Here is a 43,547-nt window from a genome sequence, read left to right on the forward strand (position 1 = left end):
GCGGTGGTGCTGGTTCGGGCGGGCGCGGGGATGGGGAAGACCTCCCTGGTGAACGCCTGGGCTGAGGCCCAGCAGCCGCGGGGGATCAAGGTGGTGCGGGGCAGCGGGGGAGAGCTGGAGCAGGACTTCGCCTTCGCGGTACTACGGCAGTTGGCCGAGCCGTTGCTGACTCAAGCAGGTCGGGCCGGGCGGGAACGGCTGCTCTCGGGTCCGGCGGAGTCGGCGTCGCACGCCCTTCGTGTGGCTGGACTCGGTGAGGCCGGAGGCCTGTCGTCGGAAGCGTCTCAGGGCCTGCTGCACAGCCTGTACTGGCTGATGGTGCATGTCACGGACCGCACTGCGTGCGGGTCGGGTTGCTGGCGCTGGGCGTCGACAGCGTGGCATGGCTGGTGCGGGCGAGTCTGGGCCAGGACGCCGAACCTCGGTTCATCGCCGCCTGCGCCGAGACGACCCAGGGCAACCCCCTGCTGCTGCGCGAGTTGCTCCGCGCCCTTGCCGACAAGGGTGTCAGGCCTGTCGATGACCGAGCACGGCTGGTCGAGGAGTTCCGCGGCCGGATCCTGGCGGACACCGTGGTCAAGCGGCTGACCGGCCAGCCGGAGCCGACCCGGCGTCTGGCGGAGGCCCTGGTGGTGCTGGGGGACGGAACTGACTGGCATCTGGCGGCCGAACTGTCGGGGTTGGGCGAGGCGCAGGCCCGTGAGCACGGGCGCCGGTTGCGGCGGATCGGTGTACTGGCACCGGGTGAGCCGGTTCGGTTCGATCATCCCCTGGTCCGTGCTGCGATCGCCGAGACCGTTGGACCGGTGGAACTGGCCACCGGACACGCGCGGGCGGCCGAACTGCTGCGGCGCGAGGGGGCAGCCGGTGATCTGGTGGCCGCCCACCTGTTGCTGGCCGAACCGAGCGGTGAGCCCTGGCGGGTCGACGTCCTGCGGCAGGCGGCGCGGGCCACGCGTGGCCGAGGCGCCCCTGAGGTCACCGCGGCCTATCTGCGCCGTGCCCTGCGGGAGCCGATGTCCGGCAAAGAACGCGGTCCGCTGCTGCTGGAGTTGGGCGGCGACGAGTTGCAGCTCGATGTCGGTGCCGCTCGGCACCATCTGACGCAGGCATCCGCGGTGTTGACGGACCCGTACTCTCGCGCTCAGGCGGCCTATCTGCTCGCCAACGCGCTGTTCCTCGGGCATGAGCACGCGGATGCCATCGAGGGGCTCGCCCGCGCGGTGGAGGACCTGCGGCAAGCCGACGACGGCACCGGGGCGGCCCGTGAGGTGTCATGGTTTCTGCAGGCCCAGATGCTCCTGATCGGCTATGACCAGCTGTCCACTGTCCCCGCGGCCCGGCAACTCGCAAACCGGCTGTGGGATCACAAGCTGGCCGGTGACACCCCGGGTGAGTGCGCGGTCCTGGCCGCGTTGGCCGCCTCGGCCGTCGCCGGGGACGCCAGCGCCGAGGTCGCCAACAGCCTTCTGGACCGGGCTCTGCGCGGCGGGTTGGCGGCCATGGACCAGTCTCAGATGCTGGTGAGTCTGGCCGGGACGGTCTTCCTGACCACGGACCGTCTCGACGACGCGGCCGCCCGGTTCGAGCAGATCGCCGACATCGGTGCGCGGTGGGGCGTGTTCCTCATGGTGTCGACGGCGATGATATGGCAGCTCAGGGTCTGTGCGCGCCGGGGCCAACACCTGGCGCTCACGGCGGACTTCGGACATCCCGCCGTCACGTACGACGAGGGGCTGGAGCCGCGGGCACGGCTGGCGCTGATGGCCCAGGTGGGCGAATCGCTGATCGAGCGGGGCGACCTGGCCTCGGCCGCACGGCTGCTGGTGCCGGACGCCGGCACCGACCGGGGTGGCTGGGTGTGGCAGGGACCGATGCTCCTCGCACGCAGCCGCGTGTACGCCGCGCGGGGCAATCGGGCCGCCGCCCTCACGGTCTTGCTGGAGTACGGTGCGCAGGAGAAGCGGACGCGGGTCACGAACCTGACCGGGGCGCCGTGGCGGTCGCGGGCGGCGCTGCTGCACCTGGCGCTCGGACAGCGGACCGACGCGCTTCAACTGGCCACCGAGGAACTGGAGTTGGCTCACCACTGGGGCACCAAGCGGGTGATCGGCCTTGCGTCGCGCTGTCTGGGAGTCGTCATGGGCGGCCCCGAAGGGGAGGCCCTCTTGCGCGAGGCCGTCGCCATACTGGAGCGTTCTCCGGCCCGCCTGGAACTGGCCCGGACCCGGTACGAGCTGGGCGTCGCGCTGTCGCGGAGAGGAGAGACCCACCAGAGCGGCCAGGTTCTCACCGAGGCGCTGGACCTCGCGGATGCCTGCGGCAGTCTCCTCCTGTCCGGCCGGGTACGCCGGGCGCTGACCGAACTGGGGGTGCGCCCGAGAGCCGCGCCGACAGTCGCCCCGAGTCTGTCGCTGACCGAGCACCGGGTTCTGGAGCTGGTAGGCGCCGACTACAGCGACCGTCAGGTCGCCCAGGCCCTGCTGCTGACTCCGCAGGACGTGACCGGCCTGGTCGAGCGAGTGGGCCGCAAGCTGGGGGTGACCAACCGGTCGGAACTGGTACGCCTGGCGGGAGCCGGCCACGCCCGGTAGGTACAGCGGGGCTCGACAGCGGGCTTCCCGCCACACCCCAGTCGGCTTGCCCAGGACCTGGATGTCACGGTCGCCGGGGAACAAGGAACCGGACGTCGCTGGAGGTGTGCGCTTCTGGCTCACGCTCCCGTTTCGCTCCGGTGGATCTTCCGGTAGGCCGCCCCCTGCTTCTTCCCGGTACTCGTGTCCGTGTCGATGCTCTGCTTGTGAGGTGTCGAGCAGCCCCCTCCTCGTGGAGAACCCGAAGAGTGCCACTGGTGAAAGAACCCGGCTCCCAAGTCCCACAGGATGCCTTCCACGACCGTCATCACTCCGGACGGTGTCGGGCAGGGCCGGGACAGCGTCCGTGTGGGCTCCGCCAGCCGTTCTCAGAACTCCCCCACAAGGCCCCCGAGACTCGACCAGTCCGTCCCCACCTGCACGAACATCGCCTGACCCGATCAGCACGCCGCTGGCCTCCAGCACCGTGCCACCGCACTCGATCAGCGGGCAGCCCACGTCCCTGGCCCGCTCTGCGAGCGGCTACACGACAACGCCGAACGCCTGCACGACCTCGCCGACGCCCACCACCGCACCCGCATCAACCTCCAAGAACCGCATGAGCCCCGCACCCGACGAACGCGAGCGCATCCGCCCGGCCATGGACCCCATCCTGCAAGGGACGCCGCCACCAGTTGACCGTGGAGAACCGGCAACCGCGTGAAGCGCTGTCCCAACCCGGAGTCGCTGTAAGGGCATTGCCGTCCCGGCCTCGCCCCGACCGGAGCCCGTCACTACCTCAAGGGACCTCTGAGCGATCGTGGTAGGCCCCAAAAGCCGCTTGTTGTTGATCTTGTGGTTCGGTCTGACGGTGTCCGTCGCCCATTCGGCCGAAGGCCCTTGGTGGTGATGCCGACTGTCATGTGGCCCTGGGGTAGGACTGTGACCCGCGCCTGTCAGCTGCGAGACGACGTGGTCGCTCGTGTACCGAGTGACCGACGCGAGTGAACGGGACCAGATCAACCGTGATGACGTCGACATCCACACCCGGGACCAGAACAGGTGAGATCGTCGGTGCCCAGACCGGCTGCGTCGAGCTGGCATCCGGTGCACCAGACCTCCTTTCTCGCCCGGTGCCTCGGACTACTGGACGTACGTTCAATCTGAGTGATGTGGCAGCGGGACTCCCGTGACGGTGATCGAGCCGTTCAGTGCCAGATCTTGGGAGAAGACATGGGCCCACGCGACCTTCAGGCTCCGCGCCGATGTCGGGACGGTCTGATCCAGCGTCAGCGTGTCGGAGACGGTGTCGCCGGCCGGCACGCTGATCGGTGCGAGCGGTTGTGCCGTGTAGGAGTTGCCTTGACCATCGGTCGCGGTGAAGTTGGAAAAGATCGGCAGGGTCACCGATGCGGCGGCGCCGTCGTGCACGCTGAACGTCAGGCTGACGTTCCCGCCGGCGTTGACGACCTTGACGACGGTCACGGTCAGGGCGCCGGCGGCGGACCACGCGCCGGTGGCCGTCGCGGCGGGGAGCGGTGTGGGGGACGTCATCCGGCTTCCGGTCCCGGAACCGGCCGGCTGGCCGAGCCCCCGGGCGATGGGCGGTGGAGTAGGCGGCTGGTCATCGCTCTGCAACTCCCCGGCGATGCGCCCGCCTATGGAGGCGAAGCCGATCAGGGAGATGTTCAAGAAGACCAGGCCCGCCAGCATGGGCACGGTGCCCTGCTTGGCGCCGCGTTGGTCCACCACGCAGCGCATCGGGTTCCCCGCGCTGTAGCGGATCCTGACCGGATCGCCGGGGACCAGGAGTTTGTCGACCGCGCTGCGCATCGGTGAGGCGGTGATCAGCTCACCGGTCTGCGTGGTGAAGCGCACCACCGGGCGAATCGTGGTGGAGGAGGAGCTCAACCGCGTGGCCGTGTCGACGTGATGGGTCACCGTGATGTTGATCCGCACGACCTCGCCGGTCGTGGGCACGCCGCTGTTCAGCAGCTGACTCCTGCGTGCCCACCACAAGAAGGCGCCGATATCGACGGCCAGCAAGCCGGCTAGCGGCAATAGCACGAATATCAACCACATAACTGCCCCTCAACGTCAATCCCTCGAATCGTCAGGAGTCTTACCCTGTGCCGAATCCTGGCGTCAAATTCGGTTCTTCAGCCGTGGTCACCCATTGATTTACGCGTTCCGACCGAAATATGCACAGGGATCCCGCAGTCTGATCGCGGCCGGTGGCGCGTGACCAGGAGCATGGGGTCCGCGCTCTTGGTTTGTTCCGGTAAAATTTCCGGTATTCCGTCCGGTTCTTCTTCCTGTGTCCCTGTCAGCATCGATTTTTTGCTGTACGCGGTGACTCTGCTGCACGGCCGAATTGAGTAGCAGAGTCGACGCTGGAGCCAAAACTCCCATGCACCCCCTGCCGTCAACACCGGTGGCCGCGGCCCGGATTGCCAAGTGGGGCACGAACCGCCGCCAAAGCCATGGGCCGGCTGCGCAGTCCAACAGCACCTCAACACGCAGAACTTGACAGGGAACGGACCCACGCGATCCACAAGTCGCGGAACCTGTGCATCGAACGCGTCCACGAAACCCCCGCCCGCGAGACCGCCTGGACCGTAGCCGTCTACTGCTCACCCACCTCGCCGACGGCCACGGCTGGGACACCGACATCGGCGCCCCGGTTGAAGAGAAGAAGGTCACCACAGCCACCCAGCCGCTCTCCGACGCCGGATGGAAGCACACCGTGGACGGGCGACGGCTCCGCCGGACGTCCCCCGACGAGGACGCCTGCGTCCCGGTGGGGCGATCCGAGTCGGAACCTCGATGTCCAGGCACCACATCGGTCGGTGGGCGGGCCGTCACCGGGTGCTCCGACTTCGTTCAGTAGAGGGATTTGGGCAAGTCGGCCAGGCGCCGTGCCCAGAAGGTGCGGTGGATCCAGCGGGCTTCCTGGGCGTGGACGAGACGGTGGCCCCGCAGATACGCAGTCCGCGCGGCCTCGACCTTGTGCGCATAGGCGGCGAGGCCGGAGTCCGCGCCGCGGTGCACACGACTCAGGTGGGCGTCGACGGCCAGGCCCGCGCTCATCCCGGTGTAGAGGGCGGTGAGGACGCCCTGGGAGGAGAGCGGGTCGAAGGCGATCGCCGCGTCCCCGGCGGCGGTCCAGCCGTCCCCGTACACCCGGTCCAGGTGCGCTGTGTGCGCGGCGGCCCGGCGTGGCGCGGCTGGTGGCGCCGGCGGGGGCCCGTGCCTGTGGGTCCACCGGGACACGTGCCTGGTGGCCGACAACCGTCGGTGAAAGTGGCGCGCGGTGTACGGGGCGCCAGACAGGTCGGTGTCGGTGAAGTAGGCGACGAGGCGCCCACCGGAGGGCTGTGGGGCGGTGTACCACCAGCCGTCCTCGTCTGATTCGACGAGGGAGCGGCGGTCGGTGTCCAGCGCGTCCGTCTCCAGGTGGGCGTAAAGGGCTGCGAGCCGGTCCCGGACCCACCGCCGGGCCCCACACCGGACGGCGATCGCGGCGGCGCGGCCGGTGGCGTCGATCACCCAGCGGCAGCACACCGTGCGCTCCCCATCCGCCCCAGGAGCATCGGCAGGGCCCGTCCCGCCGCGCAGAGCCAGAGTCCAACCGCCGTCCGGCCTCCGGGCCGTGCCGCGTACGGCCGTGCCCTCGGCGACCTCGGCTCCCGCTGCGCGGGAGGCGTCGCGCAGTCGCCGGTCGAAGAGCCGCCGGTCGAGATGCCAGCCGTGGCCATGCGGATCGTTGATGAAGTCCACGGCGTGCAAGTCAGCCGAACCCCACGCCGAAAGACTGCCGTAGCAGGGCAGGTGCCCGGACCCGAGAACACGGTCGGCGACACCGAGGTCACCGAGCAGGACCCGCCCGGCGGGCACGAGTGTCTCGCCGACCTTCGGCGGCCCGGTGCCGGCGTCCGCCAGCAGAACCGTACGCCCGGCCCCGGCGAGTGCGATCGCGGCGGCGCAGCCGGCCGGGCCGCCGCCCGCCACCACCACGTCGTAGGTTTCCGCGCCCGGAGCCAGTGCGGGGCTCACCGCTCCTCGTGGAACGGGTCGAGTCTTTCGAGGTATCCGGCGGCGATCTCCTCCTCGAGGTAGCCGGTCGCCTCCGCTGCCTCGCTGACCGCCTGTGCCACATGGTCGGCCTCGACGGTTTCGGGCGCGAGCCTGTTCGCTGGCCAGATTCCGCCTGCGGCGGCCAGCACGGACGGACCTGCCTCGGGCACCTGTAGGTTGACCAGGTTCGCCGTGTCCGGTGCCCGGTCGAGCGGTGTTCCCGGGCGCGACTCCACGTGGATCCGTTCGGGGAACTTGCCGTCGCCCACGGTGTAGTCGCGTACCTCTATGACGCCGAGTTTCGACCAGTCCTTGATCATCTGTGCGCGCTGCTCGTTCATGGTGCCCGTGAGGCCGCGCAGCCAGGTCGCCCGCCGCTCGAACGCCTCCTCGCGGGCACTGTCGTCGCCGCCGGCCGACGGCGTGTTGACCTTCTCGAAGTCCTCAAGCTTCAGCACATGGTTCGGCACCTGGGCAGGCCAGAAGGTCGGCAGGTACGGGCTGTAGCGGGGCCCGAGATTGGCCAGCACCTCGTAGCCAGAGCGGCAGCTCGCGGTGTCCGCCTGCCATGGGGCGGCCATCCAGCGGGTGAGGTCGCCGGGCCCTTGCGCGAACAGCGGGCCGTTCGCAGCCGTCGCTTCCTGCGGGGTGAGGGTGGGCCCGTAGTCGGGTTCTGCGGTGTTCGGGGCTCGGTGCTTGATGCGGAAGGGCGCGCTGAACATGCTCGGGGTCCTGATGGGCCAGGTGACTTCACACCCGGGGTGGAACGCGTCGGCCGCACAGCTCTCCAGGGCGGCCCGGTCCAGCAGCCCCGGCTGCTCGGCGACCGGGGCACTGTCCACGTTCGGTCGGGGCTGCCGCAGCGGTCCGGCCTGGAAGGCGCCGTCGGCCCAACGACTCAGCATCCAGTCCTGGGTCGGGGACAGTTTGCTGTGCTGACGCACGGACTTGGGCTTGCTGGCCATCGCGTCGCCGTAGAGCCACGGCCACGGTACCGGGGACGTTCCGTCGCGGTCGTAGTCACGCAAGGCGACGTACGTCTGGCGGCGCAGTTCCCGGTTCCGCTGGGAAGGATCGGCCAGCCGCTTCCGCATCGCCGGGGAGACGAAGAAGTTGGGACCGTTCCAGCCGAACTGCGTGGCGAAACCATGGTTCACCCACTGCAGATCGCACAATCGGCGCAGTATCGGTTCAATATGGTCGGCAAACGAAATCTGCGGCGGCCGAGTGAGTGAACCGGCCGTGACGAAGACATTAAAAAGCAGGTCGTAGAGAGTACGGACGGATTGCACACCTGGGGCGTAGTGGGGAGGTCCCACCACGACCCAGGCGGGGGTGGCGGTCAGCTCTGTGCCGTCGATACGGACCTTCGCCGTCACCGGGCCGTCGGACACGTCGTCGTACCAGGTGTCGTTGTTCGTGACTCCGGTGATCGGGCTGTTCTTGTAGGAGGCGGAGTTTCCCCTTCCGCCGAGCACCAGCAGGCGGCCGTCCGAATGGGTGGAAATCTCCCCGAGGTACACCGCCTTGTCCATGATCTTGCCGGAATCGAATTTCTGCGTTTCGGTCATCGAGCCGCGAACGGTGCGGCTTCCGGGGTCGATGACCAGCTTCTTCCGGTCGGCGCCCACTACGTCGGCGTTTCGTCGGCCGTATTGCTCCGGCGCGAGTGCCTTGCCCTCGGGGATGTCGAGCGGCACATGGAACTGGTACCAGGCGGCCTTCTTGTTGGCCAGGTGCACTGTCCACTGAATCTCGGAAACACCCGCGTCGCCCGGCTTCAGCTCCCGCACGACCTCCCCTGCGGCGTTGTAGCCGTACACCCGGAAACGTGCGGCCTGCCTTCGGATCGCCCCGGATCCATCCTTGTACGAGCCGAGGTCCTCCGGTTTCTGGTCCGGTGATTCCGGGCCGATGAAGGGTGTTTCCTTGCTGTTGCCGACCCGGCCGACACCAATGGCAGGGTGAATTTTCACCTGCACGATTTTAACGTCCATCGAACAGCCTTCCGCTGCGGGACCGCCGGTTCGATCATAAACGTAATATCTTGCGATTTCGGCCGAACATCAAGATTGCCGAATGGCTGTGCGGATGCGTCCTGGGGCGCCAAGACGGCGCTCCCGGCGGGCGGCGCCGGGAGCGGAGGACCAGCAGTCGTCCCACCGTCGTTCGAGCCATTCGGGCACGACGTCGTCCCAGAAGTTGCCGCGGTAAGACACGTTCTGGACAGGGCGGTCACCCCATTCCTCGCTGCCAACCGCCGATGGAAGCGACGTAGTCGTAGACCGTGTTGGGTCTCAAGCCCGCCCGGGTCCGCGCGCCAGAATCCCCTGATCCGTTGGTGCGGCCGCCACTCGGAGATCTGATGGCCGCCGCAGATCGTCCCCCGCTCCTGTCGCGGTGTCCCGTAGCCGTACGCCTGGTAGATCAACCGGTGGCCGCCCCGGCCGGAGCCCCCCGCGGCCTCCGACAGGCGCAGCGGCGTCTTCAGGTAGTACATCCCGCCGCGCAGGTTCACCACCAGGTCCGACGCCATCCGCGGCGCCCAGGCGCGTACAGCCTGTTGCGCGCGTGCTGGTGTGGCAGCGGTCCGGCCGCCGACGGCAGCGGCACGTCGACAGTGGCGGTGTGCTGGCCCTCGCCCACTCCGAGAAGCAGGACGCCATCGCGGCCTGGAAGAAGACCGTCCGGCCGTCTCCCCGCGCCTCCCGGAAACACGTGAGACATGGAACGCATGGCGGTTACCGGCAGCGACGCCATTCCCAACGAGCGATGCCACTCGGGCGTCCTTCGTCGGCCCGGGGCCAGGGGCCGTTGCATGATGACGTTTCGTCCGGAGTGCCGTGCTGACCCGTCCTTGGAGCGGATACCCCGGTTCGGGCAGGGGGCGGACGCAGTGCAGGCACGGTCTCAGTGATCATGTGAGTGACGAAGTCGCCTTAAACGGACTGCGCGAAGCGCGGTCACGTAGGTATACATATGTTCCTGGTGATGTTGAAGATGCGGATCGATACGCATCTCATGCCTGGGAAGGGGCAGCAGCACATGTTGTCCACGCTGCAGAATCCTTCGCCCGGACCACAGCAGTGTGTGCCGTCCGGGCATGTTGTGCCGCCGCATCTGTCGCCGCAACAGATGCTGCCAGCTGGGCAACATCCGTTACCGCAGCATGTGCTGCCCGGTGCGCAACAGGTGCCATTGCAGCAGGCGCTGCCCGGTGGACAAGTGGTTCCGCAACCACCGCAGTGGTTTGGATCGCTGCTCGTGTCAACACATGTCGTGCCGCACAGCCGCTCGCCGGGTGCGCACGTGGGGTTGCAGCCAGGGCCTCGACACTGCATGTCATATTGATCGCAATCGCCTTCAGGCCCGCGTCGTGTCCAACAGGTTTTGGAACAGCCGGTCGGTGAGGTCTCGTCCGGCAGACATGGGCCACAGCTGCCGCAGGGATGCCCCGCGAGCGACGTGGTCTGAGCAGCCCGGCTGGCAGCGACGTTCGCTGCCGGCCATGGGCCGGTCGCCGCCGTCGGGTAAGAGAAGTGTGGCATTTGCGCGGCTGCGCCCGCTTGAGCCCAGCCGGGAAGCACGGTTAGCATTACCGCTCCACTTGTCAGTAAACGCGCTCGATTCCGGCGAGGAGAAAGGGAAACGAGGGCTCGGTGACGTCATCCAACACTTGCAGCCGCTCGGTGATGTGCGTATGTGGATCGCGGAAAGTAGCGCGTACCGCCACGACCATTCGATCGGTGGAATGGGTGTGGTGGGCGTCGATGGCCATCAGAAGCTTGCCGTCACGTCGCTGTTGCCACACCATGCGGTGAAATGCAGGATATTCAACCGCGATATGGTTGCAGGCGATGTCCTCGGGTGAAAGACCGCGGTTTCCCGCTCGGCGGGTCAGCCGCAAGAACACGTCACGAACCACCGATTCGAAACCGCCCCGATCGCCCCGGTCGTTTTCCGTGCCCGGTTGCTCATCAACGGACGGCTCGACTTCGGGCATGGCTGCGGCAAGCTCCGCGAGTGTAAACGCCAGTACCCGATCAGCCTGCACGACGGGCAACCCAGGAGTGACGTGCCGCCCGTCGCTGGGCAACGGGACCGTCTTACCCACGACGACATGCACCACATCACCGACCGCCGGCGGCAGCACCTCAGCCAGTCGCGCCACCTCGGCGTCGTTCTGCGGTATCACGGTGAAGGCTTCCAGCCCACCGGTGGAGAAGTTCCAGCACAGATGACGACCGAGATAGGCGGTGTCCGGGTTACGCAGAACGCTCTGCAGCAACTCGACATCAACTCGATCGTCATAGTGCGGTCGTCCCGTCAGTTGAGCGAACCCTGCAGCGACACCGATGGTGGGGATCTGCGGGCTTAGGACGCCTACCGCATACACGGCGCTACTCGGTGTGCTCGGCACCGGATTCGTCCCGCCGCAGGTCTGGCAGCCGACAGACCCGGACAGGTCCGCGGCGCTCCGGTCGACCACAGCGGTACCACTGCCCAGCGGATCGTTTTTATCGCCATTGCCATGAACTATTTCATCAACCACGCTTCCTCCTTTACGGACCAATCATCGGACCCTTCAGCGGCGCGGCTCGATCCGCATCCAGTGATCCAATCGGGCTGCACGTTGCTCGCATGCGGCACAGGGCTTCAGACCGATTGCTCGGGTCATGCGCTTTACCACCTGGCCCGCGCCTACCGGGGTGTGCACGATAAAGCGCGGAAGACTAAGGCGGTGCCGAGTGCCGAAATCTTCGCCACTTACCCCATTCGTGCCGTCGACCTCATTTTCGGTTCCTTCTCGCCACACCATGCGTTCCACTATGGGCGATGCCGCAGGCCTAGCGCCAGTAGGGGGGCCAAGCTTTCGAATTGATCATGCTATCCGGGCGCGAGGCGTTGGACGCGCGCTGATCTATACGGCGATCTTCACTCCGATTGTTATTGCTGTGCTACTCGTTCGTGCGATCATTAGGGCCGCGCGTTACGACGGACAGCCAAGCCCATCGCAGATTCGCTGACATCCTGATAGCCATCAATGCCGTTGGTCGCGGATATCGTCTTGGCGGGCGAGTCCTGCGGCGTAGCCGGGTCGGGTCTTGCCTGGGGTTCTGGGTCCAGCGTGCGGCCCGGTTCAGGCTGACCCCGTCCGTCGTTCCCGCGTCCATCATCGACCCGATCCGTGAGGAGTTCCTGAGGCTGGTCCCCAGGGTCCTTGAGAAGTCTTGAGGTGGGCGGTTCGCCTGCTGAACACTGGATGTGACGTCTTGTCAGCTTCTGTCGGCGGCGACCCTGGACGCAGAACAGGCATGGATGCTGGTGATCATGTGGGTGTCGAGTCCGTATGACCACCGAGCGAGTCCATGCCTGCGCACCCATCTTCCCGCATGCCGTCATGTCCCCAGCAACTGGGGGACGCCTCCGGGCCCGCCCCGCTGAGAACGGTCGCTGACCTGCGGAATTATCTAGCCACGGTGCCTGACCCACGGGCCCGTCGAGGTATCCGTCACCCATGGACGGCCCTGCTCACCGCTGCGGCCGCCGCCGTTCTGGCCGGCGCTGCCTCGATCACCGCGATCGGCGAGTGGGTCGCCGACGCCCCGCAGCGCGTCCTGGCCCTGCTCGGGTTCCGGCCCGATCCGCTGACCGGACTGATCCACCCGCCCCATGCCACGACCATCCGCCTCGTCCTGGCCGCCGCGGACGGTGACGCACTGGACCGCGCCATCGGACACTCCCTCCAGGAACGCAAGGCCCCAGCCTCGGGACGGAAGATCATCGCCGTCGACGGCAAGACTCTCCGCGGTTCCCGCACCGCGAAACAGCCGGCCGTCGCCCTGATCGCAGCGATGACGCACAGCGGCCAGGTCCTCGCCCAACGACAGATCGACGGGAAGAGCAACGAGATCCCGGCCTTCGCCCCGCTCCTGGACAGCATCGATCTGACCGGCGCCGTCATCACCGCAGACGCCCTGCACACCCAGCACGACCACGCCACCTACCTGCACAGACGCGGAGCCCACTACCTCGCCGTGGTGAAAAGGAACCACCCCGCTCTCCACGAGAGCGTCCGGCGCCTGCCCTGGCGCGACGTCCACCTGGACCACTACGAACGCGGACGGGCCCACCACCGCGACGAGATCCGCCGTCTGAAGACCGCAACGTTCGCGCACCTCGACTACCCCCACGCCCGCCAGGCCCTCCACGTCGTGCGCCGGAGACGCGATCTGGGCACGGGCAAGCTGACGATCGAACGGATCTACCTGGTCACGAGCCTGCCACCCGGCGCGGCCACGGGCAGCGAACTCGCCACCTGGATCCGTGGCCACTGGCGCATCGAGAACCAGCTCCACCACATCCGCGACCGCACCTTCCACGAGGACGCCTCCAAGACCCGCACCCGCAGCCTGCCCCGCGTCATGGCCGGCCTGCGCAACCTCGCCATCGGTATCCACCGCCAGGACGGCCACACCAACATCGCAGCCGCCCTCCGCCGCACCGCCCGTGACCACCCACGGCCCCTCACCGCCCTCGGACTGGCATGACGAACCCAGACACAAGATCACTTCTCAAAGACCCTGGGCTGGTCCCTGCCCAGGGCTTCGGCGTAGTCGTTGGGCGTCCGGTTCATGACGGTCCGTCAGGTTGGTCGGCCAGGGAGAGCGGAACAGGCACGGTCGCGGTTGTAACGCCGCAGCGCGGCAAACAGCTCGTTGAAGCAGTCGTCGGGCAGCCGCCGCGGTAGACGCTGAGGAAGCGACGGCCGGTACCTGCCTCCCGCCGAATGCAGGGACGCCCGGCCAGCTGCAAACAGGCAACCGCCGGCGTTCACGAGCCGAGGGAAACGGGTTGATGATCGGGCCGGTGCCCTCCTCCAGATGGAAGTCGTAGAACGACCTCAGCACAGTCTCGCAGTGCGCCCGCGTCGACGCCGAGTACAGCCGACCCGGCGCGGCCCGCCCTGTGACCGGGTTCGGCCTGCCGACCCGGCATCGACGGCGCCCACGAGGAGGGCGGGGTCGAGGGGCAGATCGGCTATTTCCGGCGCAACCACTACACCCCGGCCCAAGGTCGCGTCGTTGTCGGAGCTGAACGAACTGGTCGAGCAGTGGGACCAGCACGACGGCCGGCGCCGGATCGGGTCCCGGCCTCGAAGGAGTCCGCCTGCGGCGCCGGCGCCGCACCACCATCGCCGCCCCGGCCGCCGCGAAGGCCCCGGACCTGATCGGCCGCGACTTCACCGCCAAGGAGATCAACACCAAGTACGTCGGCGACATCACCTACTTGAGCGTCGGCGGCGGAAGTTTCTGCTTTCTCGCGACGGTGATCGATCTGTGCCCGCGCCGCGTGGTCGGCTGGGCGATCGCCGACCACATGCGCACCGAGCTCGTCGAGGGAAGCCTCCGTTCGCCTGATCACCGCCAGGACGGTGCTGGTGCCGGTCAGCCTACGCACGATGTTGGCAGCCGTCGGCCGCGATCGTCTGCACCACGGCTTTGCGATGGCTCAGTGATCGTCGGTCGCGGTAGGCCGCGATCGCCTGCATGGCTGCGTGCCGCACGGCAGCGACGGGACGGGATGTCCCCGGCCCGTCGCTGCCGAACGTGTTACGCCTGCCGCCACAGCTGGTTCGAGTTGCCGGTCTCGCAGGTCCAGATGATGGTGATCGCGCCGCTGGCGGACGAGCCGCTGTTGTCGAGGCAGAGGCTGTTGCCGCCGTTGGCGGCGCTGACCAGCCGCAGGAAGCCGGGCACCTCGCTGACCGTGATCCGCCACTTCTGGAACAGGTCCGAGCCGCAGACGTGCTGTTTGACGGTGTGGCCGACCGTGGCCGCGGCGAAGTCGAGGCACTGGCCGCTCTGCAGGTTGTGGAGATTGACCTGGCCCGAGCCCACCGACACGGGGAACCAGTTCTGGTTCGGATCGGTCACGTTGCTGTTGTCCGGGTGACAGTCGTTCTGCACCAGCGGCGCGTTGTCCTCCAGCGAACCGTCGACCACCTCCAGACACTTGCCGCTCGCACGGTTGACCAGGGCGAACGCACTGCCGATGTTCAGCGGCCCCACGGTGGCGCCGGACTGCGCGGCGCTGGCCTGGGCCGGGGCGCCGGTGACGGCTAAGCCCAGCGCCGCGGCGAGCGCGGCGGCCAGGATGCCGAGCCTTCTCACTTGCACAGTTCTCAATTTTTCTCCTTAGTCGGATGACGTGCGGTGGAGCGGAACCCACCGTTGGGTGCCGGCCGTACGTCGTGCCGGACAGGCAGTCGTCTACCTGTCACCTCGGCTGCCCTCGTGGTGAGTGACTGTCACGATCGACGTCCCGCCCGCGGGCCGGTGCCCGGCGTCGCTGCCGTTCTTTGCGGCTCCTCCGCGTCCTGCTCACGGGCGTCATCCTGGCGTGGGGCGAGACAATAGCGCGACATGCTTTTCCACTTTGGAATAAGGCCTGGACACGAGTTGCCAACGCGCCATTTAATTGAATTGCCGGCGAAGGTGGAATAGCTGCACACTTGTCTGTCATGGAGCTGGATTTAACGGCGGTACGGAGCTTCTTGGTTCTCGCACGGACCCGACACTTCACGGTCGCAGCACGTGAGCTGCGTATCTCTCCGGCGGGCTTGACCAAACGTGTCCAAAGGCTGGAGCGACAGCTCGGTACCGCGCTGGTCAAACGGGACCAGGGCGGCGTCAGCGGCCTGACGCCTCAAGGAGCCTTGCTGGCGGCGAGCGCGCCGACGCTCCTCGGCCTTGCCGACACCGTCCGCACAGCGGTCCGGTCCGCGAACCCGGAGACGCTGCGCATCGGCGTGGAGGGTTTCGGCCGATCGCCGGAACTGGACGCGCGAGTCCGCGCCGCGACCAAGGCGCTACGCGTCTTGTATCCACGAGCTTCGGTATCCATGTGGGAGCTTGGGTATGTCCAACCAGTGGTCGCGCTCCGCGCCGGTGTATGCGACCTGGCCTTCACCCCATGGCCCGCGAGCGATCCCAGCCTCGCGTCGGCGAGGCTCTGGTCCCTGGATCGGATCGGCGTGGTGTCCAAGCACCACCCACTCGCCCGCCGGGATTCCGTGGATGTCGAGAGGTTCGCGTCCGAACCGATGCTGCACAGCCACCTGTTGGAGCCGAAGTTCATGTCCTTGTGGGTCCTGGGTGACGTGCGGCCTTTGGCGGATGCCCGGATCGAGCAGATCACACCGCGGGAGTTCAACGACGTCATCCGGCGCTTGGAGGCTGGCCGTGAGGTGCTCGCGCTACAGGCTGGTGCCCTGCATCAGCTACCGTCGAATCTTCGTCCGCTCGAACTCTCCGGTGTACCCGAGGCCTGGTATCACCTGATCTGGCAGCGCTCATTGCACAGCACTCTGGCTCGCATGTTCTTGCAGGTACTGACCGTTGAACTCATGAAGTCGTTGGAGTGAGAGACCGTCCGGTTCCGGCGAGGGATTCGTCGATGAGGTGGGGGGTACTGGATCTTTCTCATCCCGTGGCGGATGGTCTGGATGAGGGGCCGTTCACCAAGGCCGGGCAGTTAACCGATTTCTGCTGCTGGCAAGGGAGTTGAGTGCCAGGCTGTGGCTGTGTACAGGCCGGGTCCGAGCTTGTGGATGAGCCCGGTCTTGGCCCATCGGGACAGCTGCCGATACATGGTGTGCAGGGTGATGTCGCCGAAATGGGCGGCGACCTCCGCGGGTCTCCACAGGCCGGGGCTTCGGCGTGGTCGGCGGGCGTCCGTTTGGTGATCACTTGAGGCCGAGCATGGCGAGCGGGCGGTCCGCGTTGCGGGCGTTGTGCCGCAGAGCGGTGGCGAAGTTGGTCGCGCCGGCCGGCCGCAGGGCGCCGATGGCGAGGTTGCGCCAAGTGGCCATCACGCGGGGCGCGTTGCCGGTTCGCAGCTGTGAGGCGTCTTCGGTGAACGTGGTGTCTCTGACGTGGTGCAGGGCTTCGATCTGCCAGTGACCACGGATGAGGGTCGCCAACTGGGCGGGCTTGACTTGCTCGGCGGTGAGGCTGGAGACGGCGTAAACGGTCTTGACGGTGGTCTTGCCGGTCTTGCGGTCGGTGCGGCGGCGCTTGATCTGGACGGCCCGCCGGGCTCCGGGGAAGAGCAGATTGTTGACCGTGACCACCTTGATCCGTCGGATCTCCGAGCGTCCGTGGCCGGCGCCCCTCACGCGACCCTGCAGCGGGATCTCCGTCCACGGAAGGGATCTGAGCTGCTTGCGGAGCTTCTTCTGGTTGCCCTTGACGATCACGATGTAGTGCGCTTCGCGGCCGAGAAGGTAGTCCGCGTGCTCGCGTTGAGTGTGCATGGCGTCGCTGGTGACGACCACCCCGGCCAGGTCGGCGATCGTCTCCAGCAACGGCTGGAAGCAGGGGGGAAGCTCCTGGTGAATGGGTATTCGGCCAAGAATTCGATCTCTACCAGAGGCTTCATGTGCTCGTTTACCCGTCCGGGCTGGACGTGTCCAGTTCTGCCCTCCGGTTCCTCTCCGCCCGCCTGCGGGAACACCACCATGGTCTCGGCACCCGATGGCGGCGCCTGAGCGCAGGTCGGCAGGCCCTGCTCGCCCTCGCCCATCTCGGCAACGGTCATCCGCATGTCCAGCTCGCGGCCGGGTTCGGCGTCGGCACCACCACTGCCTACCGCTACGTCACCGAGGCGGTGGAGATCTCGACCGTCTGCCCCGAGGCGTCAGACGCCAGGTTGCGCATAGTCGTCGACCCATCGTGAAGCGGGCTTCGCGTTCTCCGTACGGAACTCAGCAGTTCGGGTAACGGACGGCGACGCACCGCTTCATGCCCCATGAGGGCTACCAGGGCGCCGGAGGCACTGTCCGTGTTCCTTACCGCGGCCGGTGGGAGACGCTTTCTACAGGGCAGCAGGCCGTCAACCGATGCCATGCGAAGATCCGCGCCCTCGTCGAGCAAGCCGTCACCATCCTCAAGTCCTGGCGGCTCCTGCGCAAACTCCGTTGCTCGACCACCCGCATAACGGTCCTCGTCCAAGCCGTCCTCTGTCTCCCTCAGGCCGGCTCAGCCTGAGGATGGAAAACGCTCACTCTGTGAATTCCGTGTACTTGGGGAAGCGCTGGGATCAGATCCGCTGGTGAAGTCCGCCCTGCCTGGGCGGACTGCTCAGGGAGAGAGGTCGAGCACCCGGATGCCGGCCCCGTCCCAGGCCTTGGGCTGGACGGTGGCGACGCGTGCCCCGTCCGGGCGCTCGGCGGCGGGCATGGCCACATGGTGGGTGTGGCACCAGCCCAGAGACCGCTCGTGGCCCGAGGCGGCCAGGACGGCGGCGAGATCGAGCGGATGAAAAACCACCTGGTCGAGCATGCCGAGGTAGCCGGCGAGTCCGGTGCGTACCCGGTCCGCTTCGGCGAGTGCGGCCAGCGCGACATGGACCCGCCAGGCCCCGGTCTCGGCGGCCTGGTACAGAAGGCGGGAGGCCAGGACGTTGCCCGAGCCCAGAGCGAGCAGCGCGCTGTCGTCGAGGACTACATCGACAGGGGCGGCAGGGTTCACGTGGCGCTGCCGAGCCGGCGCGTGAGCTCATCGTCCGCTGCGCGGTCCTGCTCGGGATCCGGGGCGTAGCCGGAGAGCGTGTGCAGGACTTCGAGGGTCTTCGCGACCTGCTCGTCCCGCTCGCTCTGGGTGAGGGTGTGGGTGGCGAATTCGCCGACGAGCCCCGCGATCGTGGTGTTCTTCTCGGCGGCCAGGATCGCCAGCCGGTCCCGGATGCTGCTCTCGACCTTGATCGTTGTGTGCGCCATGCCCGATAGAATACATCAGGTATACCCGCCCGGGGAGGCGATGGAGGTAGCTGCTTGCGCCTCCTCGGTCGGGGGCCGAGGGGACAGCCGGTAGGTGTGTTTTCGCCGGCGAGAGCCCGGTGAGGAGCCGGGGGGGCGCACTGTTCACCGGCGCATGTGCTGACCTGCGAAGTCGTGAAGTCCGTTCCGGGATTCAACCCTGTCCGTTTTGTGCGCCCGGGAGGGAAGTCCTCTGCCCTGCGGCGACGGAGTTTCCTGCAAGCCTCCGCGCAGCCCGGTCGCTTCGGGGCGCCGGTTGACGAGCCGACGTCCGACCGCCCGGTCCAGCACGTCGCCGTCGATGCGGGCCAGTCGCCGCCGGACCGTCGTTTCCGCAGGCAGGAACCGCTTCGGGAACCGTGGGTCGAGGCGTATGCCGAGGTGTTCGAGGACGTGCGGCGGGATGTCGGCGATCCACTCGCTGATCGTCGGCAGAGAAGTCGCCCCGCCGGAACCGCGTACGCGGTCAGCACGAGCACGGCAGCCAGGGCGCGCCGTACGCCGCGTGGGCTGCGCGGGTCGTGCCTCGATCAGCCGCTCCAGCAGGCGCGGGATCTCGTCGAATACGACCGCGGAATGATCGCGGAGCTGGTCAAGGGCACGGGGATCAGAGTCTCCATGATCTTGGAAGCCATGCCTGTCACGTTCCGGGGCGCCGCCGATACTGCCGGATCGCCATGAACCGGGCGTCATGCGACTACGCCGAGGCCCCTGGGTTGCGCCACCGGAAGGATCCGGCCCCGATCCGGAGCGCAGGGCCGTTTAGCGGATGCGGGGATAATTCGTGCGGTCTTCTTGCCGGAATCGCACCATCGGGTGATCCGATTAGTGGCGGGTCGGTGAAATCGCGGGCGCGGTTCCGGCGTTCTCTCCGGTGCTTCGCTTGCGTAATGCAGCGCTCTGAGCTGTGCATATTCTTGATCATTTACCCGGGCGGCAGGGCGCGATCGCACGCTCCTGATTCCGCCGGATGGGCTCAAGTGCACCTCTGATGCGGCAGGCCATAAGCGTCGACGGTAGGCCGGTAAGTGATATACCTCTGGGCGATGGGGGTGCGGGGATCGGGGGATTCACGTTTACGCGGTTGTATTCGCTTCTGGCACGGTCGCGCCTGCAAGTAGGCAAGCCCGCGCAATTTCTATCACTATCTGATCCGCTGCTATGCAGCGCCGCACTGAACTGCGGCGCTGGGGGGAGTTCATCATGCGTCGCATGCTGTTGAAATCCGGTGTGTGCGGCAGCGCTGCCGTGCTCGCACTCGTCACGTCGCCCGTAGCGGCGAGAGCGGCCGCGCTGGACCCGAGGATCGACCTGAAGGTGCTCGTCGTCGATGACGGGGGTCCGGCCACCGGGGCCATCACTGCCGAACTCGATTCGGCAGGTACCCCGTACACCAGGGTCGACCTCGCTGACAGCGGCCGGCCGCAGATCAACGCCGCCTTCCTCAGCGATACCGTCAGCGGCCGTCCCAGGGCCAAGTACCAGGCCGTCGTGCTGCCGAACGACAACCCGTTCGGAGCCGGCTCCGCCGAGATGGCGGCCCTGGCCACCTTCGAGCAGACCTTCGGCATCCGGCAGGCAGACGCCTACACGTACGCCAGGCCCGAGGTCGGGCTGAACTACGCGCAGGCACCCGGTTACATCGGCTCGCTCGACGGCACCACCGCCCAGGTGACGTCCGCTGGGAAGACCGGATCCTTCGGCTACCTCGACGGGAACGTCCCCTTCGAGGACAACTCGCCCAACGTGTCCGAGAGTTACGGCTATCTGGCCGTGCCGCTCGCCCAGCAGCAAGCCGGGGCCACGTTCACCAGCTATGTGGACGCCCCGATCCCGGGCAGCTCCGCGCGTGGTTCGCTCGTGGGCGAGTACGCCCACGACGGGCGCCGGGAACTGGTCGTCAACTTCGTCTACAACCAGTACCAGGAGCAGTACCGGCTGCTCACCCGGGGCATCGTCGAGTGGCTGACCCAGGGCATCCACCTGGGCGCGGACCGCAACTACTTCGCGGTCCACGTCGACGATGTCTTCCTCGGCGACGACCGGTGGAACACCTCGCTCAACTGCACCCCCGGAGACGTCGACTGCACCCCGGGCGGGGGTGCCACCCCCGACCCGATCCGGATGACGCCGGCGGACGCCCAGTACGCCAAGCAGTGGTCCGCAGCCCACGGGCTCACCCTGGACATGGTGTTCAACGGGGGCGGCAGCGAGGACTACAAGGCGGAACACGGTGGCGCCGACCCGACGGCGAACCAGCTCATCGCCGACAAGAGCGCCTTCCGCTGGGTCAACCACACCTACACGCACCCGTTCCTGGGCTGCGTCCAGGACGTCAGCGTGGTGCCGTGGAAGTGCTCCACCGACGCAAGCGGAAAGATCCAGTGGGTCAGCCAGGCCGACATCACCTCGCAGATCACCCAGAACCGTACCTGGGCCAACGGCAAGGGCCTCGCTCTCGACAACACGGAACTGGTCACCGGTGAGCACTCCGGGATGAAGGTGCTGCCGCAGCAGCCCGACGACAACCCCAACCTCGCCCCGTCCCTGAACGCCACCGGGGTGAAGTGGCTGGCCAGCGACAACTCCCGAGACCCGCAGCAGCGCCAGATCGGTTCCGCCCTCACCGCGCCGCGCTTCCCGATGAACGTCTACTACAACGCGGGCCACGCAACCGAGGAAGTGGACGAGTACAACTTCATCTACAGCAGCAAGGCCAACGGCGGCAGCGGCATCTGCGAGGGCTCCTCGACTACCACCTGCCTGGGCGCCCCGCTGGATCCCCAGACCGGCTACACGTCGTACATCGTCCCGTTGGAGAGCCGCATCGCCCTCGGGCACGCCCTTTCCAACGACCCCCGGCCGGTGTTCATGCACCAGTCGAACCTCGCGGAAGACCGCATCGCCTACCCCGTGCTGGACAAGATCCTGGGCGACTACACCAGCCTCTACGCCGCCAACACCCCGCTGGTCAATCTGCGGCTGAAGGACATCGGGACCGAGCTGAAGTACCGCGCCGCCTGGACGGCCGCGGTGAAGAACAACCAGGTCACCGCTTACCGGATCGGCAACACGGTCACCATCAGCTCGCCGAACGGCACCCAGGCCAGCGCGACCATGCCCACCGGCACCACCCAGAGCCAGGTGCTCGGCAGCACCGCCTTCGGCACGGCCTACGCCGGGCAACTGTCCGGCTGGACCGCCCCCGGCCTGCTGCAGGCCTCGATCACCCTGAAACTGACGACGCAGGCCACGCCCGCGGCGTCCACCGCCACCGGCCCCGCGCCGGTAGCCGCACCGGCGCCCACGCTGCGTGTGCCCAGTGGTGTGGCCAGCCCTGTCCCGGCAGGCCCCGGTGACACTGTCCGCCGCAAGCGCTGACTGTGGTCAACAGGCGCGGCCGGCACCGCAGGCGCAACCGTCCCGGCGGGCACGGCGGGCACGACGGGCACGACGGGCACGACGGGCACGACGGGCACGACGGGCACGACGGGCACGACGGGCACGACGGGCACGACGGGCACGACGGGCACGACGGGCACGACGGGACACGGGGATACGGGGACACGGGGACCTTGGCAAGGACCGACCGCACCCTGCCGGCATTCAGGGACACACCGCCATCCGGCACAGCCAGGGCCATCGCGGCCGTCAACACCGGCGCGACCCGCGTCACCATGCTCACCGAGGGCACCTACCCGCACAGCCACGGCGGAGTGAGTGTCTGGTGCGATCAGCTTGTCCACGGTATGCCCGACGTGGACTTCCAGATACTCGCGGTCACCGGTGACGGCCGTGAGCCCCGCACCTGGGAAACGCCCGCGCACGTCAGCAAGGTGGTCTCCATACCCACCTGGGGACCGACGCCGACCGGCCGCGCACCGCGCGGCCGGCGGCTGCGGGGCTTCCTCGACACCTACGAGACGTTCCTGCTGGCCCTCCTCGATCCGGGCCTCGGTCCCCGACCCGCTTCCGGCTCCCCGGCCGGCCCCAGCGTCCTGGAGCGCTTCGCCGAAGGGCTGTACGGCCTCGCGGCACGAGCCCGGTACGGGGAACTGACAGCGGCGCTGCGCACCGAGGCAGCGACACGCACCCTGGCCGCCGTCTGGAACCGTCCACACCTGCCCACCCACGCCGCCCGGCCGACCATGCACGACGTACTGACCGCGACCGACCTGCTGGAACACGCCCTGCGCCCACTGGCCGCCGCCCCACCCAGGCACGGGATCACCCACGCCGTCAGCGGCGGACTGGCGGCCCTCCCCGGACTGCTGGCCCAGCACCTGCACGGCACCCCCCTGCTGCTCACCGAGCACGGTATCTACCTACGCGAGCGCTACCTCGGTTACGGCGCCGGGGGTTACCGCTGGCCGGTGAAGGCACTGCTGCTCGGCTTCTTCCGGCTGCTGGCACAGGAGACCTACTCCCGCGCCGCGCTCATCACGCCGGGAAGCCACTACAACCGACGCTGGGAGGAACGTGGCGGCACCGCACCCGACAAGATCCGTACCGTCTACAACGGTGTGGACCCCGGGGCCTTTCCCCCTGCCGGCCCGGAACCGGAGATCCCCACGCTGGCCTGGGCGGGACGGGTCGATCCCATCAAGGACCTGGAAACGCTGATCCGGGCCTTCGCCCTGGTACGCCGGGAGCTGCCCCAGGCCCGGTTACGGCTGTTCGGCGGTACACCCAGCGGCGGCCAGGCCTACCTTGAACGCTGTCAGGACCTCATCCGGGACCTGGGCATCGCCGAAGCGGTGGCCTTCGAGGGCCGGGTGGAGGACATCCGCAACGCCTACGCGGCGGGCACCGTGGTCATGCTCTCCAGTATCAGCGAGGGCTTTCCCTTCACCCTCATCGAGGCCATGTCGTGCGGCCGCGCCACCGTCTCCACCGACGTAGGCGGGGTCCGCGAGGCAGTGGGCGACGCCGGACTCGTCGTACCGCCGCGCGAACCGGAGGCGATGGCACGGGCAGCCCTGGAACTGCTGCGCGCGCCCGCCCGCCGGGCCCGGATGGGCGAGGCCGCGCGGCTGAGGGTGATCGATCAGTTCACACTCCGGCACACCATCGACTCCTTCCGGGAGATCTACGGCGTGCTGGCAGCGGGCGAGGACCGGACACACCCGACCGAGGACCCGGCGCCGCGCGCCCGACGGGCCGGAGGTGAGTGGTGAACCGGCCGGGCGACGAGCGATCCGTACTGCTGCGCCTGCCGATCCCACCGCAGCGGCCGGCCTGGTCCGACGACCCGCTCGACGAGCTCGCCGAGCGGCTGGCGGACGTGTGCGGGGCCGCCGTTCACCCGGACGAGATCGCCGCGGTGCTGGAGTCCGACGGGCTGACGCACGAACAGATCACCACCCGCTACGCGCGACGGGACCTGTTCGCCGTCGCGGAGGAGCTGTACGCCCGGGTGCCGCGCCGTTTCCCGGACCCCGGGCCGGGGCCCGACCCGTGGCGGACCAGCCCGTGGCAGTGCCTGCTGCGCGGGATGCTGTTCGGCCTGCCGGGGCTGGCCTACTTGCTGGGCGCAGGGCTGCTGCCCGGCCGGGTCACCGGGCTCGCCGCCTCGGCACTCGTGGCCTGGGCCTGGAACCAGGCACTGGCCCACCGCGCCTACGTACGGCTCGCCGCGGGCGGCCGACGGGCAGCCGCGCGGTGCCTGCTGCTCGGGGCCCCGGCCGGGGCGGCGGCAGCGTCGGCGGCCGCGTTGGCCGTCTCGGGGTCGGCCGGCGTCGCGGCCTTCGCGGCGGGAGAGGCGCTCTATCTGGCGGCGGCCACGGTGCTGCTCGTCCTGGGACGCGAACAGCACCTGCTGATCGCGCTCGTACCGACGGCGGCCGGGGCGGCCTGCATACCGTTCTGGCGCCCCGGACCGGTGCCGGTCACCGTGCTGCTGCTGGCCACCGTCGCGGCGGCGGCGCTGTCGGCGGTACGGGAGATCGTACGGTCGCTGCGCACCACGAGCCTCTCGGTGCCGGGCACGGCCCGGCTCAGCGCCTCCGTTCCGTACGGGCTGTTCGGCCTGGCCGGCGGGGCGCTGACGCTGATGGCCCCGGCGGCGGGCAGGTCGGCCGCCGTCGTGCTGACGCTGAGCATGGGCGGGGCCGAGTGGTTGCTCTACCGCTACCGGAGCATGACACTTACCGCTCTGCGGCACAGCCGGACCCCCGGGGGCTTCCGGCTTCGGGCGGCCGGCGTGCTCGTCCTGTGCCTCGCCGAGTACCTCGCGATGCTCGCCGCCCCGGCGCTGGGCACCGGGGCGGCGCCGCTGCCGCTGCTCGCCCTCGGCGCGGCGCTCTGGGTCGCCCTGCTGCTCCAGGCGGCCGGGATCGCCTGGCCGTCCGCCGTGGCCTGCCTCGCCGCGGCCGTGGCGGAGCCGGCCCTGTCGGGCAGGGCCTGGCGGGGGCCGGCACTGCTCAGCCCGGCGACCGCCGAGTTGGCGGCCTGCGGCTGCGCTACGGCTGTGCTGCTGGCGCTCGCGTGCACCCGGATGGGCCGGACCACGGCCCACCGCTGACCAGATCCCGGCAACCGGTGGCCCGTGACCTCATGGCGCCCTGGCCCCACAACCCGGCACAGAAAGTAACCCTCCAGTAACCCGTGACCCCACGCGGGCCTGGCCGATTCAGATTCACAGGAGACAGATCCGTGACCTCGTCCGCTCCCGAAACCGTCGCAGTCACCGGTGCCGAGGGATTCATCGGCTCGCACCTGGTGGAGGCGCTCGTCGCCTCAGGACACCGGGTACGCGCCATGGCCCAGTACAACTCCTTCTCGTCGTACGGCTGGCTGGAGACCCTGCCGCAGGACGTGATGGACAGTGTGGAGGTCGTACTCGGCGACGTCCGCGACGCCGGGTCGGTGCAGCACCTGCTCACCGGCACCGAGGCCGTCTACCACCTGGCCGCGCTGATCGCGATCCCGTACTCCTACCAGGCACCGCACAGCTATGTGGCCACCAATGTCACCGGGACGCTCAACGTTCTGGAAGCCGTACGCCGGCTCGGCATCCCCAGGATGGTGCACACCTCCACCAGCGAGACGTACGGGACCGCGCAGACCGTCCCCATCACCGAGGACCACCCCATCAACACCCAGTCCCCGTACGCCGCTTCCAAGGCGGGCGGCGACCGGCTGGCCGACGGCTACCACGCGAGCTTCGGCACCCAGGTGGTCACTCTGCGGCCGTTCAACACCTTCGGACCGCGCCAGTCCATGCGGGCGGTGATCCCGACCGTCATCGGGCAGGTGGCGGCCGGAGAGCGGACCATCGCCCTGGGTGACCTGCGGCCCACCCGGGACTTCATGTTCGTCAAGGACACCGCCCAGGCGTTCCTCGCGGTCGGTACCGCTCCCGCCGAAGCGGTCGTCGGCAGGACGTTCAACGCCGGTACGGGCGGCGAGATCTCGGTCGGCGACCTGGTGACGCTGGTCGGCAAGCTCATGGGGGCGGAACTCGAGGTCCGCGAGGACGCGCAGCGCATCCGGCCCGCCGCGTCCGAGGTGATGAGGCTGGTCTGCGACGCCTCCCGGCTGCGCACCGCGACCGGCTGGGCACCGGCCCACAGCCTCCAGGAGGGGGTGGAGCAGACCGTCCGGTTCTTCTCCGACCCGGCGAACCTGGCCCGCTACAAGACCGCCATCTACAACGTCTGAGTCCGACGACTCGTCCCAGGCCGTCCACCGCCGACCGACCGACAATTGGAGTCCGCCATGCACGCAGTCATTCTGGCCGGAGGCAAGGGTGTCCGGCTGCGCCCGTACACCACCGCCCTGCCCAAGCCGCTCGTCCCCATCGGCGATCAGCACGCCATCCTGGAAATCGTGATGCGGCAGCTCGCCGACGCCGGCTTCACCACCTGCACCATCGCCATCGGCCACCTCGGCCACATCATCCGCGCCTACGTCGGCGACGGCTCCCAGTGGGGTATGCGCGTCGACTACTCGACCGAGGACAGCCCGCTGGGCACCATGGGCCCGCTGCTGACCATGCTCGACCGGCTGCCGGAACACTTCCTGGTCATGAACGGCGACATCCTCACGGACCTGGACTTCCGCGCCGTCCTGCGCGGTCACCGGGCCGGCGGCGCGCCGCTGACCATCGCCACGTACTGCCGCAAGGTCAGGATCGACTTCGGCGTCCTCACCACCGACAGCGAGCAGGTCGTCGGCTTCACCGAGAAGCCGACCCTGGACTACCGGGTCTCCATGGGCGTCTACGGACTCTCCCGGTCCACCCTCGACGGCTACACCCCCGGCCTGCCGCTCGGCTTCGACGAACTCGTCCTCGACCTGCTCCGCGACGGCACGCCCCCATCCGCCCACGAGTTCGACGGCTACTGGCTGGACATCGGCCGCCCGGACGACTACGACCGGGCGAACGCCGAGTTCTCCACCTACCGCGACCTGCTGCTGAAGGGGGCCTGACCTGATGCGCATCCTCGTTCTGGGCTCCACCGGGTTCCTGGGCCGGCACATCACCGAGCACCTGCGCGCCCTGTCCGGCGTCCAGGTGCTCCGCGCCGGCCGCTCCCCGGGCGCCGACCTGCGGGTCGACCTCACCACCGCCACCGTCCCCGCTCTCGCCGCCGACCTGCACACGCTGGCCCCGGACGCCGTCGTCAACTGCGCCGGCGCCGTCGGAGGCGGCCCGCTCCTGCTGGCGGAGACCAACGCCCGGGGACCCGCCGTGCTGTGCGAGGCCCTGACCGCGGCCGGCCTCCCGGTACGCCTGGTCCATCTCGGATCCGCCGGCGAGTACGGGACGAACGCCGGGCAGCCGCTCGGCGAGGGCTCCGCCACCAGTCCGCAGGGCACGTACGGGGCCACCAAACTGGCGGGTTCGCTGACCGTCGCCGAGGCCGCCCTGGACGCCGTCGTGCTCCGGGTGTTCAACCCCCTCGGGCCGGGCTCGCCCGGCACCAGTCTGCCCGGCCGGCTCGCCGACGAGCTGCTGCGCGCCGGGCCGGACGGCACCGTGCGGGTCGGTGACCTGTCCGCGTACCGCGACTTCGTCGACGCACGGGACGTGGCCCATGCCGCCGCCCTCGCCACCACCGCGCACGGCCCGCTGCCCCGCATCCTCAACATCGCCGGCGGCAGCGCCACCCGGGTCCGCGAGGTCGCGGAAGGCCTGGTCCGGATCAGCGGATTCCACGGCCGAATCGACGAGAACGGCACCGGTTCCGCGCGCTCGTCAGCCATCTCCTGGCAGCAGGCGGACATCACGGCCGCCGGCACAGCGCTGGGCTGGCGCCCCGGACGTACCCTCGCCACCTCACTCGCCGACCTGTGGACCTCGCGCACCGGCACACCCCCGACCCCGGTATGACACACGGCCGACTGCTGGTTCCGCTGTACGTCCACCCTGCGGTGGACCCGGCGGCGTGGCAGGCCCTGACGCGGGTCCCGTCGCGGTTGTACGGGGTCGTCCTCAACGTCGCCGACGGCCCCGGCGCGACCCGCGACCCGGCCTTCGCCGCCGCCGCCGGGGCTCTGCGTGCGGCGGGCATACGTGTGCTCGGATACCTCGACACCGCCTACGGCACCCGTCCCCACCACACGGTGCTCCACGAGCTGCGCCACCACATCAGCTGGTACGGAACCGACGGCGTCTTCCTCGATCAGGCTGGCGCCGAAGCCGGCCTGCTGCCGTACTACCGCGCACTGGTCAGCGCTGCCCGCGACCACGGCGCCGACACCGTCACGCTCAACCCGGGAGTCCACCCCGATCCCGGCTACGCCTCCATCGCCGATCTGCTGGTCACCTTCGAAGGGGACTGGCAGACCTACCTCGCCTCTGCCGCACCCTCCTGGACCGCGGCGTACCCGCCGGCCCGCTTCTGCCATCTGATCCACGGCATCCCCGACAGCCTGTGCGACCTCGCCGCCCGCACCGCACAGATCCGCAGAGCCGGCGTCCACTGCGCGGTACCTGGTGACGGCGCGAACCCCTGGGCCGCCCTGCCCCCCGCCGTGAGGAAGGAAACCACATGAGGTGCGCAACCCGTCCGCCACTCCCGCTGTCAGCCGTGTACCTCCTGTTCACGGGCCTGCTCGCGGTGCTGCTCACCGGGTGCGGCACCGCCCCGGACCGCACTCCTGACGACCACTCGTCAGCCGCACGCTGGCAACCGCGCCCCGGCACGGCCTGGCAGTGGCAGCTCAGTGGCCGCGTAGACACCCGCGTAGCCGTCCCCGTCTATGACATCGACGGTTTCGAGAACAGCGCCGCCGTCGTGCAACGCCTCCACCGGAGCGGCCGCAAAGTCATCTGCTACATCAACGCCGGCGCCTGGGAGTCCTTCCGCCCCGACCGCAGCGCCTTCCCCGACTCCGTCCTCGGCCGCTCCGACGGCTGGAGCGGCGAGCGCTGGCTCGACATCCGCCGCCGCGCACTGCTGCGCCCCATCATGGCCGCACGTCTCGACATGTGCCGCGCGAAGGGCTTCGACGCCGTCGAGCCCGACCTCGCGGACGCCTACACCAATGACACCGGCTTCCCGCTGACCGCCGCCCACCAGCTCGCCTACAACCGCATGATCGCGGCCCTCGCACACGAACGGGGCATGGCGGTCGGCCTCAAGAACGACCTGGAACAGATCCCCGACCTGGTCCGTGACTTCGATTTCGCGGTCAACGAGCAATGCGCGGAGTTCCACGAATGCCCGGCACTGAGCCCCTTCATCAAGGCGGACAAGGCCGTCTTCCACGTGGAGTACAGCGAACCCAAGCGCACGTTCTGCCCGATCGCCAGGCGCCTCCGCCTCGACTCCATGCGCAAACGCCTCGACCTGGGCCGCTGGCGCAGCCCCTGCTGAACCCCGCTGAATGACGACGACAGGACGCACCTCCTCGGTTCGTGAGGTGGGCGCGCTGGCGGCCGAGGACGAGCGGAGATCGGGCAGATCCACGCTGCTACCCGTGGGGCTTACAAAGCCCCACGGGTGACCGCGAAACTGCGACGCGGGGGCAGGCGGATCAATCGGAATAAGGAGCGCGACATCCACGGGAGCACCCGCAGCAAGCACCGCAGCCTGACCAAACACCAAGGCGGCCCGGTCGCCGGACCTGGTCTCATTTCCCGCCGCAGCTGCTCCAGCCCGGCGCGCTCGGTGTCTGCGGACTGGGGTCTGTCACGTGCTGGTCCGGTACCGCCCGGCCTCCGGATGGCTGGGCACTGCTGTTTCACCGCATCGGACGTATCCGGCCGGCAGAGCGAATCTGCGGTCAGGGGCCGGCGGAGGTCTCACGTCACAGCTGGCCGTGAGCGGAATGCTTTGGTCCCGATCGTCGGTCTGGGTGCTGTTCCCGCACGGTGTGCCGACGCAGACCGACTGCCTCGGGCAAGCGTCTCATCGGCACCGGTGCACGATCCGGATCCCTGTGTGCCCGGTGCGATAGGCATGGGAAACGGCCTTCCCGCTGAAGCCACCGTCTTGCGGTGCATCCCATCGTTCCGGGTTTGTGATGCGGTGTGCGTAAGCGTCACTCCTGCGGTCAAAGGATTTCCCACTCAACGGGATAAACAAGTGCTGAGCAGGGTGAACGGTGTTCCGTGCGCGTACCTGATGGCCGCGCCGCCGGGTTGAAGCACGCATGAGTACCGCACGCATGGCCACGCCGACCGTGACCGCTTCGCCATCTGTGTCCGACGACGCCCGCGCCGTCCTGGAGGACACGGCCGCTCCGTGTGACATAGCCGTACGGGACTGCCGCACCCAGGACGACACGCTCGCACTCCGCGCGGTCGGCGCCCTGATCCGACAGTCCGGTCACGAGTTGAGTACTTCAGAGAGCTGCTCCCGAGGCCTACCGGTCAGGCTGCCGCACAGCGTGTCGGCGCGGGTATGAACAAGCCCCGTACGGAAGCCTTCGGGAAGTTGTCGCCATACCTCGGTCGCCATGTCGGCGGCGCCCTGCGGGTCGCGATCCGTATGGAGGCACTGGGCGGCGTCCAGCGCAAGCAGGGCTCGTGTCATGACGGACGGCGAGGTGGTGAGAGTGAGGGCGGCCTCCTGCTCGGCGTGGGCCTGCTTGGTCTCGCCGAGCAGGGTGAACGCCTGGGAGAGGTGCACGCTGTGCTTCTGCGGCGGGTAGCCGAACCAGGTGTCGGCCAGCCCGGCTCGGTCCAACTTCTCGATCGTTCCTCGGACTTGGACGATGGCGCTGAGGGCGCCTCGCCGTTCTCCGGTGGCTGCGAGGGCCCGTGAGCTGACGGCCGCTGCGAGCGCGGAGGCAGCGCTGGGTGATTTCCCGGCGATGCGGCGGGCACGGGCCGCGAGGTCAGCCGCGGCGCGTGGGGCGCCGTAGTTCAAGGGGACCATGGCATGGCGGGCGAGTACCCAGGCCAGCATATGGCGGTCGCCGGACTCTGCGGCGGCGCGTGCCGCCGTGGTGAACCAGTGCCGTGCGTCCTGTTGGTTGCCCCGGTCGAGCTGGATGATCGCGACGAGTCCGGTGAGGCCGGCGGCCGTCCGTACGACGGTGGCGCGGTCGCGTGTTGTGTGGGGGCGTTCCAGTACGTCCCGCAGCAGTCGGAGGTCCTCGTGCATCTGGGAGAGGCCGGCTTGCGGGTCGCGGCCGTGGTAGCCGCCGGTGTTCCGCTCGAACACCGACTCCAGGTAGGAGATGTCGGCGGCGTCCGAGCCCTGCAGTGCCGCGTCGATGCCCTCGTGCGCGTCGGCGAACTCGGGCAGGGCCCCCACGCCGGCCACCGCCAGGGTTCCGGTGATGAATGAGCGTCGTTGCACGGCCGTCGCCTCCTCTCCGTCCGTCCCGGCCATCGTCGTCCCGCGCTGTAATCGGAACGCCTGTGACACGGCCCGCGCCCGGACGATCTCCTCCAGGGGATCCCGAGTGCTTCCTCAATACTGCGGTGCCAGCGGGGTGTTGGGAGGCGGGTCTCGCGTTCCCAGCGTTTGAAGTTCTCCGCGTCGAAGGGCTCTCCGAGCGCCTGCGCCATGAGGAGTGCCGCGTCCTCGCGGGTCAGTCCGGCCTGTTCGCGCTGGGTGCGCAGAAGAGTCCCTATGCCGTCCGGTGCCATCATCCGCCCGCTCCCAAACGTGTCGGAGAAGGTGCGCGGTCTGGCCCTGCAAGTGGTCCTAAAGGGCCGGGAATTGAACCCCTTGTTGGCACTGGGGACGTACCACGATGCCGCGTTGACTACACGTCAGGCGGTGTTCACACTCCCCGCCTCGTCGATCGACCGGGCCGAGGCCGAAGGGCCGGCTCCTGGACGGGAGGAAGTGTCCTCGTAGTGCAGAAGACCGAAGGCCAGACCGAGCAGAATCCGGCACGGGCGGCGTGGAACCGGGTCGGAACCATCGTCATCCCCGATGTCCTCTCGGCGGAGCGGTTTACCGCGATCAAGGCCGAGACCTCGGAGCGCTTGGACCAGGCGTTGCCGCACGTGCACGACCACACGGCCGCCCACCGCGACGGCTCATTGCGCTCTACCGGCCACCATGCCCGCACGACACACTGGCCGCTGGAGATCATGACGTAGTGGAGGTACGAGTGAGTGAGACGACGGTCCCTTGGGGTGTGACCCGTATGCGCCCCTACCCTGCCGCAGTGGTCCTGCCCGCTGCCACGGTGGTCCTTGACCCCACGACACAGACCGGGCGCTGGATCGGTCCGGACGGCCTCGACATACCCGTGATGGACAAGCACGAGAAATCCGAGACGAGCAGCGAGACGAAGACGAAAACGAGCCTGGACGGCGAACCCGATGAGGGGAGCGACCAGGAAGGTGACACCGATTGACCTCGGCCTTGCCCGTGCTCGTGGTCTCCCGACTCGATGACACGACAGCAGACACGGTGACCGAAGAGCTGAACTGGCGAAGGGTCCCGGTCGTCCGGCTCGACCCCGGGGACTTTCCAGCCGGCATCACCGTCACGGCCCGGCTCGACGGTGGCGGCCTGTCCGGCAGTATGCGCACGGCCACCCGGCTCACGGCTCTTGACCATGTGCGGTCGGTCTACTGGCGGCGACCACGGACCTACGCCGCGCGCCTGGTCTGGACGAGCAAGCCGCTCGCTGGTGCGCAGAGGAAGCCCGCTACGGATTCGGCGGACTGCTCGCCGCCCTGCCCGCAGCCCACTATGTCAACCACCCCTGGCACAACCGCAACGCTGAGTACAAGCCCGCGCAACTGGCCACAGCGGCGACCTGCGGCTTCGATATACCGCCGACGCTGCTGACGAACGACGTAAACGCTGCCCGGGAGTTCGCGCACGAACACGGCCCCGTGATCTACAAGCCGCTCCGGAACACCGACTACCAGGACCCCAGCGGCCGGGCCCTGACCGTCTGGGTGGAGGAAGTTGACCCGGATGACCTGCACGCCGGTGTCGCCCATACAGCACACCTGTTCCAGAAACGCGTGAACGCCGTGGCAGATCTCCGGGTAATAGCCGTCGGCCAGGAAGTGTTCACCGTGCGAATCGACGGCTCCCCCGGCCTGGACTGGAGGCGGCACTACGACGCCTTGTCGTACACACTCACCGATACCCCGCCGCACCTGGCCAGCAGCGTTCGTCAGTATCTGGACGCCTTCGGACTCGTCTTCGGAGCCTTCGACTTCGGAATGGACCAAGACGGCCGCACCTGGTGGTACGAGTGCAACCCGAATGGGCAGTTCGCCTGGTTTCCCGAACCAATCACCGCCAGGATCGTCACCGCCATCGCCGACCAGCTCCAGCACGCAGGAGAACACCTTGCCCACCGACCCCACCCTGCTCAGCGCCGCCCTGGCCGAGGAGATCGGCTCAACCAGTCCAGCCTCTGACCCGAGATGGCGTGACGCCGTCTCGGGGGTACCACGGGAACTGTTCCTCGGCTCCACCGTCTTCCGCGCGACGAGTGCCGGGTGGGAGCCGGTACAGCGGGCGCAGGTCGGCGAGGACGAGTGGCTGCGGATGGTCTACTCGGACAGAACATGGGTCACCCAGGTCGAGGAGATCGACGCCGCCGACGCCACCGCCCCGGTCCCCGGCAGCCCCACTTCCTCGGCCACCCTTCCCTCCTTGGTCCTCCGGACGGCCCAGGTGGCAGGCCTCCGCGCCGGCCAGAAGATCCTCGAAGTGGGCACCGGCACCGGCTACTCCACCGCCATCCTGTGCCATCGGCTCGGAGCGGACAACATCGTCAGCATCGAATACGACCCGGGTCTCGCAGCGAGCGCGGCCACCCACCTGAGCAACGCGGGATACGCACCAACGCTTACGGTCGGGGACGGCCTCAAAGGTTGCAAGGAACATGCCAACTACGACGCGATCGTCGCCACCTGTTCCGTACGGTCCATCCCACACTCCTGGTTCTGGCAACTGAACGAGGGCGGGTCGATCACCACAACTATCAGCGGCTGGATGCTCGCGGCCGGCATGATCCACCTCGAACTCGACGACGGGGGAACCGCCCACGGCCGGTTCACGGACGACAACATCACGTACATGCTTGCCCGCCCCCACGAGCGCCCTCCTGCCTCCGTCTTCCACCGACAGGACGGTACGACCCGCTCCACACACCTGGACCCCGATCTCGTGGAGCAGTGGGCAGGACGCTTCGTCGCCCAACTCGCTTCCCCTTCAGCCGAGTTGATGACCTCCAGTTCCGGAATCATCCTGCGCGACACGGCTACCGGCTCACAGGCCTGGACCGAGGCCAACGGCTCTACCTGGACCGTCCACCAGCACGGACCGCTCCGCCTCTGGGACCAGGTCGAAGAAGCCCTTCGAGCATGGCAAGACGCAGGGGCACCGGATCTGACGGAGTTCGGGATGACCGCTACCCCGTACGAGCAGACCATTTGGATCAGATCAGCCGCAGGACCTAAGTGGCGCCTCCCGATCTGAAGCACTCCTCGGGCCCGAGTTGCCAGTCCCTCGGTCTTGTTCGATTCGAAGCCTCGTGCGCGAGTAGCACCTCAACACTCGGCTTGCGGCGTGTCAACGGTCATCGAGATGCCCAGGTGGGTGGTCGGTGGGTGTCGGGGCTGGTGGCCATCAGAAATCCATGCCTGTGGACAGTGGTGTTCCTGGGGCGGGGGTTAGTGCAAGGGGACCACGCCCTTGCCGGCGAGGGCCTCGGCGAGGCGGTGCGAGTCTCCGGTGGTGGTGACCTTGAGCGGGGTACCGCGTCCGTCGCAGATCAGGTGATGTTTGCTGCCCGTTTTCCGCCGGTCGACCGGCGACGGACCGGTGTCGGCTCCCCTTTTTTCGCGCGGATGTGGGAGCCGTCCATGCATGCGCGGGACCAGTCGAGTTCGCCGGCCTCGTTGAGTTTGGCGAGCAGGATGCGGTGCAGCTGGTCGAAGACGCCCGCCTTCTGCCAGCGGTCCAGGCGCCGCCAGCAGGTCTGTCCGGAGCCGAACCCCAGCTCCAAGGGCAGCAGTTGCCAGGCTATGTCGTTGAACAGGACGTACAGGATGCCCTGCAGACACCGCCGGTCGTCCACCGGCCGGGGGCCCGGCGACCGCTCGGGCCAGGGCGGCAGCAACGGCTCGATCAACGCCCACAAGTCGTCGTCCACGATCCACGGCCGAGTCGTCACACATCACGAACGGCCGAATCATCACATCGGTCACGCCCGACCAGCACACCTCAACAAGATCCTGTTACGAGCTCGTAGAACACCAGACCTATCTGGAAGATGGCTGTCCACACTGTGGGCAGCCACGCGCCATATCAGGGCGCCTCATTGAGCGGGCCAACGATCACACGCTGCACCCAGCGCAATGCCGGTGGACGATCGCCACGCCAACCCAGAAACGAAAGTCCCGCGCCTGCGGTGGCAGACTCGATCAGCGAGTTGCTACAGATCCTTACCGTCGGCCACACCCAACACCGGACATCCTTCGCTTCCAGCAGTCCCTGCTTGCCCGCCTAGAACCGCTGACTCCGGAAGATTTCAAGTCCAGTGAGACGGTCGTGACGCTATGCGGTTTGTGATGTGGGTTCGCGGCGCTTGGCCGGGTCGTTGATCCAGGCGCTCTGGGGTATTTCGGGTGGTCGTGGGCGTCGGCCGAAGCGTTCGGGGTGGCGGGCGTATGCCTCGGCGAGAGTGACGGCACGCTGTTCGCGGACCTCGTCGGCGGTCCCGAAGCGGACTGAGGCGGGGGTGTGCCAGCCGATGCCCGAATGCCGGTGGTCGTGGTTGTAGTACGCGATGAACGCGTCGAACCACTCGCGGGTGTGGGCCAGCGAGTCGAACCGTTCGGGATAGTCCGACATGTACTTCGTGGTCTTGAACTGGGCCTCGCTGTAGGGGTTGTCGTTGGAGACCTTGGGCCGGGAGTGCGACCGGGTCACCCCGAGATCGATCAGCAGCTGGGAGACTTTCTTGGAGGTCATCGAGGTGCCGCGGTCCGCGTGCACGGTCTGGGGCACGATGCCGTTGCGGGCGATGGTCTCGCGGATCAGCTCCTCGGCCCGTTCGGCCGATTCGGCCTTCTCGACGGTGTGGCCGACGACGTAGCGGCTGAAGATGTCGATGATCACGTAGGCGTGATACCAGGTGCCCTTGGCCGGTCCGGCCGCCTTGGTGATGTCCCAGGTGAACACCTGCGACGGTGCGGTGGCCACGAGTTCGGGCACCGTCTTGGCGGGGTGGGTGGCTTGCCGGCGGCGCTCGCCCGCCTGTCCCTGCTCGCGCAGGATCCGGTACATCGAGGACACCGAGCAGTGGTAGCGCCCGGCATCCAGTTCGCGGGCCCAGATCTGGGCGGGCGGGAGTTCGGCGTACTCGCCCGTGTTCATCAGCTCCAGAACTGCCGCCCGCTCGTCGGCCGTCAGGGCAGAGGGCTGGACCTGCGGCTTCCTGGGCCTTCGCTCCGGCTCAGGCCGCAGCCTGCGGTAGTGGGTGGCGCGTGAGCGGCCGGTCAGCCGGCATGCGGCGGTGACGCCCAGGTGGCGCTCGACGCCGGTGAAGGCATCGTCGGTGACCGGGGCGGCTGCGTGTGTCAGTCCGCGCTCTCGGAGAGCAGTTCCAAGAGCGCGTTGGCTTTTCCCATGACCTCCAGCGCGGCCTTGTTCCGGGCCAGCCCCTTCTCCAGACGCTCGACCTGGCGACGCAGCCTTTCGTTCTCCGCCTCGGCGGCGGACTTCTTGGGCCTGGCCGGGCTGGTGCGTTTGTCGACCAGCTTCTCCAGAGCGCCGGCGTCCCGGGCGGCCCGCCACTCCTTCACGTGAGAGTGATACAGCCGCTCACGGCGCAGGACGGCGCCCTTCTCGTTCTTGGGCGCGGCGTCGTACTCGGCGACGATCCGCAGCTTGTACTCCGGGCTGAAGATGCGGCGCTTCGGCCTCGGCGCCGGGTCTACGCCCGAGGTGTTCGTGCTGGTCATGAGGGGGTGGTTCTCCTGTCGTGCCCTCTCAGGCTAACCCGACAAAGCGGGATGTCTCACCCAAGGCTGACAGAGAGGGCTCCAGCCTCGGACGCATCCGAGTACTTCACAGATCTCCGGCTAGCCACCGCGCTGATCAGCACTACTTGGCCAGTAGGGCAACATCTTCTCGACAACACCCTCGCCCGGCATGTGGCCGCGTACGTCTACTCCGCTTCAGGGAATTCGAGCACGAGCAACGGTCTGCAGCACTATCGCTTGCGCGATGTACCGCCCCGTGACCCGATCGCCTGTGCCGGACTCCTGCGCGGCGCACACTCCTTGCTCGAAGCAGATGATCTGTCCGAGCACCTTTCCCAGCTCGTCCACACCCCCGGAGAACGGCCGACACGCACGCCCTGGTTGCGCATCTACGCCCGACATGAAAACTCGTGCTCACCACGATTCCGAGACGCAGCCGAACCCCTGACCCGGACCTACCGCAAAATCGGCGGCCCACAGGGATTCCGAGCACCCCTGCGGGACGACTACCGACCAGAACACATCCCCGCATACCTGGAACTGGACTGGTATGAAAGATACTTCGCACCGATTACCGGAATTGCCCCGAAGGTGCAACGCCGAACCGCTGCAGTCCGGCTCGTCCAGTGGGCCATAGGCGGACCCCTCGACGAGGCCGCGGCCTACCTCGGCATCACCCCAAGCCTGGTGCGGTTCAGAACCAACACCGACTTCAAACGCTGGGAGCGCGCAGGAAGCAGTCCAGCCGAGTTCGAACGAGTCCTCCGCGAGCTCGGCGCCGAACTCCGAGCACCCCGGCGACCACTGATCGACTACCAGCGCCGACGCGAGGCACTCAGGGACTGAGCTCTCCCTCCGAACGAATGGGACGCCCTGGTCAGCGAGTTGCCACCGCTTCCCGGCCCCATCCGGCCACCGGTCGGCGACCGCAAACGCCAGGACGCCTCCGTCTACATCTGGGTACAGGTCACACGAGGCGAGCACCTCTTCGCCCCACGCCCCATCGAGGCCGAACAGCCCAAACACATCCAGCGCGAATGGGCCCTGCGCCGCAACACCACCTGGTACAACCTCGTCCGGCCAGATACCTTTCGACACTACGCCGACCTACGGAAACTCCTCGCCGAATATGCCCAACAGCTCGCCCGGGACATCGACTCGGGTACCGACAGTTCACTAACAGTCAACGAACAGCCCGACGCTCACACACAGTAAACGTGGACTACCACGAACGCGGCTATGCCGAGCCGCCGGACGGGGCCTGATCGTCACGAACCGTTATGGCCGACCCGTACCAATCGGCGACTTCCGTCAGAAGTGGCGAAGGGCAGTGAAGCAAGCCGGGCTTCGGACAGAACCCGCTTCCACAACCTCAAGCACTTCTACACCACCACGCTCGGCGGCTCCGACAAGCAAGACCCGAAAACCGTGCAGGCACTCTCCCGGCACACCAAAATCTCCGAGAGCTCTAATACTGCAGCAGCGTTTCGCTATTCCTGCTGGCCAGGGGCCTGATTTTGAGTGTAGTGGGCTGCTGGCGGGTCAGGTGCGGTGTTGGCGGACGGCTCATCCGAAGGGTGGGTTTATGCGAGAGGGCCGCTGAGGGCGGGCAGGGTCCGCGTGTGATCGAGGATCTTGGAACTGGACTGTGGGCAGCGGAGCTTGAGGACCTCTTCCTGCGGGTCGGAGGCAGGTTTTCGAGGGTCGAGCCGCGTCGGCGGATGCGGGACTACGTCCGCGGTCTGCTGGGACCTGTCGGCCGCAAGAACGGCTGGCAGCTGGCCGAGTTCGCGGGTCACCGCACACCGGACGGGCTGCAGCGGCTTCTGGCGGGAAGCCGGTGGGACCTCGACGAGAACCGCAACGACCTGCAGGAATACGTGGCCGAGAAGCTGGGCCGCCTGGACGGCGTCCTGATCATCGACGACACCGGGTTCCTCAAGAAGGGGACCACCTCCGCCAGCGTGCAGCGCCAATATTCCGGCACGGCCGGCCGCACCGAGAACTGCCAGATCGGCGTGTTCGCCGCCTACGCCACCAGTCGGGGCCGGGTGCTGGTGGACCGGGAGCTGTATCTGCCAAAGTCCTGGACCAGCGACCCGGACCGCTGCCGCGCGGCCAGGATCCCCGAGGACCGCACCTTCGCGACCAAGGGCGAACTCGCCCGGCGCCTGGTGCTGCGCGCGCTCGCCTCCGACCTGCCCATCGGCTGGGTGACCGCGGACTCCGCCTACGGCCAGGAATGGGGATTTCGCCGGATGCTGGAGGAGGCCGGGGTCGGCTATGTGCTGGCCGTGCCGAAATCGCAGCAGGTCATCGCTCCCCCCTATGCCACCCGACTACGTGAAATCGCCGACGCCCTCGACGCCGAGTTCCAGCCGTCCGACGACGCCCTCACGCCGCGCGCCGACACCATAGGCGTCATCAGTAACCGGCAGACAAAACGCGGCCAGCTCAACTACGCCGTTCCCGAGGTCCTCCAGTTCCAGCGCCGCATCCGCCGCTACAACGCCGACACCGACGTCCCCCATGGAGACATCGTCGCCCTCGCCCTCGACACCTGGCTCCGGGCAAAGGGCTACCCACCCGATCCAAAACCCACGTGCCCATGACGGCGGGTGGTGTCCTTTGCCGGACAGACTTACCGAAGCCGGAACGGAACGCGCCGGACCATGACGATGTCGGCCGCTTGCCGGGCGGCGCCCCAGAAAGACTCCCAGTGAGGCGCGGCCCGTCCTCGGTCAGCCGGCTTGGCCCTGCGGTCCGACGAACTGCATGTCCAGGTGAAGCTTGACGACATCGCCGAGGAGCCCGGTGCCGAAGTCCAGTCCGAAGTCGCTGCGCCGGATCTCACCCGTCGCCTCGAATCCGGCGTGCTTCCTCTGGTCCATGGGAGAGTCCACCACCCCGCCGAACTCGACGGCGAGCGTAACCGGACGGGTCACGTCCCCGATGGTCAGGTGTCCCTCTATCGTCCAGTCCTCGCCCTCTCCGGACACCTGAGTCGAGCGGAACGTCATCGTCGGCCGCTTCTCCACATCGAGGATCTCGGCGGAGCGGGTGTGCGCGTCGCGGTCGGAGTTCCCGGTGTCGATGGAGGCGAGAGCGATCTCGGCGCTCACCCGCACATCGTCGAGGCTCTCACCGACGTACAGCCCCGTCTTGAACTCGGTGAACCGGCCGCGCACCTTGGCGATCCCGAGGTGTCGGATGGTGAAGTTGACCGCCGAGTGGAAGGGGTCGAGTTCCCAGTCGCCCGGGGAGAGGGGCAGCGCGGAGACCGAAGCGGCGGTGCTGTTCGCGGAGTTGTCATTGCTCATGGCTCCATCGTGCGAGCTCCGGGGCGGGCGAGGGAGGCCGGGCGAAGGGTGGTAGTGGCAGGGCCATCCTCCGCGACGGCGCGCGTTGTACGGTTCGACAGGTGAACGACAACGAGTTGGGCACCTTCCTGCGCGCCCGCCGTGAAGCGGTCACCCCCGCCGCGGTGGGCCTGCCCACGGGCCTGCGCCGCCGCACGCCGGGGTTGCGCCGGGCCGAGCTGGCCACCCTCGCCGACATCAGCATCGAGTACCTCACCCGGCTCGAACAGGGCCGCGACCGCAACCCCTCACCCCAGGTCCTCGGCGCACTCGGCGACGCCCTGCACCTGTCGCACGCGGACCGTCTCCTGTTGCACCGACTGGCCAAGGACCACGGTGACGCCAAGGTGGTGTGCCAGTCGGTCACCGTACCGCCGGCACGCACGGTGCGCCCCACCGTCCAGGCGCTGCTCGACCACCTGGAGCCCGCACCGGCAGTCCTGCTCAACTGGCTCGGTGACATCGTGGCCTGCACCCAGGGCTACGAGCGGTACGCCCGCCCGCTCGGCCTGCTCGACGGCAAGCCGCCCAACATGATTCGGTATCTGTTCACCGATGCCCGGGCACGCGCGGTGTACCCGGGATGGGACAGGATGGCCGACGAACAGGTCGCCCATCTGCGCGACGCGGCCTCGCCGCACGACCCTCATGTAGCTGTCCTGGCTGAGGAGTTGACCGCGACGGCGGGCGCGCCGTTCAGCGACCGGCTCTCCGTTCCGGCCCTGCCCACCCGCTTCGGGACCGAGCTCGTCGACCACCCGGAGGCGGGCCGCCTGCGCCTGTCGTACGAGACGCTCGTGTTCTCGGACGAAGGCCAGCGCCTGGTGGTGCACTTCCCGGCCGACGAGGCCACGGCCACCGCACTCGACCGTCTCAACGGCCGCAGGCCCGGAGCGCTGCGAGCGGTGAGCGGCTGACGGCGCCGGGGTCGGCCCGGCCCCGGCGCCGTCTGTCTCGCCGCTCCATCGCTCGGATCTCTGCCCTGGTTCACTGGGCAAGCGGGTCGGGAGCGGACCGCCAGGGTCGGCACAGGACCAGGAAGCAGCCCGCTGCGGCCAGCGCGAGGCCGAGGACCGATGCGGCCATGGGCAGGGCGGTGGCCTGGCCGCCGAGACCGGTCAGGGCCGGCGCGAGGGCGCCCATGAGGAACTGGGTGGTGCCGAGCAGTGCGGAGGCGCTGCCCGCCGCGTGCGGGGCCCGCTGGAGGCACAGGGCCGTGGTCGTGGGGAGAATCATGCCGACCGGGCAGGCGGTGAGGAACAGCGCGGCGGCGATCCAGGGCAGGCCCGCGTGCGTGGTGACCAGGAGGACCAACGCGGTTCCTGCGACACCGAGCACGGTCAGGCCCGTCGCCAGCACGCGATGCGAGGAGAAGCGTCCCAGCAGCAGCTTGCCGTTGAGCTGGCCGGTGGCGACCATGCCGATCGAGTTGAGGGCGAAGAGCAGGCTGTAGGTCTGCGGGGAGGCGCCGTAGAGCCGTTGCAGGGTGAAGGACGAACCGGCGATGTAGGCGAACAGGGCGGCGAAGCCGAGGCTGCCGGTGAGCAGATAGCCGGTGAAGCGGCCGTCGCGGAGCAGGTCGCGCATGGAACGCAGGGTGGTGGGCAGTCCGCCGGAGCGGCGACGCGCGGTCGGCAGGGACTCGTTCAGCAGAGCGGCGGTGGCGGCCAGGACGACCAGGCCCAGCAGCGTGAGGGTGAGGAACACACCGCGCCAGGAGGCCAGCCGCAGCAGCTGGGCGCCGAGCACCGGGGCAAGGATCGGTGCCGTGCCGGAGATCAGCATCAGGGAGGACAGCAGGCGGGCGGCGCTGAGTCCGTCGTACAGGTCGCGGACGACGGCCCGCGCGATGACGATGCCGGCGGCGCCCGCCAGTCCCTGGACCAGGCGCATGCCGATGAGCGCATCAGAGTTCGGGGCGAGGGCGCACACCGCACTCGCCGCCACGTACACGGCCAGGCCGACCAGAAGGGGCCGGCGTCGTCCGAGGGTGTCGCTGAGCGCGCCGAGGACCAGCTGTCCCAGGGCGATCCCGAGCATGACGGCGGTCAGGGTGAGCCGGGTGACGGCCGCAGAGACATGCAGGTCTGCGCTGACCTGCGGCAGGGCCGGCAGATAGAGGTCGATGGTGAGCGGCCCGAGCGCGGTCAGGGAGCCCAGGACCAGGACGAGGGACAGACGGCTGGAGCGGCGGCCCTGCCTTGGAGAGCGGGGCGCGTCATCCGTGGCGGCGGTGCTGGTCTGCGGGGTTTCGGACATGTACGTTCCAGGGCTTCGTAGGCGAGAGAGTGTGCGGACGCCTTTTCTGCCGCTCGGCCCGTGGCGGTGCCGGCTCTGTCGGCGCGACACCGGCACGGGCGGGGTACGTCCTTGCGGCCGCGTCAGCGGTCGAGGTGCGTGACGAGCAGGTTGGGTTCCTTCGTGCGGTAGGCGGCGCTGGGGACGTACACCGTGTGGCCGTGGGCGTCCGAAGGCCGTCGGCCGCGGTGAGCACGACGCTGTGGGTGCCGTCGGGGCGTACCAGGTCGACTTCGTTGCCGTTGCGCGCGGCGAGGAGGGTGTCGCCGCGGCCGGTGAAGGTGAAGTCGTCGATGAGGCTGATGCCCTCGGCCCGGACCTCGATCGGCCCGGCGGTACCCCGAGTGGTGACGGGGATACGCAGTACCGTGCCGTGGTCCGAGTTGGTCGCCCAGACGGCTCCGTTGTGTAGTTTGATCCCGTTGGCGCCTGCGAACGTGGTGGGCTTCAGTGCCGCGTTGTCGACCCAGATGGTGGCCTTGCCGCGGCCTGCGGGGACGCGGTGGATGACGCCGTGCACGGAGTCGGTGGCGTAGAGCCGGCCGGTGCGCTGGTCGAGGGCTAGGCCGTTGGGCAGGCCGTCTGCGCGCAACGCTGCGATGCGGTGCGGACGGCCGCCGGAGCGCACGGCCCAGATGCCGGTGAGCTCTGCGGTGCCGGTGGCGTAGGTGACGTACAGGGTGCCGTCGTCGCCACGCGCGATGCCGCCGACGAACGCCCTGCCCAGATGGGGGGTGCCGGCCTTGGCCGGGGCCGGCAGGGTGGCCAGGACGTACACCCGGCCGCCCGGGACGAGTCGGACGACCTGCCGGGCGAAGGAGAAGGTCAGATAGGCCGATCCGGCGCGGTCGACGGTGATGTTCTCGGGCTGCTGTGAGGCCGCCAGGTCGAAGTGGTTGGCGATGCCGGGTGCCGAGACCGGGGCGGTCGCGGCGGTGGTGGTGGAGACGGAGGCCAGCAGGGCTGCGGCGACCGCAAGGGTGGTGAGGAGGTGCGCACGTGCATGGGGTGCTGCTCCTGGGGGGATCCGCGGGGTTGTGGGT

The 43,547-nt window shown here is 68.5% G+C and carries 36 protein-coding genes and 4 pseudogenes; 24 read left to right on the plus strand and 16 right to left on the minus strand.

What is annotated here, in order from left to right; translation table 11 throughout:
- The first annotated feature begins 341 nt into the window (after positions 1-341).
- The gene (locus tag JHN63_RS54350) at positions 342-2,594 is read left to right on the plus strand and encodes a LuxR C-terminal-related transcriptional regulator (RefSeq protein WP_200684052.1); all 2,253 of its coding nucleotides are present in this window, start codon (positions 342-344) and stop codon (positions 2,592-2,594) included.
- A gap of 1,137 nt (positions 2,595-3,731) precedes the next feature.
- Here JHN63_RS54350 and JHN63_RS24400 read toward each other — a convergent pair.
- Positions 3,732-4,655 (minus strand): DUF3592 domain-containing protein, encoded by a 924-nt coding sequence (locus JHN63_RS24400; RefSeq protein WP_267953801.1) that lies wholly within the window; start codon positions 4,653-4,655, stop codon positions 3,732-3,734.
- A gap of 452 nt (positions 4,656-5,107) precedes the next feature.
- Between JHN63_RS24400 and JHN63_RS54760 the strand changes: the two are divergent.
- Positions 5,108-5,361 (plus strand): annotated as a pseudogene (locus tag JHN63_RS54760) (hypothetical protein); the annotation flags it as partial.
- A 95-nt stretch (positions 5,362-5,456) separates the two neighbouring features.
- Here JHN63_RS54760 and JHN63_RS24405 read toward each other — a convergent pair.
- The 3 genes from JHN63_RS24405 to JHN63_RS54355 all read right to left on the minus strand — a co-directional run bounded on the left by JHN63_RS24405 (position 5,457) and on the right by JHN63_RS54355 (position 11,202).
- A complete protein-coding gene (locus JHN63_RS24405) occupies positions 5,457-6,629 on the minus strand; it encodes an NAD(P)/FAD-dependent oxidoreductase (protein ID WP_200684056.1) in 1,173 nt (390 codons plus the stop codon).
- Positions 6,626-8,647 (minus strand): LodA/GoxA family CTQ-dependent oxidase, encoded by a 2,022-nt coding sequence (locus JHN63_RS24410; protein ID WP_200684064.1) that lies wholly within the window; start codon positions 8,645-8,647, stop codon positions 6,626-6,628. Before JHN63_RS24410 ends, JHN63_RS24405 begins: the two co-directional genes overlap by 4 nt.
- A 1,613-nt stretch (positions 8,648-10,260) precedes the next feature.
- Positions 10,261-11,202, minus strand: a complete 942-nt coding sequence (locus JHN63_RS54355) for a hypothetical protein (RefSeq protein ID WP_200684065.1) — start codon at positions 11,200-11,202, stop codon at positions 10,261-10,263.
- Between the two features lie 928 nt (positions 11,203-12,130).
- On the opposite strand from JHN63_RS54355, the gene JHN63_RS24420 reads away from it, so the two are divergent.
- Both JHN63_RS24420 and JHN63_RS54765 read left to right on the plus strand, forming a co-directional pair.
- Positions 12,131-13,201, plus strand: coding sequence for an ISAs1 family transposase (locus tag JHN63_RS24420; protein WP_200684067.1), 1,071 nt, complete (start codon positions 12,131-12,133; stop codon positions 13,199-13,201).
- A gap of 706 nt (positions 13,202-13,907) precedes the next feature.
- Positions 13,908-14,051, plus strand: a pseudogene (locus tag JHN63_RS54765) (DDE-type integrase/transposase/recombinase); the annotation flags it as partial.
- 212 nt (positions 14,052-14,263) lie between these two features.
- On the opposite strand, the gene JHN63_RS24425 reads toward JHN63_RS54765, so the two are convergent.
- A complete protein-coding gene (locus tag JHN63_RS24425) occupies positions 14,264-14,830 on the minus strand; it encodes an RICIN domain-containing protein (protein ID WP_307781969.1) in 567 nt (188 codons plus the stop codon).
- A gap of 344 nt (positions 14,831-15,174) precedes the next feature.
- Here JHN63_RS24425 and JHN63_RS24430 point away from each other — a divergent pair, with 344 nt between their 5' ends.
- On the plus strand, positions 15,175-16,077 hold the full coding sequence (locus JHN63_RS24430; RefSeq protein ID WP_200684071.1) for a LysR family transcriptional regulator: 903 nt from the start codon (positions 15,175-15,177) through the stop codon (positions 16,075-16,077).
- A 321-nt stretch (positions 16,078-16,398) separates the two neighbouring features.
- Here the strand turns inward: JHN63_RS24430 and JHN63_RS24435 are convergent, their stop codons facing one another.
- A complete protein-coding gene (locus JHN63_RS24435; RefSeq protein WP_234477621.1) occupies positions 16,399-17,019 on the minus strand; it encodes an ISAs1 family transposase in 621 nt (206 codons plus the stop codon).
- Positions 17,020-17,093: 74 nt separating this feature from the next.
- On the opposite strand from JHN63_RS24435, the pseudogene JHN63_RS54770 reads away from it, so the two are divergent.
- A pseudogene (locus tag JHN63_RS54770) lies at positions 17,094-17,701 on the plus strand (transposase family protein).
- Positions 17,702-17,794: 93 nt separating this feature from the next.
- Here JHN63_RS54770 and JHN63_RS24450 read toward each other — a convergent pair.
- Together JHN63_RS24450 and JHN63_RS24455 are read right to left on the minus strand one after the other, a co-directional pair.
- Positions 17,795-18,184, minus strand: a complete 390-nt coding sequence (locus JHN63_RS24450; protein ID WP_200684073.1) for a hypothetical protein — start codon at positions 18,182-18,184, stop codon at positions 17,795-17,797.
- The gene (locus JHN63_RS24455) at positions 18,181-18,432 is read right to left on the minus strand and encodes a hypothetical protein (protein ID WP_200684075.1); all 252 of its coding nucleotides are present in this window, start codon (positions 18,430-18,432) and stop codon (positions 18,181-18,183) included. Before JHN63_RS24455 ends, JHN63_RS24450 begins: the two co-directional genes overlap by 4 nt.
- A gap of 156 nt (positions 18,433-18,588) precedes the next feature.
- Here JHN63_RS24455 and JHN63_RS24460 point away from each other — a divergent pair, with 156 nt between their 5' ends.
- The 9 genes from JHN63_RS24460 (at position 18,589) to JHN63_RS24500 (ending at position 29,297) form a co-directional block, all read left to right on the plus strand.
- Positions 18,589-19,152 (plus strand): hypothetical protein, encoded by a 564-nt coding sequence (locus JHN63_RS24460; protein WP_200684077.1) that lies wholly within the window; start codon positions 18,589-18,591, stop codon positions 19,150-19,152.
- A gap of 522 nt (positions 19,153-19,674) precedes the next feature.
- Positions 19,675-21,852 (plus strand): hypothetical protein, encoded by a 2,178-nt coding sequence (locus JHN63_RS24465; protein WP_200684079.1) that lies wholly within the window; start codon positions 19,675-19,677, stop codon positions 21,850-21,852.
- 296 nt (positions 21,853-22,148) lie between these two features.
- The gene (gene pelF, locus JHN63_RS24470; protein ID WP_200684136.1) at positions 22,149-23,648 is read left to right on the plus strand and encodes a GT4 family glycosyltransferase PelF; all 1,500 of its coding nucleotides are present in this window, start codon (positions 22,149-22,151) and stop codon (positions 23,646-23,648) included.
- On the plus strand, positions 23,645-24,994 hold the full coding sequence (locus tag JHN63_RS24475) for a hypothetical protein (RefSeq protein WP_200684081.1): 1,350 nt from the start codon (positions 23,645-23,647) through the stop codon (positions 24,992-24,994). The genes pelF and JHN63_RS24475 overlap by 4 nt, the downstream gene beginning before the upstream one ends.
- A 131-nt stretch (positions 24,995-25,125) precedes the next feature.
- On the plus strand, positions 25,126-26,133 hold the full coding sequence (locus JHN63_RS24480) for an SDR family NAD(P)-dependent oxidoreductase (protein WP_200684089.1): 1,008 nt from the start codon (positions 25,126-25,128) through the stop codon (positions 26,131-26,133).
- 57 nt (positions 26,134-26,190) lie between these two features.
- Positions 26,191-26,904, plus strand: a complete 714-nt coding sequence (locus tag JHN63_RS24485; RefSeq protein WP_200684091.1) for a nucleotidyltransferase family protein — start codon at positions 26,191-26,193, stop codon at positions 26,902-26,904.
- Between the two features lie 4 nt (positions 26,905-26,908).
- Positions 26,909-27,808 (plus strand): NAD(P)-dependent oxidoreductase, encoded by a 900-nt coding sequence (locus JHN63_RS24490; protein WP_200684093.1) that lies wholly within the window; start codon positions 26,909-26,911, stop codon positions 27,806-27,808.
- The gene (locus JHN63_RS24495) at positions 27,805-28,473 is read left to right on the plus strand and encodes a spherulation-specific family 4 protein (protein WP_200684095.1); all 669 of its coding nucleotides are present in this window, start codon (positions 27,805-27,807) and stop codon (positions 28,471-28,473) included. The genes JHN63_RS24490 and JHN63_RS24495 overlap by 4 nt, the downstream gene beginning before the upstream one ends.
- Positions 28,470-29,297, plus strand: a complete 828-nt coding sequence (locus tag JHN63_RS24500) for an endo alpha-1,4 polygalactosaminidase (RefSeq protein ID WP_200684097.1) — start codon at positions 28,470-28,472, stop codon at positions 29,295-29,297. Before JHN63_RS24495 ends, JHN63_RS24500 begins: the two co-directional genes overlap by 4 nt.
- A gap of 954 nt (positions 29,298-30,251) precedes the next feature.
- Here the strand turns inward: JHN63_RS24500 and JHN63_RS24505 are convergent.
- Positions 30,252-31,229 carry a transcriptional regulator gene (locus tag JHN63_RS24505; protein WP_234477622.1) on the minus strand — a complete coding sequence of 326 codons (978 nt, stop codon included), beginning with the start codon at positions 31,227-31,229 and terminating at the stop codon, positions 30,252-30,254.
- A 506-nt stretch (positions 31,230-31,735) separates the two neighbouring features.
- Between JHN63_RS24505 and JHN63_RS24510 the strand changes: the two genes are divergently transcribed.
- The 5 genes from JHN63_RS24510 (at position 31,736) to tgmC (ending at position 34,337) form a co-directional block, all read left to right on the plus strand.
- On the plus strand, positions 31,736-31,984 hold the full coding sequence (locus JHN63_RS24510; RefSeq protein WP_200684099.1) for a hypothetical protein: 249 nt from the start codon (positions 31,736-31,738) through the stop codon (positions 31,982-31,984).
- A 68-nt stretch (positions 31,985-32,052) separates the two neighbouring features.
- Complete coding sequence (locus JHN63_RS24515) at positions 32,053-32,244, plus strand: putative ATP-grasp-modified RiPP (RefSeq protein ID WP_307781967.1); 192 nt, start codon at positions 32,053-32,055, stop codon at positions 32,242-32,244.
- A gap of 56 nt (positions 32,245-32,300) precedes the next feature.
- On the plus strand, positions 32,301-32,684 hold the full coding sequence (locus tag JHN63_RS54775; RefSeq protein ID WP_374222944.1) for a hypothetical protein: 384 nt from the start codon (positions 32,301-32,303) through the stop codon (positions 32,682-32,684).
- A 47-nt stretch (positions 32,685-32,731) separates the two neighbouring features.
- A complete protein-coding gene (locus JHN63_RS52965; protein WP_234477623.1) occupies positions 32,732-33,271 on the plus strand; it encodes a hypothetical protein in 540 nt (179 codons plus the stop codon).
- Positions 33,201-34,337, plus strand: coding sequence for an ATP-grasp peptide maturase system methyltransferase (tgmC, locus tag JHN63_RS24525; protein ID WP_200684103.1), 1,137 nt, complete (start codon positions 33,201-33,203; stop codon positions 34,335-34,337). The genes JHN63_RS52965 and tgmC overlap by 71 nt, the downstream gene beginning before the upstream one ends.
- A gap of 295 nt (positions 34,338-34,632) precedes the next feature.
- Here the strand turns inward: tgmC and JHN63_RS24530 are convergent, their stop codons facing one another.
- The 4 genes from JHN63_RS24530 to JHN63_RS54780 all read right to left on the minus strand — a co-directional run bounded on the left by JHN63_RS24530 (position 34,633) and on the right by JHN63_RS54780 (position 37,236).
- Positions 34,633-35,013: a transposase gene (locus JHN63_RS24530; RefSeq protein ID WP_200684105.1), complete on the minus strand. Its 381-nt coding sequence runs from the start codon at positions 35,011-35,013 to the stop codon at positions 34,633-34,635.
- A 404-nt stretch (positions 35,014-35,417) separates the two neighbouring features.
- On the minus strand, positions 35,418-36,446 hold the full coding sequence (locus tag JHN63_RS24535) for an IS3 family transposase (RefSeq protein ID WP_200684138.1): 1,029 nt from the start codon (positions 36,444-36,446) through the stop codon (positions 35,418-35,420).
- Positions 36,443-36,826, minus strand: coding sequence for a hypothetical protein (locus JHN63_RS24540; protein WP_200684107.1), 384 nt, complete (start codon positions 36,824-36,826; stop codon positions 36,443-36,445). Before JHN63_RS24540 ends, JHN63_RS24535 begins: the two co-directional genes overlap by 4 nt.
- Before the next feature lie 251 nt (positions 36,827-37,077).
- Positions 37,078-37,236 carry a viroplasmin family protein gene (locus tag JHN63_RS54780; protein WP_200684117.1) on the minus strand — a complete coding sequence of 53 codons (159 nt, stop codon included), beginning with the start codon at positions 37,234-37,236 and terminating at the stop codon, positions 37,078-37,080.
- A gap of 202 nt (positions 37,237-37,438) precedes the next feature.
- Here JHN63_RS54780 and JHN63_RS54785 point away from each other — a divergent pair, with 202 nt between their 5' ends.
- The 3 genes and pseudogenes from JHN63_RS54785 to JHN63_RS24560 all read left to right on the plus strand — a co-directional run.
- A complete protein-coding gene (locus JHN63_RS54785) occupies positions 37,439-37,693 on the plus strand; it encodes a hypothetical protein (RefSeq protein ID WP_200684119.1) in 255 nt (84 codons plus the stop codon).
- 39 nt (positions 37,694-37,732) lie between these two features.
- Positions 37,733-38,062 carry a hypothetical protein gene (locus JHN63_RS24555; RefSeq protein WP_200684121.1) on the plus strand — a complete coding sequence of 110 codons (330 nt, stop codon included), beginning with the start codon at positions 37,733-37,735 and terminating at the stop codon, positions 38,060-38,062.
- A 431-nt stretch (positions 38,063-38,493) separates the two neighbouring features.
- A pseudogene (locus JHN63_RS24560) lies at positions 38,494-39,168 on the plus strand (IS701 family transposase); the annotation flags it as partial.
- A gap of 420 nt (positions 39,169-39,588) precedes the next feature.
- Here JHN63_RS24560 and JHN63_RS24565 read toward each other — a convergent pair.
- Entirely contained in the window at positions 39,589-40,167 is a 579-nt protein-coding gene (locus tag JHN63_RS24565; protein ID WP_200684123.1) for a YceI family protein, read from the minus strand.
- A 101-nt stretch (positions 40,168-40,268) separates the two neighbouring features.
- Between JHN63_RS24565 and JHN63_RS24570 the strand changes: the two genes are divergently transcribed.
- Positions 40,269-41,123 (plus strand): helix-turn-helix transcriptional regulator, encoded by an 855-nt coding sequence (locus JHN63_RS24570; RefSeq protein ID WP_200684125.1) that lies wholly within the window; start codon positions 40,269-40,271, stop codon positions 41,121-41,123.
- Positions 41,124-41,193: 70 nt separating this feature from the next.
- On the opposite strand, the gene JHN63_RS24575 is transcribed toward JHN63_RS24570, so the two are convergent.
- Both JHN63_RS24575 and JHN63_RS24580 read right to left on the minus strand, forming a co-directional pair.
- The gene (locus tag JHN63_RS24575; protein WP_200684127.1) at positions 41,194-42,465 is read right to left on the minus strand and encodes a multidrug effflux MFS transporter; all 1,272 of its coding nucleotides are present in this window, start codon (positions 42,463-42,465) and stop codon (positions 41,194-41,196) included.
- On the minus strand, positions 42,425-43,547 hold a 1,123-nt coding region (locus tag JHN63_RS24580; protein WP_307781968.1), incomplete at its 5' end, for a hypothetical protein. The genes JHN63_RS24580 and JHN63_RS24575, both read right to left, overlap by 41 nt.

Origin of the sequence: Streptomyces sp. MBT65 (assembly GCF_016612545.1) — a bacterium.
Taxonomy (GTDB): domain Bacteria; phylum Actinomycetota; class Actinomycetes; order Streptomycetales; family Streptomycetaceae; genus Streptomyces.

Coding starts and splice junctions, on each gene's coding strand:
- JHN63_RS24495 (WP_200684095.1), top strand. CDS start 27,805: ATGACACACGGCCGACTGCTGGTTCCGCTGTACGTCCACCCTGCGGTG.
- JHN63_RS54780 (WP_200684117.1), bottom strand. CDS start 37,236: ATGCGCAACCAGGGCGTGCGTGTCGGCCGTTCTCCGGGGGTGTGGACG.
- pelF (WP_200684136.1), top strand. CDS start 22,149: ATGCTCACCGAGGGCACCTACCCGCACAGCCACGGCGGAGTGAGTGTC.
- JHN63_RS24540 (WP_200684107.1), bottom strand. CDS start 36,826: ATGACCAGCACGAACACCTCGGGCGTAGACCCGGCGCCGAGGCCGAAG.
- JHN63_RS24575 (WP_200684127.1), bottom strand. CDS start 42,465: ATGTCCGAAACCCCGCAGACCAGCACCGCCGCCACGGATGACGCGCCC.
- JHN63_RS24410 (WP_200684064.1), bottom strand. CDS start 8,647: ATGGACGTTAAAATCGTGCAGGTGAAAATTCACCCTGCCATTGGTGTC.
- JHN63_RS24455 (WP_200684075.1), bottom strand. CDS start 18,432: ATGGCGCACACAACGATCAAGGTCGAGAGCAGCATCCGGGACCGGCTG.
- JHN63_RS24500 (WP_200684097.1), top strand. CDS start 28,470: ATGAGGTGCGCAACCCGTCCGCCACTCCCGCTGTCAGCCGTGTACCTC.
- JHN63_RS24565 (WP_200684123.1), bottom strand. CDS start 40,167: ATGAGCAATGACAACTCCGCGAACAGCACCGCCGCTTCGGTCTCCGCG.
- JHN63_RS24490 (WP_200684093.1), top strand. CDS start 26,909: ATGCGCATCCTCGTTCTGGGCTCCACCGGGTTCCTGGGCCGGCACATC.
- JHN63_RS24400 (WP_267953801.1), bottom strand. CDS start 4,655: ATGTGGTTGATATTCGTGCTATTGCCGCTAGCCGGCTTGCTGGCCGTC.
- JHN63_RS24485 (WP_200684091.1), top strand. CDS start 26,191: ATGCACGCAGTCATTCTGGCCGGAGGCAAGGGTGTCCGGCTGCGCCCG.
- JHN63_RS24430 (WP_200684071.1), top strand. CDS start 15,175: ATGGAGCTGGATTTAACGGCGGTACGGAGCTTCTTGGTTCTCGCACGG.
- JHN63_RS24465 (WP_200684079.1), top strand. CDS start 19,675: ATGCGTCGCATGCTGTTGAAATCCGGTGTGTGCGGCAGCGCTGCCGTG.